The following is a 57,671-nucleotide window of genomic DNA, read 5'->3' as shown; positions in this document are numbered from 1 at the left end:
TGAAGCAGATATCAATTATTTGGATTTCTCCGGCACAACGTAGATCTTTTGGTCAACATCGAAATGTTTGATGTAATCGTCGATCATGCGATGCAACCTTTCATCGTCAAGTTTTGATGCTTTCTTGAGAGAAAACTTGTTAAAAAACGGAGCCGGCATGATCGATGTTTCGGTAGAAGGCGCTTTTAGAAACGCAAATATTTTTTCCCTGATCAATGTTTTGGAAGAGTATGTGAGCAGATAGCGGCGGTAGATCATCTCGGAAGGGATCTTCTGCTTACTATGACACTGAAGACACGCTTCGTGCAGTGCTTTGTCCGTTATGTTCTCACCGGCACCCAGTGCAACAAACACTGCCAAAAAAATCCATACTATTTTTCCCATCTGACGCTAACCTCAGTTCCTGTGTTTCTTTGTGAATCTATCGTTATATCGAAGCCATAAGTCTTTACTACCTGATAGACGATATCGAGTCCAATACCGAAGCCACCTTCGCTGCTGTCGGCACGTTTGAAGCGTTTGTGGATCGTAGTGAGTTCTCTCTTGGCGATGCCGATACCGCTGTCTTTGATGACGAGATATTCAGGGTTTAAGCGTATCTCCATACTGCCGCCGGTCCTGTTGTATTTGATGGCATTTGAAATAAGATTGTCAAGGAGCCGGATGGCGTCATCCTGGTCGATATGAAGTATAACACTCTCTTCTATGGCAGTATGCAGAGTGAGCTTCTTTGCCGTGATGGCGACAGAAAAGTAGGACAGCCTCTCTTTGAGGAGTTTGGAGATATCGATAGGCTGTATATCGCGGTGGTACTGATGGTTGAGCTTCAGGTAGGTTAGGTCATCGTAGATGCGGCTCAGGGTCTTTGATGCGATCTCGATACGCTGCATCTCCTCTTGTGCATCGCATTTGTGCAGGGTCTGGATGAGCTCAAGATTGGTCAGGATGGTGCTGACGGGGGTGTTGAGCTCATGGGTCGTATCCTGGATGAAGCGGTTCATGGTTTCAATGGATTCACGCATGGGCGCTATGAAGAGCCGTCCCAGAAAGTAGCCCAGCAGCAGAAAAAATACTCCTGCTCCCAGCATGAAAAGAAGTATCATGTTTTGCAGATGGGATATGGCTGTTCTGTCAACCGGTGTCCAAAGCAGAAGGTAGGCGGCACCGAGATAATAGGGGTCAACGGGTTTGATGTAGAGTATATGCCCGTCGACCAGGTGATACTCCTGCCTGAGATCAATATTCTTTGGAGGCGTAAAGTTGGAAAAAATAATGTTATGATCTTTGTCGAGCAGTGCGATCTTGTAGGGCTCTTTTACGCGGATGGGAAGTTTTGCTTCAAAGCTTTTGTGAAGACGGATAAGCTGATGCTGTATTTTCTCTCCTTCATGCTTCATCGCTTCTCGCTGCCTGTCTAGAAGGTGGTGTTTTTCGAGGGTGTAGAAAATGGCACTTCCGATCGTAAAGAGTATCAGCGTTGAGAGCAGATAGATCGCCAGAAAACGAAAAAGGCTTCTTCTTTCACTTCGATACAAAGCGGTATCCTATATTTTTGACTGTTTCAATACGATCTTTTCCCAGATGAGAACGCAGTGTTTTGATGTAGGTGCGCAGTGAGCCGGCACTTGGTTCTTCATCGAACTCCCAGAGTGCGGCATGGATCTTGTCATAGACGACAAGCTGATTGGGATGTTCGAGCAGGAGCGCAAGCAGTTTGGCTTCTTTATGTTTTAGTGGAATAGTATTGCCGTCCAATGCCAGTCTGAACTCTTTGGGATAATAATTGAGACCGTTACCCAGATCGACATGGTTGTCTCTGCTACCGTAGCGCTTTCTGAGTTGGGCTTCTATGCGGACAAGGAGTTCTTTCAGGGCAAAGGGCTTGCGAATGTAGTCGTCACAGCCTATGTCGAACCCTTTGCTGACATCGTCGATACTGTGAAGGGAGGTAATGAAAATGGCGGGCGTGTCGTTCCCTTCCTTTCGCAAATCAGAGAGAAGGTCAAATCCACTTTGCTGCGGCACTTTGATGTCAAGCAGCATCAGGTCGACATCGGTCTCATAAAGCAGATCTTTTGCCTGATGGCCGTCATAGGCAGGCAGAACAGTATACTGGTGGTGTTCAAGGAACTGTTTGACTGTATCGTTCAGCTGAAGATCATCTTCAAGCAGCAGTATTTTCCTTTGCATGGCTTACCTTTTTCTGTATTGCTGCATTATATCTTTTTATTATCAACCAAATATCAATTGCTTCAACCATCTATCAGCAAGTTAGGGAAATAATAGCATATCTACTTTTTGAAGGTGTGTGATGCGGATAAAACTAAAAACTGCACTGAAACAGACGCTCAAAACACTTTTAATGATCTCCCCCATGCTTCTTGCGATCATCGGGCTTATAGGGGTATTCAAGGCATTCATCACTCCTGAAATGCTCCATACCCTTTTTAACGGATCCATGCTGCACGATATGCTTGTGGGTGTAGGATTGGGCGGTGTGTCTGTGGGGCAGCCGTTCCTGAGCTACATCATCGGCGGGGAACTTCTGGACGAAGGGGCCTCCTTTTACGGGGTGACGGCGTTCATCCTCGCTTTTGTGACACTGGGAGTGGTGCAACTGCCTATGGAATTTTCCATCTTCGGCCTCAGGTTTACCCTGATAAGAAACCTTTTGAGCCTACTGTTCGCTTTTTTTCTCTCCTGGGCCATAGCATTTACACTGGGAGTACTGTCATGAAAAAAAGCAAAAGCGGACTGGTCATGCTCGGTATCGTTGTCATTCTGTATGCTGTACTCTTCTTTCTGAAGCCAGACAAAACCATGGATGCACTCGGTGAGAGCCTGGGTGTACTGGAGATGATCATCCCCATTCTGCTGATCGTCTTTTTTATCATGGCGCTGCTGGGCACCTTCATCGATGAAAAAGCCATTTCGAAACATTTGGGAGAGGAGAGCGGTGCCAAAGGCTGGCTGCTGGCACTGGTGGGAGGCATATTGAGCCACGGGCCGGGTTACGTCTGGTACCCCTTGCTTCAGAACCTCAGAGAGCAGGGGGCAAGAGACGGTCTCGTGGTCGCCTTCGTCTATGCCCGGGCCATCAAGATCCCGTGGATCCCGCTTATGATAAGCTACTTCGGCTGGGCCTTTACGCTGGTCTACACTTTCTATGTAGTGTTGGGCGCCTGGCTGCAGGGGGTCATCGCAGACAGATTCGATGATAAAAAGGGGCATCAGTGAAACTCAGTGAACTCCGTCCCAAGCAGAAGGCGATCATTAAATCTATCGGAGATATAGGAGAATTAAAAAACCGTTTGATGGAGCTGGGTGTACTGTGTGGTGAGCCTGTTCAGGTCGTACGGATCGCACCTATGGGGGACCCCATAGAGATACGTGTAGGAGATGAACATCTGGCACTGCGCGATGAGGATGCCCAAAAGATAGAAGTTGAAGCTATATCCCAGCTGAGAAAGCGTGAAAGAAAAGGACTTTCATGATACGTATTCCCTTTGTGGGCAATCCCAATACCGGCAAAACAGCCCTTATCAATGCGGTGGCGAAGAGTGACCTTGAAGTAGGCAACTGGCCCGGAGTTACCGTAGAGAAGAAAGAAGCGAAATTTACCTATGAGGGAGAGGAGGTCGTATTGGTCGATCTCCCCGGAGCCTATACGCTCAGCCCCTATTCACTGGAAGAGAAGATCAGCAGGAATATGCTGGCAGAAGGGAGGTATGAGGGCATCATCGATGTCGTCGATACGACCAACCTCCGCCGTAATCTCTACCTCACTCTCGAACTGATCGATATGCAGAGACCTATGGTCCTGGCACTCAATATGTTCGATGATTTCACCAAACGGGGGTATGAACTCGACACCGAAAAATTACAGGAGATCCTGGGCATACCGGCCATACCGACGATCGCCTCCAGAGGACTGGGTACGCAAAAACTGATCGATGCTGCCATTGCCGCAGTGAAGGAACAGACTGTTCCTCATATTCAGCCTTATCAGGAGCATATTGAAAAAGAGATCGCTTTTTTGATGCATGCAATGCCTCAGACCGGTCTGTCACCCCGGTTTTTCGCGATACAGCTGATCGCGGACGATCCTTATGCCCATGCTTTGGCTGAGACCTTAAAAGACAAGGAACTCATAGAGAAAGCGGCAAAGGCTAGAAGCAGGCTTGAAACCCACATGAAGCTTCCGGTTAAAACGATCATTACGCGTGCCAGATATGAGGTTATAGACCGTTTGCTGGAGATCGTTCTGAAAAAACCGATCCTGGACAAAGTACTGCTAAGCGAAAAGATCGATGCCGTTCTTTTACACAAGTGGCTGGGGATCCCTTTGTTCTTTCTCATTATGATGCTGATGTTCAAACTGACCTTTGACGGCAGCGGCTCTCTGGTGACATGGGTTTCGAACTTTTTTCAGGACTTTCTGAACAAATACATTTCGCTGAGCCTTCAGGATTCAGTGCCGCCCTGGGTCGTGTCACTGCTCACAGACGGTATCGTGAGCGGTGTGGGGCTGGTGCTTTCCTTTTTGCCGCTTCTGTTCCTGCTCTACTTTTTTATGGCAATGCTGGAAGAGAGCGGCTATATGGCACGGGTCAGTTTCCTGCTTGACCGTGCAGGCAGGACACTGGGTATCAAAGGCAATGCCTTTATCTCCATGATCATCGGTTTTGGGTGCAATGTACCCGCCGTTTATGCCACACGTACACTTACGACGAAACGGGAACGCATCGTGACCATCCTGATGATCCCCCTGATGAGCTGCAGTGCCAGACTGCCGATCTATGCACTTTTTACGGCGATCTTTTTTCAGGCACATCAGGTGTTGGTGATTATGTCACTCTATCTTCTCGGGATCATTGTTGCACTCTTTTTGGGCTGGATCGCCAATCTCATTCTGCCTTCGGAAGAGGGCAAACCTTTTTTTCTGGAACTGCCGACTTATCATATGCCAAATATGAAAGCTGTCTGGGTTCTGATGTGGCCGAAACTCAAAGATTTCATTGTGCGGGCAGGGACGGTGATCGTCATGGCTTCGATCATTTTGTGGGGTATCATCAAACTTCCTGTAGGGACCGATCCTCATAACTCATATCTGGCACAAACGGCTAAATTGGTTACACCGGTCTTTAAGCCGGCAGGGTTCGGAGAACATTGGGAACCTGTAGCTGCCATGATCCCCGGGACACTTGCCAAAGAGGTAGTAATAAGTTCACTGGGGACGATCTACGGTGTGGAAATAAAAAATGAAATGACCAGAAGTACGTTCAAAGAAGATACGATCATGCAGCTCAAAGCTTTGAAAGAAGCCTTTGTAAATGCTTTTTTACACATGTTCAATATTCACATTGAAAGTTTAAACAATGTACAACCCAGTACACTGCAGCAGAAACTCCGGAAGCAGTTTGCCTCTCCACTGGCTGCATTCAGCTATCTGGTCTTCATTTTGCTCTATATCCCCTGTGTCTCTACGATGGCAGCGATCAAAACAGAGCTCGGGATGCGATGGATGCTATTTGAAACTGCTCTTTTGCCACTTGTAGCCTATGCGGTGAGTGTATTGGTCTATCAGTTTGGATTGAGGTTTTTATAGATTCTGTTTTTCTTTTTCTCTCTTCAAGCGGCTGATTATGCTGTTCTTTGCTAAATGAAATATAAGGTGTTACCTTATTTTTTTCATACAGTGTGATATTTGATTCACTGAAATATCCTGCATCTGTCACAATCAAAGGTGGTATGAATCCAGGATATCTGTCAAACCATTGGAGTGTGGGAGCAATCTCTAATTAGTCATTGGTATTTTGAGTGACATGATGATGGAGTATGAGTCTTAACTCGTATTTGATTGAAGTTTGTGCATTGCAGCACTATATAAATCCTCCTCGTGAAGTTTTCATAATACGGGACTTTTTATCTGTCAAATTGATGTGATCTTTATCTTTGATATCTTTGGTAGGAGGTTTAGGTGTTTTGCCTCTTGGTCTTTTACTTGTTTTTTTCCTCTTTGGCTTTACGTTTCTCCATCTTATCCAGATACTCGCCTGTAATACGCTTTAGCTCGCTGCTCTATTTTTGTTTTGGCTTCTTTGATCACAGAGATATGATACTCTCTTCTGCAGATCTCTTCGGGAATATCCATGCCGTCATTCTCTTCAGTGTTATCTTCTTCATTGGCTTTTTGCATCAGAATTTTTACTTCAACTTCAAGTTGTTCCTGCAATTTATTGGCGTGTGCATAATTGATTGCTTTGTGGATAATTCCCTGAAAAATCCGGACAATTTTTTGTGAAAATTTCTTTCCTACAATTACTATAATCTTTGAGATTACAACAAAATTTATGTTTGAGAATGGTGAGTTCTGCAGATTCTTAGTGAGCGACCACGTGCATATACTTATTTCGATACCATCGAAATATTCTGTAACACAAGCTGTCAGATTCATTAAAGGAAAAAGTGTAATAACGATAGCACGAATATATATTAGGAAGAAGAAAAAACTTTACAGGACAAAACTTCTGGGCAAGAGGCTATCATGTTTCAAAAGTCAGAAGAGATGAAGCTAAGATTAGAGCGTACATATGACGGAAGATCAAAAGATTGATAAATTAGCACTGTTTTAGGTGTCACCCTTAGGCGGTTAGACCGCTTTGAATGTCTCCTGGTCCCAAGCCTTCGGCAGAGTCGGAGGCTTGGGACTTTGTATAATTTTAGAGTTAATATTCTACTATTGAATCAACATAAGAAGCCAATGCTTCATTGATAAAATATTTAAGAGTTCTTCCGGGTCTCGGATTGATCTCAAAAATTTTTATACTCTTATTTATAACTTTATAATTAAAACAACATATTCCTTCATAATTCATGGTAGATAAAATATCTTCAAAAATTGGTTTATATTCATTATGGTTTATTTCTTTTTTGGAATTAAAACAATACTTTTTGCCTTTAATAAAATATTTTTCTTGAAAGGTAAATTTTAATACTTTGAAAAAAATAATCTTATTATTGGTAGAAATTATATGGGCTGTATACTCATCTTGCCCATGAATATATTCCTGAGTAAAATAATTTTTTGAAGCAAACTTAGCCTTATATGCCATTTCCATATTTTGATTTTCAATAATATAAATATTTTTACCATTAACCCCAATCTCTTTTCTGAGAAGATATGGATAATCAAAATTACTATTTATTTTTGGAAAATATTCTACAAAGCCATTTTTTGCCAAATAATTATAAAATTTTCTTTTATTATTGCAAGTATTAATACAGAATTTAGAAGGTATTGAGTATGACTTCTTAGGAAACAAATTTCTATGAGTGGCAATGTATTCCTCGGCCTCGATTGTCAAAGGGACAATAAAGTCAAAGCACTTTGGATCAATGGAGCCAAAGATGTAAAAAAATGCTTCATAATCTTTGATTTTATTGTTTAGAGCCTTGTCCCACCCATATTTTGTATAGAGAAAGAGTATGGTTTTTGTTGAAGATTTTTTTGCTAGTAAGTATCTTTTTTTATCTATAAATTTAATATTATAATTAAGTTCTTTCAAGTTCTGTCTCTCATATATTTATCATTATTTTCTTGTTCAGTTTGCACATAAAAAACTTACTATACATCCTCCCTCATTCAGGATTTTTGCCATTTTACACTTCTTGCTGTAAAAGTTTACCATAGAACCACTTGCAGATTTCTACAAAAAGCTGATTTAAATTTTGGGAGTAAGTTATAATCTGAAAAATTTCCCCGTTACTTGCAGCGGGGTAGTTCATTTCGAATATCAGATAGATAGTATGTAGCGAAAAACTATACGTGATTGAAAAATAGGGTATACTTTCCCATCAAGGTAAAGGGATCATTCATGTCGGAAAATATACCCGCAGTTCAACAATTTGAAACACTTTTGCAAAGTAATCATGTTGCATCGGACAGCCTTGCCAGAATGCTTCTGGAGCTTGCCTATCAGGATTATGGTCTCTTCTTTACCAATCTCTCCAAAGTGCCAAAAGATCTCCTTGCAGAAGTGATCCTGGCACTTCCTCTCTCGCTTTTCAAAGAAGCGGTCAGTATGCTTCCGCACAAAAAGCTGGCCGATGTGATCTCCTATCTGGAAAGTGATAAAGCGACAGATTTTATACAGAGACTGGAGAGAGTCGAACCACAGGTCAAAGAGGCGATCTATCCTCTTTTACACCCAAATCAACAGGAACAGATAAGCCGTCTTTCACAATATCGTTCGGATGAAGCAGGTGCTTACATGCAGACTGAACTGCTGTGGGCTACCACAGATGAACATATTGCTGAGATCAAAGAGAAACTCAGGGTTTTCAAAAAACATAAAGCGGAAATGCCTCTCATCAAACTCTTTGTTACCGACAAAGAAGGACATTTGGTCGCCACCGTCCACTTCAGTGATCTGCTGCTTTTTGAAGATGAGAAGACCCTGGCAGAAGTCATAGATGCACTCCCCTCTCACAAGCCTCTGTCTGTTCGGGATCATACTCTCATTACGGAAGTAACAAAGCTGTTTCGGGAATTCGATCTGGCTATGGTCGCAGTGGTCGATAGCGAAAACAGATTACAGGGATGTATCGTTTTTGACGATATTTACGATCTGATATTTGCAGAAGAAGAGGCGCAGGCGTTTAAAATGAGCGGTACAAAGCAGGAAGCCGAAGAAGAGAGTCTGCAGAGTGCACAAAGACACAGACTGAAGTGGATATTCATAAACCTCGGAGCTATTCTCATTGCAGCTTCAGTCGTCAATTTTTTCAGGGAGACCATCGAGCAGATCGTGGTTTTGGCCGTAATGATGCCGGTCATTGCGGCGCTGGGAGGCAATGTGGGCAACCAGGCTGTTACGGTTACCGTACGCCGTCTGGCATTGGGAGAGACGTCATGGCAATATGCCAAAGAGATTCTTGCCAAAGAGATTTACATTGGGGTGATCAACGGTGTTATTATCGGTCTGATAGTGGGGACAGTAGCTTATTTCTGGTTTCAGATTCCCATGCTGGGAGTCGTCATAGGACTTGCAATCATTATCAACCTTTCGATCGCAGGATTGCTTGGTTCCCTTTTGCCGCTTACTTTCAAACATTTTGATATTGATCCTGCCATTGCCTCGCCCCTGCTGCTGACAACGGCGACCGATGCGATCGGTTTTTTTGTCTTTTTGGGGCTTGCCAAGATAATGTTATTTTAAAATAGATGCTTTAGAGGTACCCTACAGTAACCCCAAAAGTGCCACAAGAAGGACAGGCGGTGTAATGACCAGTCCTACTTTCATATACTCTCCCCAGCCGATCTTGACACCTTTTTGTGCCAGTACATGTAGCCAGAGCAGGGTGGCGAGTGATCCGATAGGCGTCATTTTAGGTCCGAGGTTGGAGCCGAGGATGTTAGCGTAGACCAGTGCTTCGTTACCCACATATCCCACCTTATCGATGGCGATGTCCATGATCATGATGGTCGGCATATTGTTCATGATCGAAGAGATGACTGCGGAGAGGAAACCTGTCCCGATGATCGCTGTAGTTTCTCCCTGATGTCTTAGCATTTCTATCCAGGCAGCCACTTCATCCGTCAGGCCTGCATTTTTGAGTCCATACACGACGATATAGAGCCCGATACTGAACCAGACCACCTGCCATGGTGCCGCTTTGATGGTCATAATGGGCTTGGTCGCCTTATGGTGGTTTGCAATGGTGAGAAAGACAAGTGCACCGCCCAGGGCGAAGACGGAGACAGGCAGGTGGTAATGGTCACCGATGAAATACCCAACCATCAGGAAGGCAAGGAAGAACCAACTGAGCTTGAACATGGTCCGGTTCTTGATGACCGAAGAGGCTTCAGGGAGCTGATTGACATCGACTGTTAAAGGAATATCTTTTCTGAAATAGAACCAGAGTACAGCGATAGAGGCAACAATACTCAGGAGATTCGGCAGAAACATGTTCTTGGCATACTCTACGAAACCGATGTCGAAGTAGCCGGCAGTGACGATGTTGGTAAGGTTGGAGATGACCAGCGGGTTGGACGCTGAGTCACCGATGAACCCGCCCGCCATCAAAAAGGCGAAGATGGGCAGCGGCTTCATTTTGAGATACTTCATCTTGGCCAGCAGGATGGGGGTCAGGATGAGCGCCGCACCGTCGTTGGCGAAGAAGGCTGCAACGATGGCACCGAGCAAAAGGATGTAAACGAACATCTTGTTCCCGCTTCCGCCGCTGAGCTTTGCCATCTTGATGGCTGCCCATTCAAAAAATCCGATCTCGTCGAGTACCAGGGAGAGGATGATAATACCGATGAACGCAAGCGTGGCATCCCAGACGATGTCGGTTACGATAATGACGTCATCGAAACTGACGACACCCAGCAGCAGTGCCACGACAGCACCGATCACTGCAGTTGTTCCTATTTGAAGTCCTCTGGGTTGCCAGATGACAAAGAGAAGTGTCACCAGAAAGAGGCTCATTGCGAGTATCATGAATATCCTTTTATTTTGAATAAGTATTATTTTTGGTGAAGTATAACAGAATTATTGCATTAAATCAAGATATCTTGATATATTAGAAATATTATGCTACACTTCTGCATAAAAAGTAAAAAAGGCAGTATGGATATGGAAGATTTTTTAAAGACGGTTTCAGCTCTAAATGATGAAACACGTGTGCTTCTGTTGCGTTTTTTTGATACCTATGGAGAATTATGTGTCTGTGACCTTCAAGCCTCGCTTGACATGATACAGTCACGCCTCTCCCGACATCTGAAAATCTTAAAAGAGGCAGGCTTTTTACGTGTGGATCGCAAGGGGACGTGGGCGTATTATTCCATCCGTTCACCGCTTGACAGGTTCAGGTTGGAAGCCCTTGAAGAGATTCGTCATCTCGACATAGAGCTGCCGCCACTAAAAAAACTATCACAAACAGGAGAATGTAAAATATGAACAATAAAAAAAAGGTACTGATCTTATGTACAGGGAACAGCTGCCGTTCCATTATGGCTGAAGCGATGATCAACGCAAAACTCGGTGATTGTGTTGAGGCACAGAGTTCGGGTGTCAAAGCAAGCGGGAAGGTGAATCCCCATGCCAAAGCGCTTCTGGAGTCCAAAGGAGAGTGGAGAGACGAGTACCACTCCAAGGTCATAGAGACAGTACTCGATACACCGTTCGATCTTGTGGTGACCGTATGCGACGCAGCCAAAGAGACCTGCCCGATGTTCCCCAAAGCGGTCAAAACGATCCATGTCGGTTTTGAAGACCCAAGCGGAAAAGCTGATGAGGAGTACGCTAAGACCTACGAGCTCATAGAAAAAAAGCTTCTTCCCATTATTAAAAAAGAACTGTGTGAATAAAAATAAAAAAGAATAAATATTAGCCACTTGCAGATTCCCACAAAAAGCTGATTATTAAAGTTTTAACGCAGTAAAAAAGCTGATTCTGATTTCAAGAAGTTATAATTTTTTACGACAAAAATCTAACAGAAAAAAGAGTCAGCTATGAAAGAGATTATACCTTTACCACATCAAAAATGTGGCTTAAAGTCCTTAATCTGGAACAGAACCTTTTTCCTCAACTTCAAGAGACTTTTGGTCTATTGAGTTCCAAAGAAGAAAAATTAATGAAGATCCTGGATTTTGCAGAAATAGAAACATTTGTATCTACGGTACAGATTACCAATTCTCCTAAAGACAGAGAAGAGCACCCCAAGGGCATTTCTTTCAGGGCATGGCAAGAGCCTTTGTCGCTAAATCTGTCTATAACTTTCAAACAACCAGAGCTCTAATAGAGAGACTCGAAGTGGATAAGACACTACGCATGCTGTGTGGATGGCGATATCATACCAAGCTACCCAGTGAGTCAAAATTCAGCCGTGTATTTGATGAATTCTCAAAGCAATGCATTGCCAGCAAAGCTCAGGATATGTTTATAGAGAAATATCTCAGTGATGTACTCTTTTTTATGGCAGTACCGATTCAACAGCTATAGAACTAAGAGAAAAACCTGCTAAAAAAGAGAAGAGCAAAGATACGAAGCCAAAACGTAAACGTGGACGACCAAAAAAAGGCGAAGTTGCACCACCCAAAGAACCGACTATTTTAGAAAAACAGGAAAAAATGCAAACCACACAGGAGATGCTGTCGCTTGTCTCAACACAGTGCGATGTGGGTATCAAGCAGAATGCACAAGGTATATAGATACAAATGGACAGGAGGGAAGCTTCATATGACAATCATAGATGGTGATATGCCCCTTACAGCAATGTACTCATCTGCATCGGTACATGATAGCTCTTTGGTTCTGCCGATGATCAACGAGACCAGTTCAAAAGTAAACTATCTCTATGATTTACAGGATGCAGCTTATGATAGCAATGTCATCAAAATATTCTCTGTCAATAATGGTCACAGACCCATTATTGATATCAATCCTAAAAACTCCAAAGCACTTAAAGCGCAGATAACTTTAGCTAAAAGTGAAAAAGAGATATTAAAATCTTTCAATCTCTATAACAATTCAAATGGGTACGATAAGATTTACTATAGAGGAGCTATTATAAAGGTAGCTTCAGTTTTATCCTTTGGTGTTTTATCTATTTGTATTCATCAATCATTGAAGCTTGTGATCTGATGATTTGAAAGTCATAAAAACAGGAACAAAAAAATTGACTTCTATCCATGGTATATGCCTTAGAAATAGGATTTTTAGGATAAAAATCAAAAAAGTGTAGTAAAATTGATGAAATAGCAGCCTGCAATATTTTTTAAACTTAGAAATTTGCTACAGGCTACTTGTAATTGGTTGAATTTGCAAGTGGCTCTATATAAAAATAATTGAACAATAAACGTATAGAAAAAGAGCGATATGACAACTACAAAAAAAACTGAGATGGATGAAAAAATCAAAGAGCGTTTTGAACTTGCGCTCTGTGGCAGTAAAACATCCATTTTGGATTGGGATATGGTGAACCATACACTCTATATTTCTCCAAGCTGGAAAGAGATGTTGGGCTACAGGGAGGATGAACTGCCCAATGCCGAAAGCACATGGAAAAAACTGGCATATCCCCGAGACATCGTAAATGTCATGAGGTCACTCAAAAAGCATATCAGGGAACATCGTAAAGTATTTGAGAACAACCATCGTCTGCGACATAAGGACGGACACTGGATATGGGTGCTTGGAAGAGCACGTATCATTTATGATGAAGCGGGTAATCCGATACGGATGGTGGGTACGCATACCGATATTACCGAAGAGAAAGAACTTCAGCTTAAGTACTCTCAACAGGCACAGGTATTGGAACAGATACATGATGCGGTAATATTGCTTGATATGGACGGGTTTATCAGAAGCTGGAACAAGGGCTCAGAGATACTTTTTGAGTATCGGGCCGATGAGGTAATCGGTAAAAATTTCTCTATTCTATTTTCGGACAATATCACAAGCGCATATGAAAAATGGATATCCGAGCTAAAGGAGAATGGAGAGTACAAAGGAGAGATGTTCTTGCAGAAGAAATCGGGAGAACCTCTCTATGCCGTATTTTCATTCTCGCTTTTAAAGAATCAGAATGGGGAGACAACGGAAGTCGTCAGCCTTATCCATGATATTACGGAACAGAAAAAGGCTGAAGCAGTATTGCAGGAACAAAAGAACATTTTGCGTTACCAGGCACACCACGATGCATTGACACGCCTTCCAAATCGCGTACTTTTTTTTGACAGGTTGGAGCAGAGCATTCGAAAGACAGCGCGATCCGAAAAGGACTTTGCACTTTTCTTCATTGACCTGGATAAATTCAAGCATATCAATGATTCTTTGGGACACAGTATCGGCGACAGGGTTCTCAGAGTTACGGCAAAACGCATAAAAGAGACCATTCGGCAGGAGGACACACTCGCGCGTTTGAGTGGTGACGAATTTACAGTGATCATGGAAGATCTGGGGCATCCTGAAGATGCTTCTGTTTTGGCCGAGAAGATCCTCTTAGTCCTGCAAAAGCCTATGTACATTGACGAATATACATTGTATATTTCAGGGAGTATCGGTATCAGTCTCTATCCGCAGGATGCCATGGATACAGAGAGTCTGCTGAAATATGCTGATACAGCCATGTATAAAGCCAAGGAGAATGGCCGTAATACCTTCGAGTTTTATGCACCCGAGATGACAGAATACGCGCTTGAACGTATAGCGATGAAGACAAGTCTAAAGGAAGCAATAGAGAAAGAGGAACTGTGTGTCCATTACCAGCCTCAGATTGATGCGAGGGCAGAGTGCATTATCGGTGTTGAAGCCTTGGTTAGATGGCAGCACCCCACAAGAGGTCTGCTCCATCCTGAAGCATTCATTTCTTTGGCTGAAGATACAGGTTTGATCGTCGACATTGACAAATGGGTTATGAGAACAGCTATGAAGCAGGTATCGACCTGGCATCAGGAGGGATTGGTCTCTGATGTACTCGCATTGAACATTTCCATCAAACAGCTTGAAGGACATAATTTTATGGAAGAGATTGCAGCATGTCTTGATGATTTTGATTTCAAGCCCAAATGGCTGGAGTTGGAGATCCCTGAAGGGCAAGTGATGAAAAACCATACGGAGACTATCGAGAGACTTAAGGAACTCAGTGTCATGGGTATAGGTATATCGATAGATGATTTCGGTACAGGATACTCATCGCTCTCCCTTCTTAAGCGTCTGCCTATCAACCGTTTGAAGATCGACAAGTCTTTCATAGAATTTATTCCGAATGAAGAAGATGTAGCTATTGTCAAGGCGATCATTGCACTGGCTAACAGCCTAAAACTTGATGTCATTGCCGAAGGGGTTGAAACAGATGATCAGAAAGATTTTCTGGTCGAGAACGGCTGTACCAAGATACAGGGGTATTACTACAGCAGACCTATTGCATCAGAACAGATGAAGCATTTTCTGCAAAAAAGACAGTGTGCATCCCGAACTCCTTTATAAAAAAATGGCAATATGCCATATTTTTCTTTCTCTGCTTCTTTCTTTGGCTATAGTAATAAAAAAGAAGATCTATGTTCCTGCATATCGATATCGATAGTTTTTTTGCTTCAGCTGAACGGACGGTAGACTCCTCTCTCAAAGGCATACCCATGGCTGTGGGCAGCCGAAGCAATCTGGAGATATTCAACCGTAAACGTACCAATATCAGACTGATGAACGATAACAGCGGTGCCTTTGTGACACCGGTATTTTACAGTGACAGGGAAAAGACATTCGACTCCTATTTCGTAGACAGGGTAGAGGGGAAAGAGAAGATACGCGGTATCATCACTACGGCCAGTTACGAGGCACGGGCGTATGGGGTCAAGACGGCGATGCCCATTGCACAGGCGTTGCAGCTGTGTCCCCAAATGGTGGTGGTCCCTTCCAACTATCCGCGCTATCACAGGTTTTCTCATCAAATACATGCCTTTATGATGAAAGAGATGCCCAAGGTGGAGCAGTTCAGTATCGATGAGTTCTTTGCCGATGTCAGCGGCTGGATAGAAGATGAAAACGTATACGCCTTTGCCCAGGAGCTGAAAGCCAAAATGATCGAACGGTTCGATATCCCGGTATCCATCGGGATATCCAAAGCCAAATGGATCGCGAAGCTCGCTACAGAATCGGCCAAGCCTTTCGGAGTCTATGAAGTAAAAGATATCGATGCCTACATCGAAGATATGCCCATTAAAGCATTTCCAGGTATAGGAAGAGGGTTCCAGAAACGCCTGGAAGACCGATATATCAAAACACTGGGAGATGTGAAACGGAACAAATCGCTCTTTTACTCCTGGAAAAAGCCAGGCATACAACTCTACCACAGGGTCACAGGTACCTGCAATGAAGGTATTGAAAGCAGGGGGGAGAGAAAGTCCATCGGGATCAGCAGAACCTTCGACCCGCTCTATGACCCTCATGAGGTCAAAAGGCGGATCATGATCATGGCCAGGCATATTACCTACATGGTCATGGCGATCGAAGTGAACCCGACCACGTTCTACCTCAAGGTAAACTATGAGTATGGCATCAGGGCCAAGAAGAGTGAAACGGTCAACAGGCTTTTCAGTGAACAGCTCTTCAAGAGTGAACTTTCCACCATGTTTGAAGAGGTGATGTTACCGGGCAAGGGTGCAGTGAAACTGACGCTAAATGTATCAAACTTCACCATGCATCATGCCAGAACACTTTCTTTGCTTGACCTGAACGATGATATCTCCGCCCATGCACTCACTTGTCACATCCATTCCCTTAGAGAGCAATTTGGACTCGATATAGTCAAAACAGCAGATGAGTTATAGTATAATATGACATGAATTTTATAAAGAAACTATTGTATTTTAAAACGTACAGGGAAATCAAGCCTGAGGTACTTCAGAATCTTTTTTCCTCCATGCAAGGGACACTAATCGCTCTTGTCATACTTGAAACAATCCTCTTTTTTATGCTGCTCCCGTTCATGGGAAAGATAATGTATCTGTGGTATGCCGTGATCCTTTCTCTCTCAGTATCTCGCTTGTATGATGGATATCAGTACAGAAAAAACCCAAAAAAACATTCTGTGGTGCATTGGCATAAACTGGTTGCTGTCAAGGCTTGGTCAACAGCTCTTTTGCTGATGCTTTTGGCTCTGATCACCATACCCCAGCTCAGTGAGTACCATCAGCTTTTTGTATTTATGATCCTTATTGGTATCAGCGGAGGGGCGGTCCTGTCTCTCTCTTCGGACTACCGTATGGCCATTATCCATGTTACGATACTGCTCGTGCCTGTTGCCGTAGAAATGCTGCTGCTGCAGACATGGAATTCAATCATTATCGGGTTGCTGCTGATACTCTATTTCATTACATTGGTCAGTGTCGTGTTCAGTGACCATGACATCAATCTTCTGATGGAGAGAAAGAATGAAGAGATCGCAAGGGTGCAGTCTGAGCTCCAGAGTAAGCAGGAAATGCTATCACTCATTTTCGAACAGGCTCCCATAGGTATATTCACGTACAATAATGATCTTGTCATTACAGACTGCAATCAGACATCTCTTGATCTTTTCAGACTGAAAAAAGAGGAGATCGTAGGTATCAGCCTAAGCCAACTTCCAGACAGCAGTCCCGTGGAACCTTCGAAGAAAGCACTTACAGAGGGGACACAGACCTATGTTGGTCCCTACCGCTCCATAAAAAAGATTGACTACTGGGTTGAAGCCAAATGTGCACCTCTTTACAATAGGGAATACAATGTAGTGGGAGGTATTACCCTGATAGAGGATAAGACAAAAGAGCATAATGCGCTGAAAGAGCTGCAATATTATGCAACGCATGATTCTCTGACATCACTGAACAACCGAAGAGGATTTATATCATTCATGGAAAAGATGATCTCAAGACAAGAGCATCAGACATACTATTCCATCCTTTTCTATATGGATCTCAACCAGTTCAAATACATCAATGACTCCCTGGGCCATTCTTTCGGAGACAAACTTCTCATAGCGGTTTCCGAACGCCTGAAACTGCTTGTGGATGAACATAACAACCTCACCAGAATGGGAGGTGATGAATTCATTATCGTTGCACCTTTCATAGATAAGGAGTTGCAAAAAACAAAAGAAAAGGCTGAAGAGTGTATAGCAAAAATACAGAAAAGTTTCGATGAACCTTTCGTGATAGACGATGTCCTCCTGCATGTAAAAACCAGTATAGGTGTGGTTATCATCGAACCGAATTTCAATAATATAGAAGAGATCGTGAGGCATGCGGATGTTTCCATGTACCAGGCAAAAAAACATGGACATGAGTATATTTCTTATTATAACAAGGCATTGGATGCTGAACGTAAAAAAATCTTTAATCTGCAGCATGAACTTATCTCTGCACTGCGTGACAATGAACTGGAACTCTACTATCAGCCAATTGTCAATATAAAAGATGATTCGTTACGTGCGGCTGAAGCACTGATCCGCTGGCAGCACCCTGAACAGGGCCTTGTCCTGCCTGAAGACTTCATTCCTGTGGCCATTGAGTCTGGTATCATAGTAGAGGTGGGCTGGTGGGTTCTCGATACGGTATGCAGACAGATAAAAGAGTGGAAAGAAACAGGAAAGTGGAAAGTAAAATATGTTTCCATTAACCTCAATGCAAAGCAGTTGCTGAAAAATAATTTTGCACGGACTTTTCTGGGAAAACTTGATGAATACGGGGTCAACAGTTCCGATATCAAAATAGAGATCACAGAAACTTCCCTGATCGATAATTTTGAAATAACACAGGATGTGATACAGGAGTTGCAGAAAAACGGTATCAAATGTGCCATTGATGATTTTGGCACAGGGTATTCGTCACTCTCCTATTTGAAAAAGCTCTCTTTCTCCGTCTTGAAGATCGACAGGGAGTTTATGTTTGACCTTGTCAGTGATGAGGAGAGTATCACATTGATGCGTACCATGATCAGTATCGGGAAACAGTTCAACTATAATGTGGTCATAGAAGGGATCGAGGATATCTATCAAAAGAACCTCATCAGAGAGATCGATGACACAGTAAGTTATCAGGGATACGTCATCAGCCCACCTCTTCCTGAGGCGGAATTTAGAGAAAGGTTTCTGAGTTAATAAAGGGAACCTTTAAAAATATCCGATCAAAAAACGATTTGCCCATCATTCTGCATTCGCATCATGATTTCTTTGGCCTTTTGATGGCCCTGGAAAGAAGCTTTTCGGCACCACTCAATGGCTTTTTCCTTATTCTCTTCACAGCCAAGCCCCATGTCGTAGAGAGCGCCGAGGTTGAACTGTGCAGAGGCATTGCCTGCCATAGCGGCTTTTTTGAAAAGGACATAGGCTTTTTTATAGTCCTGTTCGACACCGCGTCCCTCTTTGAACATGGCTGCAAGGTTGTTGAAGGCATCGATGTTGCCTCTTTTTGCCGCCTCTTCGTACCAGAAGGCCGCTTCGGAAAAATTCTGTTCGCAGCCTTCACCGTTCTCGAGCATCAGCGCCACTTCGAACTGTGCGAGTGGCACTTCTCTTGTGGCGGCTTCAAGGTAGTTCTCAAAGGCTTTCTTTGAATCCTGATCCACACCGAAGCCTCTGAAGTAGAGGAATCCGAGGTAATAGAAAGAGGTCGGCTCTTTCTGCTCGGCCAGGGCAGAGTAGAGTGCAAAGGCTTTGTCGTATTCTTTTGCGCTCAGTGTATTGAACGCTTCTTGTAACTGTGCAGTCATCTCAGCCGCCGAACCCTTGAAGCTCAGCTTTGACTTTTTCTATTTTGTTCTGCGCCTCTTCAAGCGCCTTTCGGTTCACTGCAATGACCTGTTCAGGTGCATTGGCGACGAATTTTTTGTTGTTGAGCATTCCTGAAAGCTTCTGTATCTCTTTTTCAAGCTTCTCTTTCTGTTTGGTGAGTTTGCCGATGATCGCGGACATATCGATATCTTCCGTGGAGATCATCGTCTCAAGGCTGTCGGAAACGTCAGTGACACAGTTTGGCAGTTTTTCATTTACAAAGCTCACCTCTTCAACTTTCCCAAGCTTCTCAATGAACGGTTTGAGCAGGGCTGTATCTGCTTCTTTGTTGAACTTGATGGCCGCCTTTTCAATCTTCTGGTTGCCTTTTTCGATGAGGGTCTTACAGCGCCTTACCGACACGATCGCTTCTATGGCAAGGTTGAACTGTTCGGCGATCTCTTCATCGATCTCGGTCACTTTTGGATAAGGCATGACCATAATGGACGTGCTCTCTTCAAGTTCTGTACCTGAAAGCCTCTGGTAAAGGTTCTCGGTAATGAAGGGCATGAAAGGGTGCAGGAGTTTCAGTGACTCCTTAAAGATGCTGCCCAGCTCGGCTACACTCTCCTTGCTTGCCTTACTCAGCTCGATGCCCCAGTCGCAAAACTCGCCCCACATGAAGCGGTAGAGTGTTGTTGCCGCATCGTTGAAGCGGTACTGGTCAATGTAGTCCCTGGTCTCTTTGACTGCAAGGTTGAAACGTGAGAGCATGTAGCGTCCAAGCGGCGTTTGAATGTTCTCCTGCTTCAGGTCTTCGAAGGTGTCCTGGTTGAGTTGCAGGTAATTCGTTGCATTGAAAAGCTTGTTGGTGAAGTTACGGCTCTGCTCGAGCTTCTCTTCACTCAGCTTGATGTCGCGTCCCTGTACAGCGAGCACGGCAAGCGTAAATCTGAGCGCATCGGTAGAGTACTTCTCTATCATGACAAGCGGATCGATGACATTCCCTTTGGATTTGGACATCTTTTCGCCTTTTTCATCTTTGACCAGCGCATGCAGATAAATGTCTTTGAAAGGGAGTTCTCCGGTAATGTTCTCACCCATCATCAACATTCTGGCAACCCAGAAAAAGAGAATGTCGAAACCGGTAATAAGAAGCTGGTTGGGGTAGAACTCTTTCATATCCTCCTCGAACCATTTTTCATTTTTGAAGGCTTCACCGTTACCCCAGCCCAGCGTTGAGAAAGGCCAGAGTCCTGAAGAGAACCAGGTGTCAAGCACATCTTCGTCCTGGTGAATGTTCTCAGAGCCACACTTCACACATTTTGTCGGTGTCTCACCGTCAAAGGCAAACTCTGCACCGCAGTCGTTACAGTACATGACCGGTATCTGGTGTCCCCACCAGAGCTGTCTGGAGATACACCAGTCACGCAGTTCACTCATCCAGGCATTGTAGGAGTTGATCCAGTGTGCTGGGAAGAATTCCGCTTCACCGTTGTTGACCTTCTCTATGGATGCTTTGGCGAATTCTTTTTTGACGAACCACTGTTTTGAAATGTAAGGTTCCACAATGTTCTTACAGCGGTAGCAGTGGCCGACTTGATGGGCATGCTCTTCCACTTTCTCTACGAAACCTTCTTCTTCGAGTTTTGCCATAATGGGTTCTCTTGCCTTAAGACGTTCCATTCCGGTAAATTCCCCGCACTCTTCGTTGAGAATACCTTTCTCATCGAAGATAGTGATGAAGTCGAGGTTATGTCTTTTGCCTACTTCGTAATCGTTCGGGTCATGTGCCGGCGTAACCTTTACGACCCCCGTACCGAACTCCATATCGACATGTTCGTCGGTGATGATCTTTACTTCACGTCCGATGAGAGGAAGCGTTACGCTCTTTCCAACAAGGTCTTTGTAGCGTTCATCGTTGGGGTTGACCATCACGGCGGTATCTCCAAAATAGGTCTCCGGACGCGTGGTCGCAACGATAACAAAGCCTGAACCGTCCGTAAGCGGATATCTGAGGTGGTAAAGATGCCCGAGATGGTCTTCATGTTCCACTTCAATGTCGGAGAGGGCACCGTCATGGGTACACCAGTTGATCATGTAGTTCCCGCGGACAATATCGCCGTTGTCGTACATTTGCTTGAAAGATTTTTTGACGGCATTGGCCAAGCCTTCGTCCATCGTGAAACGTTCACGGCTCCAGGCAGGTGATACACCGAGTTTTCTCAACTGTTTGGTAATGGCGTTGCCTGAACTGTCCTTCTGCTGCCATGCTCTTTTAAGAAAGGCTTCACGTCCTATCTCCTCTTTGGTGGTCCCTTCTGCCAGGAGCTGTTTCTCAACGACGTTCTGTGTCGCGATCCCTGCATGGTCCGTACCGGGCTGCCAGAGTGTTTTGAACCCGTCCATTCTCTTGTAACGCACGATGATGTCCTGAAGGGTGAAGGTCAGTCCGTGTCCGATATGAAGGTGCCCGGTGACATTAGGGGGAGGCATCATGATACAGAAGTTCTTTCCCTCTTCCTGTATCTCTCTGTTGCCCTCTATCTCAAAATATCCGCGGTCTTCCCAGATATTGTAGTAACTCTCTTCGATCTCTTTGGGGTTGTATACCGCTTTTTTTTCTGTTTCGCTCATCACGATCCTTCTTTGTAGCGCATCCACGCTTAATATTGCCGCGATTATAACGTAATGGTGCTTTTTCTTTTATGGTTTTAAAATGGAAGTAAAGCTTTAAGATAAATATAGAGCTGTTTGAAACGATAGATTCTATTAACCTGAAAAATAAATTTTATGCTACAATATTTTATTTAATGCAGACTTGTCGCAGATTTAAAGGGAAAGTAATGTATAGATTTTTCAAGAGTGGAAGGACTGTCCTATTGTTCTGCCTCAGTGCAACTTTATTGTTTGGACTTGAGGCAGAACAAACACAAACATTCAAACTACAATCTGGATTGGTGGTCTACAGTATTAACGGTGGTGGTATATTGACTCCCGATCTTAATCTGACGATCCGAGGTGAAGGAGAACTGCGTTTCAAAGAGTGGGGAAAAACTGCTTTATTGGAAGAGAAGATAGAAGAGCGTACTTTTGGCACTTTGCAAGATATAGAAAAATTCAACAAATGTATCAAGCATGATAAAACACAGCAATATGATGTCAATTATGAAAATATGGTCATTTTGGAAAGACCTATCCCCAAGGGTAAAGAACTTAGAAATATCACTGATGGTATGTTCCAGCATGGTGAAAAAGTGGTTGCCGGAAAGACATGTGAAGTCTGGGCTAAAGAAGGGGTACGTATATGTCTCTATAAAGGTATACCGTTACTAGTTGAAAAAGAACTTTTTGGTATTTATTATACAAAAAAAGCTCTTTTTGTAAATGAAAATATTGATGTAGATACACAGAAATGTTCCATTCCTGATTTTCCGGTACAGAAGATTGCACTTTTCAAGACTAGCATCCAACAAAAACAAGGACCTGCCGAGGTTTCACAACTGCTAGGGGAGATGCTGAATGAGATTACGCTGCAAAAAAATGCCAAAGTCAAAAAAATGAAAAAGACATATCTGAACCGTCTAGGAAAACATATTTTTGAAAAACAAAAAATCTTACTTCCTGAGTTGTTAGAGAGTATGAAACTGGCACGTGAATGTCTGTATGGAGCGGATGATAAACTGGAGGCTAATGACTGTATCAAGGAGATAAATATTTTCAAGGCCAAAATGGTCAAAGAGAATGAAGATGAGAAAAGTATCGAGATATGGGATGCCAAAGAAAAGAATAAAATATTAGATGAGTTCGACGAAAATATTTCTATCCTTGAATCTAGAATGAAATGTATACGTGCGGCTAAGAATATTACGGATCTTTCAAGGTGTATGCGTAAGTGAAGTTTTACCGTGTCTATGTTGAGGTTACCAATGTTTGTGGCCTGAGTTGTTCTTTCTGTCCTACAAAAGAACTTCCTTCTATACAGATGGATCTGGATTTCTTCGAGTCTATAATTTTACAACTCAAACCCTATACAAAAGAGATCGCCTGTCATGTAGTAGGGGATCCTTTAACCCTTTCAAATCTTTCTGCTTATCTTGATATTATCCATCAGCATGGTATGAAAGCGATGTTGACCACAAGTGGATATTTTTTGAAAAAACATACGTATAATACGCTGTTTCATCCTTGTGTCAAACAGATCAATATCTCTCTCAATAGTTATAACAAAAATGATACAACACTGACATTTGAACAGTATATGGCGCCTATACTTGATATGTGTCACAGTAAACTTGAAAGAAATGAAGAACTTTTTATTAATTTAAGAGTATGGAATCTCGATGAGATGATGAGTGAGCGTAATTTCAATGAAACTCTTTTCAGAAAGCTTTCTGAAGCATTTAATGTAATGCTTGATATAGGTGATATTTACAGAAAGAAGCCAAGATCGATCCGGCTGGAGAACAAGATATTAGTACATTTTGACAACTATTTTGAATGGCCTTCCCTAAATAACAAAGTCTATGGAGATGGTACCTGTCAGGGGTTACAGTCGCATATTGCTATTTTAGCAAGCGGTAAAGTTGTACCTTGCTGTCTGGATTGTGACGGTATCATTGAATTAGGAGATATGAAAGAAAAAAGTCTTAAAGAGATACTTTCAGGCAGCAGAACACAAAATATGATAACTGGATTCAAAGAGGGTAGTGCGATAGAAGAACTTTGCCAAAAGTGTAGTTACAAAGAGAGATTTAAGTTGTAATACAACTTAACAATAGTCCTATTGCTACTTAATTTTTATACTTAAGGTAAACTTAAGTCTTATACGGTTGAGGTAGTGAAAAAAGTATGTGGTGGGTCCTCGGGGACTCGAACCCCGGACCACTCGGTTATGAGCCGAGTGCTCTAACCAGCTGAGCTAAAGACCCGTTATTTTTGTTTTGCAGCTTTGGGCTGCATGCTGATTTTTGCGTCGGAAGTATAACGATTATAGTCTTTAAAGGCAATTAAATTCTGTAAAATTCCGAACATTACGGCAAAAATGATGAAAGAGGTCCCTCCGTGGCTGAACATGGGCAGGGGAAGGCCTACCACCGGGGCCAGTCCTATGATCATGAAGACATTGACCCCCATGTAGACGAAAAAGAGCCAGGCCAGTCCAGAAGAGAAAGTCTTGATGAGATAGTCCCTGCTGTATTTGGCAGAGAGATAGAGCAGATGGAGGATTAGCAGGATATAGAGGGAAATAACCGTGACCATGCCCTTAAGGCCAAATCGCTCTCCAAGGTAGGCAAAGATAAAGTCTGTAGATGAGACAGGCAGAAACTTGAGCTGTGTCTGTGTCGCCTCTTCTTTGCTCTTGCCCTCTATGCCTCCTGAACCGATGGCGATAAGTGCCTGGCGTACCTGATAGCTTGGCTTGTTGATCATATCGTGGATACGTTTCTTCTGGTAGGGCTTCAGGCCGTGTTCATAGACCAGGGGTGCTGCGGCACCGCCAAGCAGAAAGATGGTCACCCAGATCTTCCAGTCTATACCGATGATGAAGAGGATGCCGTATCCGGTAAGGAGCAGTACAAGGGCAGTTCCCAGGTCCGGTTCTTTGGCGATGACAACAAAAGGAATGATGATGACCAGTGACAGAACGAAGAAGCCTATGAGGCCATAGCCGCTTTTTGGAGGCGGCTTTTTGGAAATGAGATAGGCGAGCATCATGATGACATTGACTTTCATGAATTCTGAGGGCTGTATGGTGATACCGATACCGGGGATCTCGATCCATCTTTGTGCACCCAGAATGGTCTTCCCTACAAATTCAACAGCTACGAGCAGTGCAAGGTTCACGATGTAGAAAAGGGGAGCGAACCACCAGAGTATACGTCTCCATGGGATCAGTGCTGCGACAACAAAGGCAACGGCAGCAATACCGTAATAGATCATCTGTTTTTGGAAGAGGTGCTGATTGATCTCATATATAAGGTAGGAGGAGATGTAAAAGAGAGGTAACAGCTGAATGATCAGAAGGTAGGAAAAGTTCTTGAAAATCCGTTTGTCATAGTCAAACATGTGCAACCCTGCAATTTTTAGGGTATTATATCGAAAAGCTTCTAAGGAAGGAATAGTAGGAATGATCGATTTTTACCGTTTTAAAAATCTCTCAAATGAGCCCGGATGTATGCATGCCGTTACCAAAAAAGACCCGAACGAACCCTATGCGTTGAGCCTGGCGCTGCATACGGGAGAGGCACTGGATGAGATAGTCGCCAATCGTCAGAAGATCATCTTGGAGCTCGACTTGAGCAAAAAGGCCTATTTCGTTGTTGCCGATCAGACACACAGCGACCACATTACGGTGATCACGGAACCCAAAACAAAAGGATGGGAAGCCCTTGAGAACGCTGTCGCCGACAGTGACGCGCTGATCACCGATCTTCCCGGTGTAATGCTGGTGATACTGACAGCGGACTGTGTGCCGATACTCCTGTACGATAGAAAGAAGAAAATTGTGGCGGCCGTACACGCCGGATGGAAAGGGACACGCTCGCAGATCGTTTTTAAAACTGTAGAGAAAATGGTCGAAGAGTACGGGTCGGAGCCCGCCGACATACTTGCCGGTATCGCCCCTTCCATAGGGAAATGCTGTTATGAAGTGGGTGAAAATGTGGCTAAACACTTTTTTGAGATCCCCGAAGCCTTGAAGCCAAAAGGGAAGAAGTATAGGCTTGACTTGCCGGCTGTCAATCATTACCAGCTATTGAAAGCCGGTCTTTTGGAGAATAATATAGAGCTCAGCGGTGTCTGTACCGCCTGTGAAGTGGACTTTTTCTTCTCCTACAGGAAAGAGCAGGGGTGCAGCGGACGGTTTATGAGCCTTATTGGGATTATGAGTGAGCAGTAAGCAACTAGTAACTAGCAGTGAGGAATGAAAAATATATGGATGTCGCGTAGGGTGCGTAATGCCCGAAGGAAATGCCCTTCATGCACGCACCTTTGATTGTGTATGGCCTTCCGGCAATAATTTTATATTGTGCGGATTTTGTTATGTGGTGCGTGGTTACGCACCCTACGGGTTAGCGGAACACGTCCGCCGTTGTGTCGCAGTGCAGAGTGAGTTCGTAGAGCCACTGCTGAAGGTCGAACATATCCTCATAAATTTTGAAATTTCGGTCAATGATCGCTTCCGAATGGAAGGTCTTGTCTGGTGGGAATGTGGTGTAGGCATAGATGGCTCCCATGAGGTAGAGATAGCTGTGGAGATCGTCGGCATTGCATTCCCTTGGCATTCTTTTGTATTTGGTTTCAGGGAGTATGTAGCCTTTGGCTTTTAGGCCTTCGAGAATAGAGTGAAGCTCGCTGCGCCGTTCATCATTCCGGATATATTCCCTGTAGGTGGTAAGCAGGGTGGGTTTGAAATTGCGTATGCCTGTGGCTACGAAGATCTCATACGGATCGTAGTGCATGTAAAAGCTGCTGCTCTGCATGCGGTGACCGCCTCCCTGCCAGAAGATGATACCGATACGTGTTTTGATGGGATCGTCAAGGTGGAAACGGGCATCCCGGTAGATGCGGAAGAGGGATTTGTTCGTCTTTGGTATGGCGTTGATAGTGGGGACGAGTATCTGCAGGTGTTCTCCCATCTCCTCGACATAGGCCTTGTTGGGAGCAACGATGAAGCGTTCATACTCCTCTTTGTGCGCATCAAGCCACTCTTTGGAGTTGTTGACGATGATCTGGTTGAGGAATTCCAAGCCCTCTTTTGGAAAGCCGTTAAAATGCACCTATACTCCTTTTACTTTTTGCCACAGGGAGCCAAAAAGTTCATGAAAGGCAATGGTTGATTTTCTTAGCGCATCTGCGGAGAAAATACCAAAGTAGTCCTGGTTCTGTAGGCTGGCTTGATGGTAGGTTGGTGCGGGTACGGGGTGCAGACCCTCTTTTTCAAACCAACCCATGGCCCTTGGCATATGATAAGCGGATGTTACCAGGATAAGAGGCTGGTCTTTGGCGATCTGTCTGGCTGCCTGTGCTTCCTCCTCAGTGTCTTTCGCAGTCGTCCGTAAGATAAGGTCTTTTGGGTCAATGCCCAGTGCCGTCGCCAGTTTCTCTTGCATAAAGGCATGTGGAGTAGGATCATGCAGGCCTTCATAGCCGGAGAGGATGATGGTGGCATTCCCTTCCAATTGTCTGTAGAGCCGGATACCCTCATTCAGTCTGACAATGGCTTCGCTTGCCAGCTGAGACGTAATAGGCAGTGTTCTGTCCGTGGTATGTCCATTACCCAGTACATAGATGTAGCGGGTGTTCTTAGGTGCATGCTGAAGTGCAGAGTAGGCTGATTCTATCGGGTGTAAGAGTATATTGGCAAAAGGTGCATAGGAGAAGAGAAAAAGCCAGATGATACCGACATACAAAAAAGACTTCGCTCTTCTAACCTTTTGTCTGGAAAGGAAGAATATGGCCATCAAAAAAAAGAAGACCCCTAAGGGTAGAGGCATTAGAAAAGTGGATATGACTTTTTTCAGTATGAATCCCATAGCGTATTGTCTGCCTTTGAATCGTTTGTGAAATCATAACATAATTTCTTGTGTATTCTGAGAACGATACTTTATACCTACTCTTCTTCTTTCGCCTCTTCTATCAATGCTTTCACCACCTCTTTTTTATCCTCAATTTTTTGGAAATTATAGTATGAGTGTATTACTTAAGCATTACTACTATTTCACTCTTCTGTCTTCATTGGCTCCCCTCTCCATAATCTGCCATGGGAGTCCCTGTCTGTTCAGCTCTTCCATGAAGGGGTCAGGGTTGAACTGTTCCATGTTGAAGACACCTTTCCCCTCCCAGATGCCTTCAAGCATCAGTTTGGCGCCGATCATTGCAGGAACGCCCGTGGTGTAGCTCACTGCTTGAGAGAGGACCTCTTCGTAGCATTTTTCGTGGTCGCTGACCTGGTAGATGTAGACGCTCTTCTCCTGACCGTCCTTGATGCCTCTGGCAAAGATACCGATGTTGGTCTTGCCTTTGGTACGCGGTCCGAGGCTTGCCGGGTCTGGAAGCAGGGTTTTGAGGAATTCGATGGGTACGATCTTCTGTCCCTTGTGCTCTACCGGTTCAATGCCCAGCATTCCGACATTCTCAAGCGCTTTCATATGCATAAGGTAACTCTCTCCAAAGGTCATGAAGAAGCGGATACGTTTGAGACCCTTTATATGCTTGACCAGGCTCTCCATCTCTTCATGATAGAGCAGGTAGGAGTCTTTGGGGCCTATTTCCGGATAGTCCCAGACCTGCTTGATCTCCATGGGTTCCGTTTCGATCCACTTACCCTCTCCATTGTCATCTTTTTCCCAGTAGCGTCCTTTTGCACTCACTTCACGCAGGTTGATCTCTGGGTTGAAGTTGGTGGCGAATGGGTAGCCGTGGTCTCCGGCGTTACAGTCGAGGATGTCGATGGTATGTATCTCGTCGAAATAGTGTTTCTGCGCATAGGCACAGAAGACATTGGTCACGCCCGGGTCAAAACCGCTTCCCAGCAGCGCCATGATATTGCTCTTTCTGTATTCCGCATCTCTGGCCCACTGCTCTTTGTATTCGAAACTGGCAGTGTCGGGGTGTTCGTAGTTGGCGGTATCGAGGTAATCGACTTGGCACTCCAGGCAGGCATCCATGATGGTCAGGTCCTGGTAGGGGAGCGCGACGTTGATGACGATGTTTGCTCCGGTTCGGTTGATGAGCTCTATGAGTTCGGGGACCGAGTCCGCATCGACCTGTGCAGTTGTGATCTCTACACCTGTCTTCTCTTTGACGTTCGCAGCAATGTCATCACATTTAGTAAGTGTCCGGCTTGCCAGAGTGATCTCCCCGAAAGTATCGGCATTCATGGCACATTTGAACGCCACGACGTTACCAACGCCGCCGGCACCGATGATAAGGGTTTTTTTAGTAGATACCATAGTTGACTCCTATTTAAGTTCTGAATTGATAAAACGGGTTATTAGCTGTTCCTGCATATCCTGCCTGCTGTCAATGATAAGAAGCAGATAGACATTTTGCGCTTCCATGGTGTATATTATACGCCATCGTTGATAGATAAGCTCCCTGTAATCGAGAATGCCCAGTGTTTTCATTTCGGGGACCACTCTCCCTCTCAGGGGGAAATACTCCAGGGTGGAACAGTGCTCTTTGATAGCAAGGTACACCTCTTTTGCAATCGTATGACTCTCTTCGTAAATGTAGCCAATAATATTCTCCAAGTCAAGAGAAGCCTCTTTGGTCCATAGGACTTCATAATTCTTCATGCGGCTTACTTAAAGTATTTTTCTTCTATCTGATCAAATACCTCTGCCTGTCTGATGAGTTTGCCTTCCCGTATCTCTCGTTCACTTTTGATGATCATTTTCAGCAGAGCAAGGCTGTTCTGCAAATTTTCATAACTTTTTATATCCTGTACAACCGCCTTTGCTTCGCCATTCTGTGTGATGATCATACTTCTTTGGGTCTCTGTGACTGTGTTGATGACATCGGCTGTTTTGGCTTTGAGAAAACTGATCGGTTTAATATCCTGACTTAAATTCATACGGTACCCTTTCTATTATTTATTTTATTGTACTGAATTTAGTTTTAATTTGGTATTAAATTATTAGAGGTGCCCTAAAGGTAATAATGATTTATGATATAAGTGAGTACAAAAAGTATGGGGATGAAGAGCAGGGTAGTGATGAGTATGAGAGAGGTGACATCTTTGGGTTTGCAGTCGTAGAGGGAAGCGAGATTGATGTTGGCCACGGCAAGCGGGGTCATCATCTCCATGAAGATGACCCCCTGTACGAAAAGCGGCAGGTCGGTCAGGTTGAGGATGAGTGCCGTGGCTGCCGGGATAAGAATGAACTTCTGGCTGACCGTTCCCAGAAAGAGTTTGGGATGCAACTCTCTGATGCGTATGCCCTGCAGGAAAGTGCCCAGCAGGAAAAGTTGAAGCACAATGCCTGCATAGGCGCCCATCTTGAGGAACTCTTCGATCTGGGAGGAAAGCTGTATATTGTTAATATTTATAAATATAGCAATGATTGATGCGGGGATGATGGGGATCTTGATAATATTGAACAGGGAGTCCCTGATACTGAATGATCCACGTGAATAGATGTAAACCCCGATGATGTAGACCACAAAGACATTGGCAATGTTGATGAGGGTGGTATAGATGACGCTCTGCTCTCCAAAGAGTGCAATGCCCAGAGGTATGCCTATATTACCTGTATTGCCCACAAAACCGGCAATGGAGAAGATGGCTCGATTTTTGATATCTATAAATATTAATCTGCCGAGAATGATTGTGGGGAGCAGCAGGATGAAGATGATCGCCAGATAAAGCAGCGGCACATAGATATGTTCCATATGCAGTTTGGCTGTACTGAATCCCCAGACGGTGACAAAGGGCTGCAGGAAGTATACGGACATGAGTGTAAGTGTTTTGGTGCTCATGTCTTCTTTGAAAATGCGTTTGGCCATGTAGCCCAGGACAATGAAGACATAGACAAATATGATGGAGAGAAGTGTGCTTATCATGAATGTGATTATAGCATATACTTTCGTATGATTGTAGGGTGCTGTCCCCTGACGGCACCAGGGAAACATTTCATTTAAAGGGGTCCTTATGCTTACCCATTAATGATATTTGGATATGATTCATCAATAAAAATGTAGGAACAATAATGGATTTTTCTTCACTGGAGACCTGGGGATATCTGGCTGTAGCCTTTTTTTCTTTCGGTGGTTCTCTTTTCATTGTGGCTGCGGCAGGTGTATTTTCATACATGGGACATATGGACCTGACCACGGCACTAGTCGTGGCGATGGTGGCGAACTTTATGGGTGACAACTTTCTCTTTTACCTTGGAAAATACCATAAGAAAGACATTCGACCGTATTTTGCCAAACATAAACGCAAGATAGCCCTTGCTACGCTCATCATGCGTAAATACGGTATTGCAGCGATCTTTATACAAAAGTTTCTGTACGGGGTAAAGACGCTTGTACCCATCTCCATGGCACTGTCCAAGTTTGATTTTAAAAAGTTTATATTCTTTAATATATTTGCAACCATAATTTTTATTCTGACAATAGGGTTAAGTGCCTACTATGCGAGTGAAACGATCATTTCGATGTTCAGCTATGTACAGGAAAAACCCTGGATAGCACCTCTGGTAGCCGTAGCATTCCTGGGCTCCCTCTGGTATGTGATGACACACTTCACAAAGAAAAGATAGATTTGGGTTATCGGGTCAGCCAGTAGATAAGACTTGGTATGTTCTCGATGCCCAGTAAGAAATAACGTTTGTCCTGTATATCTCCATAGCGTCTGACATAAGTGAGCCTGAAGATATCCATGACGTCCACATAGGCATTCATGCCGAAAGCCGTGTCTCTGTCATAGAACTTGCCTTGTACGTTCCCAAAACCGCTTGCACCGATTCCGAATTTGACAAAATCATTGTATTCGCTAAAGGCATTAATGTCCATTCGGACAAAATCACCGTCATTTTCATTGAAGGTATAGGATGGTTTGAACTCAAAACCGCTGAGCAGCCCCATTTCTTTATACCAGTAGACACTGTAGCCGAGACTGACGCCGCCATTGACCGTGTCGGTAGCGATCTCAGAGGGGAGGAGGCGCAGAGCGGTTCTGTAGGCTGCATGTTCTTTGTCGTAGGGCGCGTTCATAGGGAAGACATCCCAGCCTTCTTTCTTTTTAATCAGAGAGGAGCTTCCCCAGGCAGCGATACTGATGCTTTTTGCAATTGACTTGTACCCGGGATACTTTTCGGCACGTTCGTTCTCCAGCGTGGTGATGCGGTTTGTCAGTACTCTCAGCGGTCTCTTTGCCCAGTGATTGACATCTTTGCGTGCCTCCGCCAGGAAAGAATCCTTTTTGACCGGCAGATAACGCATATCGAGGCTGCTGAGAAAACGGGTGAATGTCTTGAGTGTATAGCGTTCACTTTCGGGGACATTGAGATCAAAAGCATAATAGATGGCGGCGTAGCGGTTGTCTTTCTCTATTTTTCCCTGTTTGAACTCTGTAGCGAGGAAAAAGCGGTAGGCAGTGATCGCTTCACGGTTCTTCTCAAGTGACAGATGCCGCATGATGCGGTCCATGACCTCCACCTGTGTAAGATGGGGGAAGTCGCCGCGCTGTCTGAGACGCTGCGCAAGATTGTAGATGGCATCATAGACACCTACATGGTAGTCATAAAGCCTGAAGTTTTCATCCAGGAATGCGCCGAAATGCTCCAGAAATCCGGCGGTAAGGGGGTGGTAACGTGAAGAGAGCAGCAGTTTCCTGTCCGGGTAGGGTTTGAAGTAGAGATTGATAGCCTGATAAAGGGTCATCTGTTGATAGATGTCGACAGTGGTGGTCAGAGGAGAAAGATTGGCACTCAGGAAACCGACAGGAGTTTCTTCCTTTTTGTGTTTTGTATTGAATTGGGGCTGATGTCGCAAATTGCTGGGGTCCATGTATAGAAAGAGCTTTGCTTCAGGGGCGAGTTCCGTAGCCTGCTGCAGAGGTACATTGTTGTAGGTACCGCCGTCTATGAAGTACTCCGAAGCGATCTTTCCTTTGTATTCATAGCGCAGTTTGACCTGCTGGAATGCACCCGGAAACGCAGATGAAGCGAAGAGTACATCCGTGATCTTTGCCGTATCCTTTTCTATACCGGGAATAGAGATGTAAAAGGCGGTACTTGGAGGCATTTTCCTGTTTATTATGCTGACTCTTCCCTGTGTGACCTTGAAGGTAAGAGGTACGGAAAAGGCCTGATTCTTGATCTTGATCCCCTGATACTCCTCAACGATAGGGGTGACTTTTGTCACGGCGAATGCCATAGGGATCTCGCACCCTTCTCTGAAAACAGGCTTTTTCATATGCTGCATGATCTTTTGGGCTTTTTTGACCAGGGGTTTTCTTGTAAAAAGTGTGCTGTGGTTGTCCGGATCCGCTCCTTCAATGATAAGGTCCTCAAGTCCAAGATGGACCCAGGTCTCATAAAAAAGGTTGTCGTCGACACGGTTCTGGTAGGGTACACTCTCTTTCTGACACCAGTACATGGCGCTCAGAAGGGTATTGATGGAACCAGCGGAAGCGCCTGCGACAGAGAGAAGATCCGGTCGGATGTCCACATTCATACTTTTGATCTTCGAGATCATTTTGATCAGAGCCCAGTTGTACCCTGCTTCATAGGCACCGAGACTGACACCGCCGCTGATGACCAGGGAGAGATCGATCGCTTTAGGAAGATCTGCAACCGTGGTTTGTGATGCATTGATGTCGGCATGGAGCGTATGGGTAAAAAGAAGCAGTGGTAACAGTGAGCGTTTTAGAAAAAATTTCATGGACAGCAGCCTTCGTGTGTAAAAGGAAAAAGACGGCAATGTGCCGCCATAAGAGGTGTGTTTATGCCTGCTGTTTGCTCTTGACGAATTTTTCGATACGTCTGATCCCTTCACGGATGGTTGAAATATCTGTTGCAAAGGAAAACCTGAAATAACCTTCCGATCCGAATCCGATACCCGGAACAACTGCCACGCCGACATCCTGAAGTAGTTCTTTGCAGAAAGTGATGGAATCGTTGCTGATGTCTTTGATATTCACGAAGAGGTAGAAGGCACCTTCGGGTTTGACTACGCTCAGGCCATGGATCTCATTCATCAGTTCAGTCGCTTCTTTTGCTCTTGCCTCGAATGCGGTACGCATCATTTCAATTTCATCATCGACTTCACCGTTGAGTGCCGGGATCGCCGCTTTCTGGGTAATGGAGTTGATGTTGGAGGTACTTTGGCTCTGCAGTTTGTTCATGACAGAGATCAGCTCCTTGTTCGGGGAAGCGAGGTAGCCGAAACGCCAGCCTGTCATTGCGACAGATTTGCTCAGGCCGTTGATGGTGACCGTTCTTTGGAACATGTCTTCGGAGATGCTTGCTGCAGCGGTAAATTCAACACCGTAAACAAGTTTCTCATACATTTCATCACTGGCTACGATGATCTCGGTGCCTTTGAGTGCCTCTCCAATCGCTTCGAGCTCTGCCCTGGAATAGACCGATCCCGTAGGGTTGGACGGTGTGGTCAGGATAAGCATTTTTGTTTTGGGTGTGATCGCCTCTTTCAGCTGCTTTGCGGTGATCTTGAAGCTATTCCTCTCATCAGTCTCGATAATGACTGGAACCCCCTGTGAGTATTTGACCTGTTCGGGGTAGGTGACCCAGTAAGGAGCAGGGATGATCACTTCGTCACCTTCATTGATGAGTGCCTGACAGAGGTTGAAAAGTGAATGTTTCGCACCGTTGCTGGCAATAATATCAGACGGCGCATATTCAAGCCCGTTGTCTCTTTTGAGTTTGCCGGCAATCGCCTCAAGCAGTTCGGGGATACCCGGTACGGCCGTATATTGCGTAAATCCTTCGTTGATCGCTTTGATCGCCTCGTCCTTGATGCGTCTTGGGGTACCGAAATCCGGTTCACCTGCAGAAAAGCTCAGAACATCTTTGCCTGAGTTCTTTAGATCTCTCGCCAGTGAAGAGATGGCGATGGTCAATGATGATGAGAGTGTCTGTATACGGTTTGATAACATGTTATAACCCTTAAAAATAAATTCAATTATTATAGCCAAAAGTGGTTTAGAAAGTTCTCAAAAGAGTTGAATGCAGTAACTCTTTATTCCATACTGTGAATGAAGTTGTCATACAGCTCTTCGAGTTTGTGGTCTTTCTTTTTGATATCTTTCTGCTTGGTCTTTGGCAGTGCATCCTCAAGTACTTCGATACGCTTGAGGAGGTATTCGAAGATCTCTTTGTTGACGTCGGGGATTTTGTTGTGGCTCAGTGGTGTCTTGTCATAGCCTCTTTTGAGTACACGTGCAGGGATACCGATGGCGGTCGAGTCCGCAGGGACATCTTTCACGACCACGGAATTGGCTCCGACCTTGGAATTTTCACCGATAGTAATGTTGCCCAGAATTTTGGAGCCTGCCCCGATGACGACATTGTTCCCCAGTGTTGGGTGGCGTTTTCCTTTGCTGGTGCTCACACCGCCGAGTGTGACTTGCTGGTAGATGATCACATCGTTTCCGATGACGGTTGTTTCACCGATGACTACGCCGACACCATGGTCAATGAAGACCCTTCTTCCCAATGTGGCCGCGGGGTGTATGTCGATCGTGGTGAGGAAGAGTCCAATGGCTGAAATGAATCGTGGTAGAAATCTCAAGCCTTTGCCGTACAGCGAATGTGCGATACGGTAAAAAAAGAGTGCCCAGAGGCCCGGATAGTTGAAAAAGAGTTCAAAAGTTGAGTGCAGGGCAGGGTCGTTTCTTTTGACATTGAGAAAATCCTCTTTGATGAGACTGAATATGTTCACTTTGCTTGTCCTTGTTCTTTATCGTTTAGTGCCTGAATGGTCTTAAGATAACTGTTTTCACTTAAATAAAGATAAAGTTTACCCAAAAGTTCTCTCTTTTCTTCCTGTGAGATGAGCGTGGATTCTTCTATCTGGGTTTTGAGCGCTTTGTCGATGATGCTGGTATCGTAATCGAGGTCATCGAGTACATCCATGAGGTTCTGTGCTTCGATCAGCTCATCGATGTGGTAGCCGCCGTCCTCATTGAAGTTGATCACGCATTCGGTCGGGTGGGTGAAGAGGTTATGTTGCATGCCCAGTACCTCCTGGTAGGCGCCGGTCAGGAAGAAGGCGAGGAAATACTCCTCTTTGCCCACATCGATATCGTGCAGATAGAGCGGCAGTTCCCGATTGAATCCCATTTCGCCGTCAGAGTCACAGGTAATATCCCAGATACTTGCCGGGTTGGTGGGGGTAGTGTTGAGTCTGTCCAGCGGCATCACGGGGAAGTGCTGGGCGAGTCCCCAGAAATCCGGCAGGGACTGAAAGAGAGAAAAGTTGACCAGGTATCTCTCCTGTATGCGATCCTGGAGTTTTTTGAGCTCATCCGAACCTTCGTTCCTAAGCAGCGAGATCGCTTTTTTGATAATGAGGTTCACCAGTATCTCTGTATTGGAACGGTCCTCAAGGTCGATGTACCCCAGGTCGAAAAGGGTCAACAGCGACTCCATGTGGTCCAGGGCATCATGCAGGTATTCTCTGGCATTTTTCCTGTTGATGGTGTTGAAGAGGTCGTGAAGTTCCTCAACAAGTGGTGGGTTGTTCTCTTTGAGACGCAGTGCTTTTTTGTGATACTCCTGGGAAAAGAGTTCAAGCACAGGTGCGATAAGTACGGAGTGCGATGCGGCGATGTAGCGTCCCGATTCGGTGAAGATGTCGGGTTCTGCTACTCCTTTGCGTTTGGCGATCTCCTGCATCAGATAGACCACGTCATTGGCGAATTCACGCAGAGAGTAGTTCCTCTCTATACTGCTGCCGTGCTGGGAGTATTCGACTGCCAGACCGCCGCCGATATTGATGGCGGTGAGGCTGTCTGCACCGCGTCTCTTGAGTTCGGCATAAATGTTCCCCGCTTCCCTGAGCGCTTTTTTCAGAGGTGCGATATCTCCCATCTGTGAACCGATATGGAAATGGATCATCCAGAGGCGGTCAAGAAGTTTGTGTTGTTTGAGCATCCCGTAGGCTTCGAGAAGTTCGGTCGAAGTGAGGCCGAATTTAGAGGTGTACCCGCCGCTTTTTGCCCAGATACCGATGCCCGAACTGTGAAGACGTATGCGTACACCTATCTTGGGAGAGACCGGGGTGTCGGAGCCTTTGTTGAACTCTTCATTGACCTCTATGATCGTTTCGAGTTCTCCCAGTCCCTCTATGGTCACGGTGATGTTGTGGCCCATTTTCGCAGCGATGAAACACAGAGAGATCATCTCTTTGTCTTTGAACCCGTTCACGGTAATGGGAGCGCCCAGAGGGGTTTTGGTAATGGCGATGATCAGTTCCGCCTTGCTGCCTGCTTCCAGACCGTAATCGTACTGCTGCGAGACGTCGATGAGTGCATGGATGAAATTGGGGAACTGGTTGACCTTCAGGGGGAAGACTGCGTGGAAATTTCCCTGATAGCCGAACTCCTTTTTTGCCTCTTCAAAGGTGGAAAAAAGTGTGGAGATCTGTTTTTTGATCAGGTGGGGAAAGCGCAGGAGCAGAGGGCCTTTGTAGCCTTTTTCTCTGATCTCCTGAGTGATCTGAAGCAATGAGGGCTGGTCGGCATGGTTGATGTTGACGGTATCCTCTTTGATAATGAAGTTCTCATCACCCCAGATATTCAGACCAAAATTTTTCATCATGCTGCTCCCTGAGTTAACTTGGCGTAATTATAGCAAAACTTAATCTAATCTTACCTATAATAAGCATATGAACAGGGAGTATGTAACCTGCAGGGAAGACCCGCAGCAGATCAGGATCGTATCGAAGGGGGAGTGGACACTCGCTACCGTACCCGAGATTGAAAAAGAGTTGAAGGGAATCCCTATGGGAAAGAGTGTGCTCTGGGATCTTTCCGGAGTGGAAGCCTTTGACAGCGCGGGTGTGCTGCTCTTCATGGAATATTATGACAAACTGAAGCAAAAAAATGCTGTTGAGCTTGTTGGATACTCTGAGAGCCAGAAAGAGATGTATGATCTGCTCAGGAAGCATATGATCGAAAAGGTCCCGGAACGTAAAACGAGTTTCTTTGAAGAGCTTGGTAAAAGTACTCTGGTAGTCCTGGGAGATATCAAAGATCTCATTACGTTTCTGGGGCATCTCTTTTTCACACTGTTTAATGTACTGTTCCATCCCAGGAATATTCGTATCAAGGAGATGGTTTATCATATCCACCACTCTGGTTTCAATGCCCTGATGATCATCGGGTTGACCTCTTTTCTTGTGGGAATGGTTATCGCCTATCAGGGAGCGGTGCAGTTGGCGAAGTTCGGTGCAGATATCTTCATCGTCGATACGGTAGGTATCTCCATGGTACGTGAACTTGGTCCCTTGATGACAGCGATAGTCATAGCGGGACGTAGTGGCTCTGCCTATACGGCTGAGATCGGAGCCATGAAGATCACAGAAGAGATCGCTGCGATGCGTACCATGGGATTTGATCCGTACAATTTTCTTGTAATGCCGCGCATCTTCGCCCTGATCGTTGCTCTGCCTCTGTTGATATTCTTTTCGGATATCATGGGGATATTCGGAGGTATGGTCGCTTCGCAGATGGAACTGAACATCTCTATGGCACAGTTCGTGGACAGACTCAATGAAGTGCTGGAGGTCAAACACTATATTCTGGGGATGATCAAGGGGCCTGTCTTTGCCTTTGTCATCGCTGCAATAGGCTGTTTCAGAGGCTTCCAGGTTTCGGACAATACCGAGAGTCTCGGTTTGCAGACCACTGCCTCCGTGGTCAATTCCATCTTTCTTGTCATTGCCTTTGACGCACTCTTCTCTGTTATCTATACGGAGCTTAACCTATGAATCAGGGAAATGTGGTCATTGAAGTCAAAGACATTGTCACGCGTTTTGGGTCACGTACCGTACATGACGGAGTGTCGCTGCAGATCAGAGAGAATGAGATCTTTGCCATTCTTGGGGAGAGTGGTGCGGGAAAATCGGTTTTGATGAAAGAGATGATCATGCTGCTTGAACCTAATGCCGGTGAAGTGACCGTACTGGGAAAACGTCTCAACGGCATCACATACTCAGATGCGCAGCAGCTTCGGAGGGAATGGGGAGTGCTGTTCCAGTTCGGTGCGCTTTACTCTTCTATGACCATTGCCGAGAATATTGAGGTACAGCTCAAAGAGTATACGAAGATCAGTAAAGCGATGCGTGACAAACTGGTACGTTCCAAGATCGCGTTGGTGGGGCTGGATGAACATGTCGGCGCTCTCTATCCTTCCGAACTCAGCGGCGGTATGATTAAAAGGGCTGCGCTGGCAAGGGCTTTGGCGATGGAGCCCAAACTGCTTTTCCTCGATGAGCCCACTTCGGGACTTGACCCGGTTGGTGCACGTAACTTCGATGCCCTCATTGTCGAACTGCGTGATATGCTGGGGATCACAGTCGTGATGATCACACATGATCTTGACAGTATTTTCAGCATTGTGGACAGGATGGCTATTTTGGCTGACCAACATGTCGTAGCAGAAGGAACTTTGGAAAATGTGTTACAATCTCAACATCCTTTTGTTGAAGATTTTTTTAAAAATGAGTATACTAAACAAAAGTATGTGGACAAGTTAGAGAAGAACAAGGTGGAAGATGTATAGCAGAGTCAACTACACGATTGTCGGTATATTTGTACTGCTCTTTGGCGCAGGGCTTGTGGCCTTTACCTTCTGGCTTGCCAAATACGGTATCAAAAATGAATATAATCTTTACAAGCTTCAGATGACAGAGTCTGTCTCCGGACTCTCGAAGGACTCGACAGTAAGACTCAGGGGTGTGGATGTGGGACGTGTCAGTGAAATACGTATCAACCCTGACAATATAGAGCAGATAGAAGTTTTTTTAAAGATACGCTCGGATGTACCTATCAAAGAGGATATGACCGCGCATACGGAGATGCTCGGTATTACCGGGCTTTTGGCCATTGAGATCGATGGTGGGACGAATAAGTCGAAACTCTTGAAGTCGGAGAACGGTGAGATACCGGTTATCAAGACAACGCCTTCCTGGTTTGATAAAACCAGTAAAGGGATTGGAAGTATGGCAGAGAACCTGACCGATCTTTTAGAAAAAGCGGAAAAACTGCTGAGTGATGAGAATATTGAAACTTTTGATAGTATTCTTGAAAATACAGATAAAATGACTGCCAGAGTCGTCGATACACTCGATGAATTCAATACGACCATGCAGGTCTACAGAGATGCTGTAGTCAAGCTCAATGATGACATTCATTCTGCAAGCAGTAATTTTGCACGTATTACCGATAATACACTGCCTGCGCTGAAAGCACTACAGAATGCGACGAAAAATTTCAACCGTTTCACAATGGAAGCAGAAAAAAGTCTCAACAGGGGAGATTACAATATCAAAGAGACCTTTCAACCGATGCTTGTGGATATCGGTATACTCACAGAACAGCTGACAGACCTGACACGTGAACTGCAGCAGAGTCCGAGTAATGTACTGTTCAAATCAAGAAAACACAGAAGGGGGCCGGGAGAATGAAAATCGTATTGCTATTGGGGGCTTTGCTCTTGAGCGGATGCAGCTTCAAAGAGGCACCTGTGATGAAGGTATATGCATTGGCAACTCCTTCAATCACACCGGTTGCTTCAGCTCAATATCGTAACAAGATACTCAAAGTCTCCTATCCTGTGGCCGTAAATGAAAAGCTGGGTGATGAGATGCATTACTCCTATTCTCTAACCGACAGAGGGACATACCTGAATTCACGCTGGGCTAACGATGTGGGCAGACTGCTTCAGGGCAATATCATTCAGACCCTTTCCCAGGCCAGACTCTTTAAAGTGGTCGTCCCCTATACTTCAGATTTAGATGAGAATCTGCGTCTTGAAGCCATCGTTTTTGACTTTTCCCATCATGTAAGAGGCGAGGCTTCGTATGCTGTTGCTTCCATACAGTTCACTTTGATAAATGCCGAAACAGGAAAGCTGGTAAAGGCAAGAAGATTCAGTTACCGGGAAGCCACACCTACGACCGATGCCAAGGGGTACATGGAAGCAACCAACCGCATCATGGCAAAACTGAGCCATGATCTTGTCAACTGGCTGCGATAAATATTGGGCACCTCCAAAAACCCATTATGAGCATCTGGGGTTATTAGAGGTACCCTACAATGCCATTAAGCTAAGCATATATTTATTTGGAAGTGGAGACTTTAGTCCCACCAAACATAGAGGTGAGAGTAAACTCTTCACTTCCGACAACCCTTAGCTTAATGGTACTGAAGGTGCCCTATTGTTTTCACCAAGGAAGCGGAAGGCTCTGGCTCTGCTGATCGGGTTTACACTTCTGAGAGTAAGATACTTTTTTCCTCTTTTGTTTCAAGGTCTTTGAGCCAGACCGTACCGTTCTTTAGCTCATCTTCACCGATCAGCAGTGCGTAACGTGCATTGGCCTTGTCCACCCCTTTCATATGGCTTTTGAACCCTTTTGAACTGTACTCGACCGTCACTTTGTCTGTTGCACGTTTTCGGTTGCCGAGCATGATGATCTTTTCAATGGCTTCAGGTATCATCGCACCCATGTAATAGCCTTCTTTCTTCGTTTCCGGCATCTGTACCAACTCCATGATCCGTTCGATACCTATAGCGAATCCTACAGCCGGTGTAGGTTTTCCGTCAAGGTACTCTACCAGTTTGTCGTAACGTCCGCCGCCGGCTATAGCTGACTGGGAACCGATCTCATTGCTGACGAATTCAAAAGCGGTCTTGTTGTAGTAGTCCAGACCTCTGACGAGGTTGGTATCGACCTCATAAGCAATTCCTGCATCATCGAGCAGGACAGTCAGTTTTTTGAAATCGGTATCACAATGCTCACAGAGATTTTCGATGAGTTTGGGTGACTGTTTCAAAAGAGACTGACATGCTTCATTCTTACAGTCAAGCACACGGATGGGGTTCATTCCGATCCTCCGGTTACAATCCGTACAGAGATCTTCGCTGATCTCTGTCAGGAAGCCGACAAGGTTCTGTCTATAGGGAGGCATACATTCCGGGCAGCCCAGAGAGTTGATCTTTAGTTCGAAGCCGATCCCCAGTGCTTGGAAGATCTGGCTGATCATGATGATAATGGTAAAGTCTTCATAGACAGATGCCTCTCCGAAACTTTCGCAGCCGAACTGGTGGAACTCCCTTAAACGTCCTTTCTGCGGCCTTTCGTAACGAAACATCGGTCCGTAGTAGTAGAACTTCTGTTTGACAGGCTGACGGTCGAGTTTTGCAGAGATAAAGGCACGTACAACACCGGCAGTCCCTTCGGGGCGCATACAGACATCATTGCCTCCCTTATCCTCGAACTGGTACATCTCTTTGCTGACGATGTCGGAACTGTCACCCACGGAACGTTTGAAAAGTGCCGTCTCTTCGAGAATAGGTGTTTCAATGTAGCTGTAGCCGTAACGTTTTGCTATGGTAATGGCTGTCTTGACAATGTGTACAAAACGCTGAGCCTCATCAAAGGTCAAGTCTTTCATACCGCGTAAAGGGTTGATCATAAGGTGTCCTTTAAAACACAAAATTTATATCGCGTAGGGTGGAATTATCCACCCCCTGTAAAATAATTGACGAATTATACCTTCAAGTAGGTAAGAATGGATTGATGGATATTCTCGATACTATCCGTCGCATCAATGAAGAGGTGGGGGATCCCAAGTTTAAGAATACTTTCTTTCATATGCTCCTGCACTCTCAGCAGATACTCAAGCCCGCGCAGCTCTATGCCGTCCAGCTCTTTCTCTGAGATCCGCTGCTTCAGCGTTTCCATATCTGTCATAAAAAGAATGATACGGTCGGGGAAATGATCTTTGAGGGCAAACCTGTTAAGGGCTACCAGCTCATCGAAGTCGAAATCTCCGTTAGCAAGCGCATAGCCTATACCTGAAACGAAACCCCGGTCCGAGACCACTATCTTGTCATGGTTCGGTTCTACCACCTCTTCATAATGTTCTGCCCTGTCAGCCAGAAAAAGAAGAAGCTCAGCCCTTTTGGAGCGGAGCGAATCACTGAGGAGAATCTCTCTTGCTTGTTGTCCAAATGCCGTACCTCCGGGTTCATGTGTAGTGATAATACCGGGATGTTTTTGTGTGAGCAGTTCCATCTGGGTGCTTTTCCCGCATGTATCGATACCTTCAAAGAGTATATACATTATTTTCGGTACTCCTGTATCATCCTGTACGTGGCTTCAGACAGAAGATGGTCCACTTTCCCGTCATAGGTTAGAATGGCACGTACAACAGAGGAGCTTACAAAGGCATGCTGCAGGCTCGGCATGAGGTAGATAGTCTCAAGTTCTTTCTTGAGGGAGGCATTGGCATATCCCATCTGTAGTTCATACTCGAAGTCACTGACGGCTCTCAGGCCTCTGACCACGATATTTGCATCGAGATCATCGGAGAGATCGACCAGGAGTTTGTCAAAACCGATGACCGTGATCTTCGGGAAGTCCCTGGTCGAAGCCTGTGCCATCTGAATGCGCTGCTCCAAAGAGAACATGGGTTTCTTCGCTTCCGAAGCCGCTACAGCCACGACTATCTCATCGAACATATTGCAGGCTCTCTTGATGATGTCCAGGTGGCCGTTGGTGATGGGGTCGAAGGTTCCGGGGTATATTGCTCTTCTCACAGGGATTTCCCTGTGAGAAGAGCAGTGATGAGTGATGAGTGATGAGTGATGAGTGCCGGTTTGCATTGCTTTGCAATGCTTTGATTATATAGGTAAAAGTTCATTTTGCTCTCTAGTAAGTATAAAAGCTTTTCGGATAGAAAAGCATACCACAACTCTTCACTCTTCATTCTTAATTCTTCACTTCCAACGGGTATACAGCTCGTTGGGAATGCCGAGTACGTCATACCATTTGCCTATGATGAACTTCTCCATCTCTTCGAGTGAAGAGGCATCGGAGTAGTATCCCATGACCGGCGGGGCGATGATAACGCCGAGACTTGCCAGTTTTTGCATATTTTCCAGGGCGATAGCAGAGAAGGGCAATTCTCTGGGGGCGAGCAGGAGTTTCTTCTGTTCTTTGAGGGCGACGGCTGCAACGCGGGTGGTCAGGTTGTCGCTGATCCCGCAGGCGATCTTGGCAAGGGTGTTCATACTGCAGGGAATGATGGCTGTTGCATCAACTTTGAAAGAACCGCTTGAGATGGAGGCGGCAATGTCACCGGAAGCGTGTAGTGTCACTTTCTTGTTCTCGAAAGATTCAACGGTAAAGGCATTGTCCGAGACTACCACATGCGCATCGATGTCCTCAGGCAGATAGTCGACAAATTTTTTTCCCAATGCAACACCGCTCGCACCGGTAATGGCTACAACAAGTTTCAAATGAAAGTACCTTAAAATTTTTATGATGTTTAATAATAATGATTATATCAAAAGATTGTAAGAATTAAGATAGCGGGAAACCAAAGAGCCTAAAACAAGGAAGTTTACAATGAAGTAAGGGGAGGGCGGCTCTTTGGTCTTAAAAGATGACTCTCCAAGAGATAAACAAGGAAGTTTACAATTTTGGACAAGGAGTAAAACAAAATCTCCTGAAAGAGTTTGTCACCTTTCATACGAGAAGTATAACTGATGGGAGTTAATAGAGGGTAATAAAGGATTAACAGATATTCTTAATTGGTAAATGAAAAAATTAAAAAGTAAGAGAAATCATGGAGCGGGCGAACGGGATCGAACCGTCGACCCTAACCTTGGCAAGGTTATGCTCTACCGCTGAGCTACGCCCGCATATATCCATGTGTCGTTAAAGTGGAGCGGGAGACGGGACTCGAACCCGCGACCCTCAGCTTGGAAGGCTGACGCTCTAGCCAACTGAGCTACTCCCGCAAAAGAGTTTGTCTGAAACCAGACAGGCTAAATAACATTAGGTGGTACCGCAGGGCGGATTCGAACCGCCACGCCCGAAGGCAGAAGATTTTGAGTCTACCAAGTCTACCAGTTCCATCACTGCGGCATGTACATCCTGAAATGTAGAAAGAATTCTACCCCCGCATCGCTTAAATACTGTTTAGGGTATCTTAAAAAACAAGCTTTTATGACAATTTGCCATTTTTTCATAGATGCCTAAAGTTTATACGTTATAATATCTTCATTAATTAATATGAAACTATAACAAATTAGGACAACGAGTGAAAATTGCTATTATCATTACGGCTATACTGTTCATGTATGGCGCTTTTTCTACACTTTTTCATGAGACGGCATTGGTTGGGAATATAGGAAAGCTCGTAGGTGATACGAACCTGCATCTTTTCGGTTATTTTGCCTATGTCAATATCATCATACTTTTTTATCCGCTCTATAAACTCTATACTCAGCCCAAGGTGAGAAAAGAGATCGACTTCTATCTGGGATGGATCCTCCTTTTTATAGGTGTTGTTCTATTCGAATCCCTGGTACTTGAAAGCAAGAATATCGGTTTCATCGGTACACAGATCGTTGCTTTTCTCTCTCCGCTGATCGGTAAGGCGGGGCTCTGGCTGCTCTGGCTGATGGTCATGACGCTTTCTCTAGTCTTCATACTGGAAGATGACTTCTCCTGGAGATCGCTTTTGCCGGAAAGAAAAGAAAAACGTGGTAGGAAAAAAGAGAAAAGCCGTTCGCTTGGAGATGTGCTTAAACCTATTGGCAGCGGATTGAAAAAGTTCTTTAGAGTGATCTTCACCAACCCCTTCTCCTCTCCGAAACTCGAGGATGAGATGATGCCGATCATCGATGTAATCGAAGAGAAGCCCAAAAGAACCCGTAAGCCGAGAAAGACAGCGACGAAGAGCAAAACACTGCCCAAACCCAAAGAGAGGGTGGTCAAAGATGTTGACGAGATAGACGATCCTGTTCTCAATGAGGTACTCGAGCTTGAACATGAGGCCAAAGAGGCGTTGGAACTGACAAATAAAAATGAAAAGCGTCCGGCAGCCAGCAGCAAGACAGGTGTGGAGATCGTAGAGGAACTGGAGGAGAATTCAAAGCTGCTTGATCAGATAGAGAAGGGGAAGGTGGCAAAGCCGAAGAACTTTAAACTTCCCAAGCTGGACTTTTTGCAGAAGGCTCCGAAGAAGACCAAGAAGATCAATGAAGCGGAGATCGACAGAAAAATAGAAGATCTTCTTTCCAAACTGCAGCAGTTCAAAGTCGATGGCGATGTGGTACGTACCTACAGCGGACCGCTGGTCACCACGTTTGAATTCAAGCCGGCACCCAATGTAAAGGTCTCCAAGATCCTGGGGTTGCAGGATGACCTTGCCATGGCTCTGAGTGCGGAGACCATTCGTATTTTGGCACCCATTCCGGGACGTGATGTGGTAGGGATAGAAATCCCCAATGAAAAGATCGATACGATCTACCTCAGGGAGATCCTCGAGAGTGACCTTTTCAAAGAGTCGAAATCGCCTCTGACCGTTGCTCTAGGGAAGGATATCGTGGGCAAACCCTTTATTACAGATATCAAAAAACTGCCGCACCTACTCATTGCCGGTACGACCGGTTCGGGTAAATCGGTGGGGATAAACGCGATGATCCTTTCTCTGCTTTACCGGAACGATCCGGAGCATCTCAAACTGATGCTGATCGATCCGAAGATGCTGGAGTTTGCGAGCTATGAAGATATTCCGCATCTGATCACTCCGGTGATCACGGAGCCGGTCAAAGCGATCGCGGCACTTGCCAATATGGTAGGGGAGATGGAGCGGCGCTATAAACTGATGGCTGAAGCACGCACGAAAAATATTGAAAACTATAATGAAAAGGTTAAAAAGACAGGGGGTGAAGCCTTCCCCTATATCGTTGTGGTCATTGATGAACTGGCGGACCTGATGATGAACGGAGGGAAAGAGGTGGAGCTTTCTATTGCGCGTCTGGCACAGAAATCACGGGCCTGCGGTATTCACCTGATCGTGGCGACCCAGCGTCCATCGGTGGATGTCGTGACCGGACTCATCAAAGCCAATCTTCCTTCCCGTCTGAGTTACAGGGTCGGGTCGCGTATTGACTCCAAAGTCATTCTGGACGCTTTGGGAGCCGACAGTCTGCTGGGACGCGGGGACGGTCTTTTCACGCCTCCGGGTACAACGGGTCTGGTACGTATACATGCCCCATGGAATACGGAAGAAGAGATAGAAGAGGTCGTCGAGTTCATCAAGGCACAGAGAGCACCTGAGTATGATGAAAGCTATCTGGTCACCGGAGGTGCCGCAGGCAAAGGGGGGAACGGCGAGAATGGAGAGGTTGACCTTGATCCCCTTTTTGAAGAGGCCAAACAGATCGTACTGAGCGACAAAAAGACCTCTATCTCCTACCTGCAGAGAAAACTGCAGATTGGGTACAACCGTTCGGCCAATATCATCGAGCAGCTTGAAGCGATGGGAGTACTCTCTGCACCGAACGCAAAAGGTAACAGAGAGATCCTCTAAACATGAAAAAACCTCTACAAAAGAGTACCGGACGGTACTTTTTCTGTAACATTTCGCTACATCAACTATAACTACTTTATATAGACTTATCATTCAAATAAGATTTAACCCTATTTCGATACTATTAAGCTATCAAAATCATATATAAACAGGAGACCAATATGGCCTTAGTAGAAGAATATAAAGCACACACAGCAGAGCGTGCGAAACTTGGCGTACCGCCGTTGGCATTGACGGCTGAGGCGACAGCGGAACTTGTGGAACTGCTTAAAGCAGAACCTATTGTAGAGAAAGAATATCTACTGGATCTATTGAAGAACAAAGTACCTGCAGGTGTGGATGATGCAGCTTACGTAAAAGCAGCTTTTCTGAACGCGATCGTTCAGGGCGACGCGAAAAGCAGTGCTATCACCAAATTCGAAGCGGTTGAGATCCTTGGTGCTATGCTTGGCGGTTACAACATAGGGCCACTGATCGATGCGTTGAGAAACCAGGATGTTGCCATCGCTCAGGAAGCGGCAGACCAGCTGAAAAATACTATTTTGGTTTATGGTGACTTCGAGACAGTTAAAACACTGATGGATGAAGGTAACGAGTTCGCAAAACAGGTGATCGAATCATGGGCAAATGCAGAGTGGTTCACGAACAAACCTGAATTGGAAAAAGAGATCACGCTTACCGTTTACAAGATTCCCGGCGAGACCAACACAGATGATCTTTCTCCTGCATCTGAAGCTTTTACAAGAGCGGACATTCCTCTTCATGCGAATTCTTTCCTTCAGTCAAGAATGGAAAACCCTTTGGAAACAATGGCAGAATTGAAGAAAAAAGGTCATCCTCTCGCTTATGTCGGTGATGTTGTCGGTACCGGTTCTTCAAGAAAATCAGGGATCAACTCGGTCCAGTGGCACATGGGACACGACATTCCGGGTATCCCCAACAAAAGAACAGGTGGTGTGGTCATTGGTGATATCATCGCACCTATTTTCTTCAACACAGCGGAGGATTCAGGATGTCTTCCTATCCAGGCTCCGGTAGCGGAACTTGAGACCGGTGATGTGATCACGGTGAAGCCTTTTGAAGGTGTAATCGAGAAAGACGGAAAAGTGGTTTCCGAGTTCACGCTTGAGCCAAATACACTTCCTGACGAGATGAGAGCAGGCGGGCGTATCCCTTTGATCATCGGTAAAGGTTTGACTGCCAAAGCAAGAGAAGCGCTTGGCATGAGTCCAAGCGACATGTTCATGACACCGGATATGCCTGAAGATAACGGCAAAGGATTTACGCTTGCACAGAAGATGGTGGGTAAAGCATGTGGTATGGAAGGTGTGAAACCAGGTACTTACTGCGAGCCGGTATGTACTACGGTCGGATCACAGGATACGACGGGCCCTATGACAAGAGACGAGATCAAAGAGCTTGCAGCGCTCAGCTTTGGTGCAGACTTTGTACTTCAGTCATTCTGCCACACAGCAGCGTACCCGAAGCCTGCCGATATCAACCTTCAGCATACACTGCCAAAGTTCTGGACAGAGAGAAAAGGTTTCATTCTCAGACCGGGTGACGGTGTTATCCACAGCTGGTTGAACAGAATGTGTCTTCCGGACACGGTCGGTACAGGAGGGGACAGCCATACAAGATTCCCTATCGGTATCTCCTTCCCCGCAGGTTCAGGTCTTGTTGCTTTCGCAGCGGTAACCGGTATGATGCCTCTTACTATGCCTGAGTCTGTACTTGTAAGATTCAAAGGTGAAATGCAGCCGGGTATCACTCTGCGTGATCTGGTCAATGCCATCCCTTACCAGGCGATCCAAGACGGTCTGTTGACTGTTGAGAAGAAAGGCAAGAAAAATATCTTTGCAGGCCGTGTTCTCGAGATCGAAGGTCTTGAAGATCTTAAATGTGAGCAGGCATTCGAGCTTTCAGATGCATCGGCAGAGCGTTCGGCAGCAGCATGTACGGTCAAATTGGACAAAGAACCTATCATCGAATACCTCAAGTCCAACATCGTACTTATCGAAGAGTTGATCGACCAGGGCTATGAAGACAAACAAACACTTCAGAGACGTGCGGACAAGATGAAAGAGTGGATCGCAAATCCCGAACTGCTTGAGGCAGACAGTGATGCGGATTATGCTGCGGTCATCGAGATAGACATGAACGAGATCAAAGAGCCGATTCTTGCCTGTCCAAACGATCCGGATGATGTCAAGACACTGACAGAGATACATGAGCAGGGACTCAGAACGGAGATCGATGAAGTATTCGTCGGTTCCTGTATGACCAATATCGGTCTTTTCAGAGCACTGGGTGAAGTCCTTAAAGGTGAGGGGCAGGTACCCACGAAACTGTGGATATGTCCTCCGACAAAAATGGATGAGCATACACTGATCGAAGAGGGGTATTACTCTATCTTCGGTACTGCGGGTGCACGAACGGAGATCCCGGGATGTTCACTCTGTATGGGTAACCAGGCACAGGTGGCTAAAGGTGCCTATGTATTCTCTACCTCTACAAGAAACTTCGACAACAGACTGGGTAAAGACTCCCAGGTCTATCTTGGTTCTGCAGAGCTTGCAGCAGTTGTAGCGCTCAAAGGCAAGTTGCCGACAGCCGAAGAGTATATGGAGCTGGTCACCAAGAAGATCAAACCTGAAATGACGGATGATGTCTACAGATACCTGAACTTCAACAAGGTTGCCAAAGAAGACCTTGAAGCGATGGTTGAATAGTAAACCCTTCTCTTTTCTACCTCCCCGTGGGGGGGGTAGAATGTTTTTCTCCATTTATGTTATAATCATATTCAATTTCAAAATATTAGGTTTTTTACATGAAGCGTATCATACTTGCCTTGCTGTTCTTTTCCATTGTTCTTCATGCGCGAGACAGAGAACTTCTTCCTGTTTCCAAAACGGAATTCGTCTATATAGACAAAAACGGTAATGAACACGATATCGATCTGACAGGCAAGGATTTCATCCTGGTATCGGTCAGGGAAGAGGACAGTGACGGTAGGGTCTATGCAGTGGACCGTGACGGCACGGTATGGCTGAGCGGCGGTATCTCTTCGGGCGAAGAGATGGGATTTACGCCTTCCGGAAAATGGAGCGTGCTCCATAAGAAGCGCTACTACACTTCAAAAAAATACCCTGAGCCTGACGGAAGCAACAATATGGATTACAGTCTCTTCTTTACACCGTGGGGCCATGCGCTGCATAAAGGCAATATAGACTACTCTTCGCACGGCTGTATCCATGTGGACAAAAAAGACATACCATTGCTTTACAACTGGGCATGGGTAGGAATGCCTGTCCTTGTTACCCGACATCGTTATATGCAGTTCGCAAGGTCCGACCTCCGCCGCATCTACAAAACCAACAAGAAATATACCCGAAGAAGACGATAGTTCTATTTTCCTATTTTCCTCCTGGTATTCAAAATATTTCCCCCCCCCTCTATAGTTACAGTATTTTTGTGTAGAATTATACAGACAGGGGATGGTTCTGCCACCGACAAAGGAAATATGGATGTACGTAATGATCAAAAGACTTTTTTTTATTTTCCTCATAGGGATTTCGGTACTACAGGCTTCACAAGAAGATCCGCTTAATCTTGAAGTGGAACGTGCGGAAAACGCGAAGATCAAAGATATGATCGTGGTACATGGCATGGTACTTTACGGAAAGATCATAGACGTAGGGCAGGAGAAACTCTCTTTCAGACTGCTTTACAGTACAGGTGTCAGCCGATTTGCGTACAAAGATATCGATGCCATATCGACACAGTACAGCTACCATATCTCTTTCAAGCGTATGGATGTCGTGGGCAGAATAGAAGGTATTGAGGATAATAAGGAATACCTCAAGGTCCGGGAAGGGAAAGACCTTCGTACAGTCAAAATATCTGATATTGACAATCTCGTTGTCTCTGTAAATGATGATCCGTCCATCGAGAACGTCATTCGTAACAAAATACCGTATATTTCCGGAAATATCAATTTCGGCCTGGAGCGTGAAACCGGCTCGAACCAGAAGAATACGACCAATGCTCTTCTCAACCTTGCCTACAAAAAAGCGGAGCATGAAGTAAAACTCTATGTGGACTATGAATTTGAAACGACCGAAACATCCACTACACCCAAGGTGGAGAACAAGGATGAACTTGTAGGTATTGTGACTTATCAGAACCATTTCAGGAATGATCTATTCTGGTATGGTTCTCTGTGGGCGAACTATGACAGGCCTCGACAGATACAGAACCGTATGGCCCCCTCGGCAGGCTTTGGGTACAGGTACAAGTTCAAGAAAGAGCGCTGGATAGAACCGGTGCTGGGACTGGCGTATGTTAGAACCAAATATGTCGACGAGATGCTCTATCCGGATAAAAAATTCGCAGCCGTAGCTACAGGAATGAACTGGAAGTTCCAGGCCGATGACTTCCTCTACATGAATAGTGTCATACTGGACGGGTTTATCATGTATTATCCCAGTATCGAAAATCCGGGTGAAGACTGGATATTCAGGGCCAATGCCGGTATCACGATCCCGCTTTTCGAGTTCTTTTCCGTGAAGTTCCTCTACACACTCAGCAATGACAGCAATCCAGACCCTGCAGTAGGAAACAATAAATCAACTACCAAGCTTCTGTTCGGATTTGATTTTTAATCTGTAAAGCCTAAGTATTGCAATGGTACTGTTGCAAGTGTGGGGGTGATATTCAACAGTGGTACAAACGTATTTATTACTGTGATTAGAGATATCCTTCAATAGGCAGCAATGAAAAGAGATATACACCTATACGTCTGAAAAGACCGGCTTTCGGTACCATTTTATAACGTTTTATCTTTCCGTCTTCCTGGCTTTCCCAGACAATACACATTCTTTTGGAATGTTCTGAAAGTTTCATGAGTGAAAGACGATAGAGATGTTTCCTGTCCATTATCTTCTTGATCTTTGATTTAATATGCCCGATGAGCTGACTTTGCTTGATGAGCATCAATATTTCAGTATTGAGTTTATCCGAGCGGGGGTCAAGATTGGCTGAACCTACAAGCAGTATATCGCTGTCAATGATGATCATTTTGGTATGTAGTGAAAGTCTGTTGAATTTAAAATATTTTTTTTCGATTGCTTCATTCTGTTGGGCTTTGAATTCATAAAGTGCCACACCCATCTTCAAAAGTGGATTAATATAGGTTTTATAACCACTATAAACTGCAGTAACATCAGTAGAGGCCATAGAATTGGTAATAACAGTTACTTTGATATCTTTTGCTCTGAGTTTTTTGAAAGTCTCCATCATCATCGGGCTTGGTATGAAATAGGGTGAGATGACAATAACCTCTTTTTTTGTACTGTCCAGAGCGTTTTTCAGACTTTTTGATAGATGTGTTTCAATGTCGTTGGGATCAGAAACGACCTTTTGGGGAAGATCGAAATAGAGAGAGGTCATTTTGGCGGGGTAAAGAGTTACATGGGCAACTTCAACCTTATGAGTGAAGCGTGAAAAAGGCAGCTTTTTTGCTAAACGGGTATTTGCAAAAGCATGATGATATTCGGTAATCTTTTTCACAGATCTTTTGTAAGCCTTGTCAGAAACATCCGATTTGATTATCTCTTCGTAAAAGTGCGAGAGTGGACTGTTCCAGTAGATATCGAATATCCGGTATATTTTGGCTAAAACTTTTCCCATAACCAGGATCTCATAGTCAAGGAAATCTATATCTTTGCTCATAGCAAAATATTCATCACCTATGTTGCGCCCACCGAGAATGGCTGCATATCTATCAACAATAAAGACTTTATTATGCATACGTTTTCCCAGTTTGCTAACATCAAGTAGGAGTGCCATATTACGGAAAGTACCTCTGATACGGTTGGGGTTGAAAAGTTTAACATCAATATTTGGATGTGCGGCAAGCAGCGCAACATCCTTGTCCCGTATGGATGTGGTCAGATCATCAACGAGCATGCGTACTTTTACACCGCGTTCTGCAGCTTTGATGAGATGGTAGGATAATTCAGCAGCAGTCTTGTCATTTTTGTAAATATAATACTGTACATCAATACTTGCTGTGGCGTGATCGATAAGATAGAGCCTTGCAGCAAAAGCATCTACAGGGTTTTCCAGAGAATAGAAGGATGAGCCTTTATTGAGGGGAAGAGGGCTTTTAAAAATATCGGCCCATACAGGTGTTTGTTTTATAGGCATGGTTTTGTCCCTGATGTGCTGTGTATGGCACTGTGAAGCCATCTTGTATTTCTTCAGATTTTAACATAAGTTTGAATATAATTGATCATTATGTGATAAAATAACACTATTTTAAAAGGATCGGATATGAAACAGTATATCAAAGCAGTGCTTTTTGCGAATATAGTTATACTTTTTGCAGGCTGTGCTTCGCATGAGAAATTCGTGCAGAAGTATAACAGTTGGGTAGGGCAGGATATCAAAACTTTCATTCATGCGGTAGGATACCCCGATACGACCTATAAACTTCCCAACCATAATACGGTCTATGTCTACGCGCGTACGCGTCTGGTGAGCTACCCGAGTATGGGTATCGGTTTCGGCGGCTATGGGTACCCGTTCGGCTACGGCATAGGGTATTCCACAGCCGATGTTGATCTCAAACAGTGCAAGCTTTATCTTGAAGTGAACAAAAAAGGAAAGATCGTGAACTGGTCGTCACGTGGGAACAGCTGCGTTTCAGAGTAAAAGGATTGTGACTTCAGTCTCGTCATTTATCGAGGAAATTTGACTATTTTTGCGAGGCTGAAGCACTCGCTTCCATTGATTCCTGGTTACGAACCTTCTTCTTTTTTCTCCCCTTTACGCTTCAGTACCATCACGGAAGCCGTCAGTCCGAAGCGCAGTTTTACATTTTCAGGCAGTGTATCCAGTTTGATCCTTACTGGGATCCTCTGGGCCAGACGTATCCACTGGAAAACCGGTTTGATGCTTGGGAGCAGGTTGCTCCCAGGGTTGCCGTCTGAAAGGGAGATACCCCAGCCGATAGATTCTACTTTACCCTTGAGCGGCGTGTCGGGGTAGGCCATGAGTGTAACTACGGCATCGTCGCCTGTCTGTACGTTTTTGATCTTGTCTTCCCGGAAGAAGCCGAAGACCCAGAAGGTACTGGTATCGACCAGGGCGAGCAGGGGCTTGTTGGCAGTTGCCTGCGTACCTATCTGGAAAGTGATGTTCGAGACATAGCCGTCCACTTCGGCGTAGACCTTGCAGTAGGAGAGGTTGAGTTTTGCCGTATTGAGCGCTTCGGTGGAAGAATCGATGTCGGCCAGTGATTTGTAGTAGTTCGTTTCGTTGCGTACCAGGTCTTTCTGGGAAACGGCACCTTTGTCCTTTTTGTAGATACTCATGACCCTCTCATATTCTATCTTGGTGCCTTTAGCCGCTTCAAGGGTACGCTGAAGTCTTGCCTTTGCCTGTTTGACCTTGAGTTCGTACTGTGACGGGTCCAGTTCGAAGAGGAGGTCTCCTTTTTTGACTTTCTGATTGTCCACGACGTGGATCTTGGTGACCATACCCGTGACACGTGGTGCGACCTGGATGACCTGCGTACGTACCTGTCCGTCGCGTGTCCACGGGTTGTCGATATATTCGCGGTACTTGTTGTAGGCAAAGTAGAGGGCCGTACCCAGAACAGCGAGTGTCAATAATAGTTTGATAAGTTTCTTCATATAAAATCCCTTTTAAAATTTGATCCAGAATGCATCGATCAGAACCATGTAGAGTGCCATGACCGCGATGAAAACATACGGCGGCGCGTAAAAGAAACGCGACAGTTTCAGCTTGTTCAAAATCAGGACAGTGACCACAGCTCCCAGAAAAGCGAAGAAAATGACGGGCAGTATGGGAGAAAAGTAGACATCGCCCAGCGAGAGTTCATGCGGATAGCTATTTGTCATCGTAGAACCCTTTTGGCAGACGTGTCATCTCGGGATCAAGATATTTGCCCCAGTCCGTCCGTTTTTTCATTTTCTCCGCCGTCTCTCTGGAGATGTAGGATTTGCCTCTGCTGATCTGCCAACCGCCACCCAGTGATTTGTAGAGTGCAATGGCATTGAGGGCAACGTTCCCTTTGATGCTGGCAAAGCGGTCCTGGGTACTGGTAAGCTTTTCAACCGTAGTAAGAAGACGCTGGTAGTTGACCAGGCCGTCATTGTACTGTACCACCGAAATATTGAAGGCGCGGATAGTCGCTTCGACGGCTTTCTGGTTCTCTACCTGCTGTTTGCGGGTCAGGACATAACCGTTGAGTGCATTGGAAACTTCCGATACGGCAGAGAGGACGGATTTGTTGTACTTGACCAGACTCTCTTCAAATTTTGCATCCTGAAGGCGTATCTGGTTCTTGATGCGTCCGTAGTTGAAAATATTCCATGAGAAGGACGGTCCGACGGTCACGCCGAGCGGAGTGGTGCCGTTGAGCCAGGAGCCGCTCTGGTTGTTTGTGTTGTACCCTATATTCCCAAAAAGTGTGATACTCGGATAGAGATCGGCCATCTTGGCACCTATGAGTGCGGAGTTTGCATGGACCTGGTATTCTGCGGCTTTGATATCGGGCCTACGGGTCAGGAGGTTGGCGTCGATCCTGTAGCGAGGGTTGAGTTTTGGTTTTGGAACGAGATTGACGCCGGTAAGTCCATTATGGCCCTCTTCTTTGACCTGTACGATCCCTTTATGCTGTCCTATGAATTTGTTGGAATTGTTGTACAGACTTGCATCTTTTTGTTTTAAAAGCTTTTCTACATGTGCCGCGTCCGTTCCAAGCAGCAGTGCCAGCGCATTGCGTGCTTTGACCTTATTCAGCTCGATGGCGGGTATAGAGGTACGGGTGTTGTAAAGCTGTGTTCTTGCCTGCTGCATATCGAGTTCCGAAACGTTCCCTGAGTTGAATTGTATTTCGGTCATTTTGGTGACGCGTTCCTGTATGACCACGTTCCGATGGGCGTAGATCAAACGCTCCTGCGCCGTGCGGTAGTTGATGTAGTTGCGCGCTACTTCGGCGATGACAGAGACCATAATGTTGTCGTAGGAGGCGACTGAAGCATAGAGCTGGGCTTCGGATGATTCAATGCCTCTGGCATATTTGCCCCAGATATCCATCTCCCATCCCATGTCGAAGTTCACGCCTGCTGTGGCGACATCGGCGAGTCCGGTTCGGGTCGAAGTTGCCTGTCCGGAGACCGTCTGAAGCTGAGGGAAGGCAAGTCCCTGGCTGATCCCCAGTGCGGCACGCGCCTGGGCGATGCGCAGGCCGGCACTTTTGATGTCAAGGTTCTGTGCATAGGCTTTGTTGACCAAAGTGTTAAGCGTCGGGTCATGGAAGGTTCGCCACCAATGCGTAACGGAAGGATCTTTGTGATTTGTGTTTTGCTTCCATTTTTTGGGTACAGGCGGATTGGCAATACCGCCAAAATCAGGCCCGAGTTTGGCACAGCCGCTCAGTACGAGTAGAGCGAGAAGTGAAAGCCCCGTTCTGTAGAGTGGTTTTCTCATAGAGTCTCTTTTCATTTTAAAATCTGTCATCACGTTAGAACCTGCTCCTTGTCAATGCGTTGAAGTCGAGTTTTGCCATAAGCTTCTGACAGTTGAAGAACGATATCCATACATTCCTCCGCATGGCGATCAACTCATAAAACTCTATGATCTCATCTTCACCGTACTCTTTGGGCTGCATCTGGGAAAAGAACGTTTTTAGATGCTGCTCGATGTTGTCGATGGCTTTTTTGGGGTCACTCCAGGTCTTTTCATGGTTGATTGCTTCCGTTCCCCGGGCGTATTGGGAGAGTGTGTCTGTCAGTGTGAAATCCCTTTTACCCTCTTTGAAACGCTGAATGAGCCTGTTGTTTCTGTGGCCGGTCTCTTCCCTGTACATCATCAGGAGAAAGTAGGAGAAGGTTTCGCACTCTTTAGTAAACGCCAAAAGCGTTTTCTGATCGAGGGTATCGAAGTATTTTGTATCGATCTTGGATGCCCAGAGCTGCATCTTCCTGGCCGTAGCTATCAGGTGCTTCTGCGCATACCAGGCCTTTATCTTTCCCAGAAAGGAGCCTTTACCGGCCAGGAGCTTGTTGCTTCTTTCAAGCAGGTCGGCGGAGAGCTTGAAAAATCTTTCTTTTATGCTTCTAAATAGTACTTCGGGTTTGGTAGAGAATGGCACATAGTAAAAGAGCAGAAGCATAAAAAGAAAGAGATAAAAGACGAGCAGTGTTATCATAAAGATCTGAAAACTGAAGAACATGGGATTCCCAAGGTTCAAAATGGCTAGACCAAGCAGGAAGAAGATGGCGATCTGCGGATTGAT

The 57,671-nt window shown here is 45.2% G+C and carries 53 protein-coding genes, 4 tRNA genes and 1 pseudogene (1 of these 58 running past the window's edge); 26 read left to right on the top strand and 32 right to left on the bottom strand.

The genetic code is table 11. From position 1 onward, the window contains the following. Window positions 1-15: 15 nt before the first annotated feature. From SUN_RS07210 to SUN_RS07200, 3 genes are read right to left on the bottom strand one after another with little or no spacing between them, the layout of a single operon-like run. Window positions 16-384: a hypothetical protein gene (locus SUN_RS07210; RefSeq protein ID WP_011981077.1), complete on the bottom strand. Its 369-nt coding sequence runs from the start codon at window positions 382-384 to the stop codon at window positions 16-18. Next, window positions 372-1,535 carry a sensor histidine kinase gene (locus SUN_RS07205; protein WP_011981076.1) on the bottom strand — a complete coding sequence of 388 codons (1,164 nt, stop codon included), beginning with the start codon at window positions 1,533-1,535 and terminating at the stop codon, window positions 372-374. Before SUN_RS07205 ends, SUN_RS07210 begins: the two co-directional genes overlap by 13 nt. Further along, entirely contained in the window at window positions 1,522-2,190 is a 669-nt protein-coding gene (locus tag SUN_RS07200; protein WP_011981075.1) for a response regulator transcription factor, read from the bottom strand. Before SUN_RS07200 ends, SUN_RS07205 begins: the two co-directional genes overlap by 14 nt. A 121-nt stretch (window positions 2,191-2,311) precedes the next feature. On the opposite strand from SUN_RS07200, the gene SUN_RS07195 reads away from it, so the two are divergent. The 4 genes from SUN_RS07195 to feoB are packed head-to-tail and all read left to right on the top strand — an operon-like array spanning window position 2,312 to window position 5,608. After that, window positions 2,312-2,737, top strand: a complete 426-nt coding sequence (locus tag SUN_RS07195) for a hypothetical protein (RefSeq protein WP_011981074.1) — start codon at window positions 2,312-2,314, stop codon at window positions 2,735-2,737. Further along, window positions 2,734-3,237 carry a permease gene (locus tag SUN_RS07190; protein WP_011981073.1) on the top strand — a complete coding sequence of 168 codons (504 nt, stop codon included), beginning with the start codon at window positions 2,734-2,736 and terminating at the stop codon, window positions 3,235-3,237. Before SUN_RS07195 ends, SUN_RS07190 begins: the two co-directional genes overlap by 4 nt. Next, on the top strand, window positions 3,234-3,494 hold the full coding sequence (locus SUN_RS07185) for a FeoA family protein (RefSeq protein ID WP_011981072.1): 261 nt from the start codon (window positions 3,234-3,236) through the stop codon (window positions 3,492-3,494). The genes SUN_RS07190 and SUN_RS07185 overlap by 4 nt, the downstream gene beginning before the upstream one ends. Beyond that, window positions 3,491-5,608, top strand: coding sequence for a ferrous iron transport protein B (feoB, locus tag SUN_RS07180; protein WP_011981071.1), 2,118 nt, complete (start codon window positions 3,491-3,493; stop codon window positions 5,606-5,608). The genes SUN_RS07185 and feoB overlap by 4 nt, the downstream gene beginning before the upstream one ends. 432 nt (window positions 5,609-6,040) lie before the next feature. On the opposite strand, the gene SUN_RS13370 is transcribed toward feoB, so the two are convergent. Further along, window positions 6,041-6,235 carry a hypothetical protein gene (locus SUN_RS13370; RefSeq protein ID WP_083760437.1) on the bottom strand — a complete coding sequence of 65 codons (195 nt, stop codon included), beginning with the start codon at window positions 6,233-6,235 and terminating at the stop codon, window positions 6,041-6,043. Window positions 6,236-6,383: 148 nt separating this feature from the next. Between SUN_RS13370 and SUN_RS13365 the strand changes: the two are divergent. After that, window positions 6,384-6,635 (top strand): annotated as a pseudogene (locus tag SUN_RS13365) (transposase); the annotation flags it as partial. 93 nt (window positions 6,636-6,728) lie between these two features. Here the strand turns inward: SUN_RS13365 and SUN_RS07170 are convergent. Further along, window positions 6,729-7,568, bottom strand: a complete 840-nt coding sequence (locus SUN_RS07170; RefSeq protein ID WP_011981070.1) for an ATP-grasp domain-containing protein — start codon at window positions 7,566-7,568, stop codon at window positions 6,729-6,731. 309 nt (window positions 7,569-7,877) lie between these two features. Between SUN_RS07170 and SUN_RS07165 the strand changes: the two genes are divergently transcribed. Continuing rightward, complete coding sequence (locus SUN_RS07165; protein ID WP_011981069.1) at window positions 7,878-9,221, top strand: magnesium transporter; 1,344 nt, start codon at window positions 7,878-7,880, stop codon at window positions 9,219-9,221. Between the two features lie 21 nt (window positions 9,222-9,242). Here SUN_RS07165 and SUN_RS07160 read toward each other — a convergent pair whose 3' ends face one another. Continuing rightward, entirely contained in the window at window positions 9,243-10,505 is a 1,263-nt protein-coding gene (locus SUN_RS07160; RefSeq protein ID WP_011981068.1) for an arsenic transporter, read from the bottom strand. A 135-nt stretch (window positions 10,506-10,640) separates the two neighbouring features. On the opposite strand from SUN_RS07160, the gene SUN_RS07155 reads away from it, so the two are divergent. From SUN_RS07155 to SUN_RS07125, 7 genes are all read left to right on the top strand, one after another. Further along, window positions 10,641-10,964 carry an ArsR/SmtB family transcription factor gene (locus SUN_RS07155; RefSeq protein WP_041672719.1) on the top strand — a complete coding sequence of 108 codons (324 nt, stop codon included), beginning with the start codon at window positions 10,641-10,643 and terminating at the stop codon, window positions 10,962-10,964. Next, window positions 10,961-11,374: an arsenate reductase ArsC gene (locus SUN_RS07150; RefSeq protein ID WP_011981066.1), complete on the top strand. Its 414-nt coding sequence runs from the start codon at window positions 10,961-10,963 to the stop codon at window positions 11,372-11,374. Before SUN_RS07155 ends, SUN_RS07150 begins: the two co-directional genes overlap by 4 nt. A 176-nt stretch (window positions 11,375-11,550) precedes the next feature. Then, window positions 11,551-11,805, top strand: coding sequence for a hypothetical protein (locus SUN_RS13640; RefSeq protein WP_041672718.1), 255 nt, complete (start codon window positions 11,551-11,553; stop codon window positions 11,803-11,805). A gap of 440 nt (window positions 11,806-12,245) precedes the next feature. Then, window positions 12,246-12,650, top strand: a complete 405-nt coding sequence (locus SUN_RS07140; protein ID WP_041672717.1) for a hypothetical protein — start codon at window positions 12,246-12,248, stop codon at window positions 12,648-12,650. A 234-nt stretch (window positions 12,651-12,884) separates the two neighbouring features. Further along, window positions 12,885-14,996 carry a bifunctional diguanylate cyclase/phosphodiesterase gene (locus SUN_RS07135; protein WP_011981065.1) on the top strand — a complete coding sequence of 704 codons (2,112 nt, stop codon included), beginning with the start codon at window positions 12,885-12,887 and terminating at the stop codon, window positions 14,994-14,996. Between the two features lie 71 nt (window positions 14,997-15,067). Then, on the top strand, window positions 15,068-16,336 hold the full coding sequence (locus tag SUN_RS07130) for a Y-family DNA polymerase (RefSeq protein WP_011981064.1): 1,269 nt from the start codon (window positions 15,068-15,070) through the stop codon (window positions 16,334-16,336). A gap of 11 nt (window positions 16,337-16,347) precedes the next feature. After that, entirely contained in the window at window positions 16,348-18,642 is a 2,295-nt protein-coding gene (locus tag SUN_RS07125; RefSeq protein WP_083760429.1) for a putative bifunctional diguanylate cyclase/phosphodiesterase, read from the top strand. Between the two features lie 26 nt (window positions 18,643-18,668). Here the strand turns inward: SUN_RS07125 and SUN_RS07120 are convergent, their stop codons facing one another. Beyond that, complete coding sequence (locus tag SUN_RS07120; RefSeq protein WP_011981062.1) at window positions 18,669-19,253, bottom strand: tetratricopeptide repeat protein; 585 nt, start codon at window positions 19,251-19,253, stop codon at window positions 18,669-18,671. Window position 19,254: 1 nt separating this feature from the next. Continuing rightward, window positions 19,255-21,891 (bottom strand): valine--tRNA ligase, encoded by a 2,637-nt coding sequence (locus SUN_RS07115; RefSeq protein WP_011981061.1) that lies wholly within the window; start codon window positions 21,889-21,891, stop codon window positions 19,255-19,257. A gap of 209 nt (window positions 21,892-22,100) precedes the next feature. On the opposite strand from SUN_RS07115, the gene SUN_RS07110 reads away from it, so the two are divergent. Then, entirely contained in the window at window positions 22,101-23,153 is a 1,053-nt protein-coding gene (locus tag SUN_RS07110) for a hypothetical protein (protein WP_148154681.1), read from the top strand. Then, window positions 23,150-24,019, top strand: a complete 870-nt coding sequence (locus tag SUN_RS07105) for a radical SAM/SPASM domain-containing protein (RefSeq protein WP_011981059.1) — start codon at window positions 23,150-23,152, stop codon at window positions 24,017-24,019. The genes SUN_RS07110 and SUN_RS07105 overlap by 4 nt, the downstream gene beginning before the upstream one ends. Before the next feature lie 89 nt (window positions 24,020-24,108). Here SUN_RS07105 and SUN_RS07100 read toward each other — a convergent pair. Then, window positions 24,109-24,185 (bottom strand) — tRNA-Ile (locus SUN_RS07100). 1 nt (window position 24,186) lies between these two features. After that, window positions 24,187-25,323 (bottom strand): FtsW/RodA/SpoVE family cell cycle protein, encoded by a 1,137-nt coding sequence (locus SUN_RS07095; protein WP_011981058.1) that lies wholly within the window; start codon window positions 25,321-25,323, stop codon window positions 24,187-24,189. 61 nt (window positions 25,324-25,384) lie between these two features. Here SUN_RS07095 and pgeF point away from each other — a divergent pair, with 61 nt between their 5' ends. Then, window positions 25,385-26,155, top strand: a complete 771-nt coding sequence (gene pgeF / locus SUN_RS07090) for a peptidoglycan editing factor PgeF (protein WP_011981057.1) — start codon at window positions 25,385-25,387, stop codon at window positions 26,153-26,155. 172 nt (window positions 26,156-26,327) lie between these two features. Here the strand turns inward: pgeF and SUN_RS07085 are convergent, their stop codons facing one another. From SUN_RS07085 to SUN_RS07060, 6 genes are all read right to left on the bottom strand, one after another. Further along, window positions 26,328-27,035, bottom strand: coding sequence for a TIGR02453 family protein (locus tag SUN_RS07085; protein ID WP_011981056.1), 708 nt, complete (start codon window positions 27,033-27,035; stop codon window positions 26,328-26,330). Further along, window positions 27,036-27,719, bottom strand: a complete 684-nt coding sequence (locus tag SUN_RS07080) for an ElyC/SanA/YdcF family protein (protein ID WP_232501317.1) — start codon at window positions 27,717-27,719, stop codon at window positions 27,036-27,038. Window positions 27,720-27,971: 252 nt separating this feature from the next. Further along, window positions 27,972-29,210: a saccharopine dehydrogenase family protein gene (locus tag SUN_RS07075; protein WP_011981054.1), complete on the bottom strand. Its 1,239-nt coding sequence runs from the start codon at window positions 29,208-29,210 to the stop codon at window positions 27,972-27,974. Window positions 29,211-29,219: 9 nt separating this feature from the next. Beyond that, entirely contained in the window at window positions 29,220-29,555 is a 336-nt protein-coding gene (locus SUN_RS07070; RefSeq protein WP_011981053.1) for a type II toxin-antitoxin system RelE/ParE family toxin, read from the bottom strand. Between the two features lie 5 nt (window positions 29,556-29,560). Further along, window positions 29,561-29,833: a type II toxin-antitoxin system Phd/YefM family antitoxin gene (locus SUN_RS07065; RefSeq protein ID WP_011981052.1), complete on the bottom strand. Its 273-nt coding sequence runs from the start codon at window positions 29,831-29,833 to the stop codon at window positions 29,561-29,563. Between the two features lie 74 nt (window positions 29,834-29,907). After that, complete coding sequence (locus tag SUN_RS07060; protein ID WP_148154679.1) at window positions 29,908-30,822, bottom strand: AEC family transporter; 915 nt, start codon at window positions 30,820-30,822, stop codon at window positions 29,908-29,910. A gap of 146 nt (window positions 30,823-30,968) precedes the next feature. On the opposite strand from SUN_RS07060, the gene SUN_RS07055 reads away from it, so the two are divergent. Next, window positions 30,969-31,523, top strand: a complete 555-nt coding sequence (locus SUN_RS07055; RefSeq protein ID WP_011981050.1) for a DedA family protein — start codon at window positions 30,969-30,971, stop codon at window positions 31,521-31,523. Window positions 31,524-31,530: 7 nt separating this feature from the next. On the opposite strand, the gene SUN_RS07050 is transcribed toward SUN_RS07055, so the two are convergent. The 4 genes from SUN_RS07050 to speA form a co-directional block, all read right to left on the bottom strand. Further along, window positions 31,531-33,648 (bottom strand): patatin-like phospholipase family protein, encoded by a 2,118-nt coding sequence (locus SUN_RS07050; RefSeq protein ID WP_011981049.1) that lies wholly within the window; start codon window positions 33,646-33,648, stop codon window positions 31,531-31,533. A 61-nt stretch (window positions 33,649-33,709) separates the two neighbouring features. After that, window positions 33,710-34,882 carry a pyridoxal phosphate-dependent aminotransferase gene (locus SUN_RS07045; protein WP_011981048.1) on the bottom strand — a complete coding sequence of 391 codons (1,173 nt, stop codon included), beginning with the start codon at window positions 34,880-34,882 and terminating at the stop codon, window positions 33,710-33,712. 83 nt (window positions 34,883-34,965) lie between these two features. Beyond that, a complete protein-coding gene (cysE, locus tag SUN_RS07040; RefSeq protein ID WP_011981047.1) occupies window positions 34,966-35,667 on the bottom strand; it encodes a serine O-acetyltransferase in 702 nt (233 codons plus the stop codon). Continuing rightward, window positions 35,664-37,544 carry a biosynthetic arginine decarboxylase gene (gene speA, locus SUN_RS07035; protein WP_011981046.1) on the bottom strand — a complete coding sequence of 627 codons (1,881 nt, stop codon included), beginning with the start codon at window positions 37,542-37,544 and terminating at the stop codon, window positions 35,664-35,666. The genes cysE and speA overlap by 4 nt, the downstream gene beginning before the upstream one ends. 70 nt (window positions 37,545-37,614) lie before the next feature. Between speA and SUN_RS07030 the strand changes: the two genes are divergently transcribed. Genes SUN_RS07030 through SUN_RS07015 form a run of 4 tightly spaced genes read left to right on the top strand, consistent with a single transcriptional unit; the run spans window position 37,615 to window position 40,988 of the window. Continuing rightward, window positions 37,615-38,718, top strand: a complete 1,104-nt coding sequence (locus SUN_RS07030; RefSeq protein WP_011981045.1) for an ABC transporter permease — start codon at window positions 37,615-37,617, stop codon at window positions 38,716-38,718. Continuing rightward, window positions 38,715-39,512, top strand: a complete 798-nt coding sequence (locus SUN_RS07025) for an ABC transporter ATP-binding protein (RefSeq protein WP_011981044.1) — start codon at window positions 38,715-38,717, stop codon at window positions 39,510-39,512. The genes SUN_RS07030 and SUN_RS07025 overlap by 4 nt, the downstream gene beginning before the upstream one ends. Then, window positions 39,505-40,416 (top strand): MlaD family protein, encoded by a 912-nt coding sequence (locus SUN_RS07020; RefSeq protein WP_011981043.1) that lies wholly within the window; start codon window positions 39,505-39,507, stop codon window positions 40,414-40,416. The genes SUN_RS07025 and SUN_RS07020 overlap by 8 nt, the downstream gene beginning before the upstream one ends. Further along, window positions 40,413-40,988, top strand: coding sequence for an ABC-type transport auxiliary lipoprotein family protein (locus SUN_RS07015; protein WP_011981042.1), 576 nt, complete (start codon window positions 40,413-40,415; stop codon window positions 40,986-40,988). The genes SUN_RS07020 and SUN_RS07015 overlap by 4 nt, the downstream gene beginning before the upstream one ends. 227 nt (window positions 40,989-41,215) lie before the next feature. Here the strand turns inward: SUN_RS07015 and hisS are convergent, their stop codons facing one another. From hisS to SUN_RS06980, 7 genes are all read right to left on the bottom strand, one after another. Further along, entirely contained in the window at window positions 41,216-42,427 is a 1,212-nt protein-coding gene (hisS, locus tag SUN_RS07010) for a histidine--tRNA ligase (RefSeq protein ID WP_011981041.1), read from the bottom strand. 74 nt (window positions 42,428-42,501) lie between these two features. Further along, the gene (tmk, locus tag SUN_RS07005) at window positions 42,502-43,077 is read right to left on the bottom strand and encodes a dTMP kinase (protein WP_011981040.1); all 576 of its coding nucleotides are present in this window, start codon (window positions 43,075-43,077) and stop codon (window positions 42,502-42,504) included. Then, entirely contained in the window at window positions 43,077-43,553 is a 477-nt protein-coding gene (gene coaD / locus SUN_RS07000; protein ID WP_011981039.1) for a pantetheine-phosphate adenylyltransferase, read from the bottom strand. The genes tmk and coaD overlap by 1 nt, the downstream gene beginning before the upstream one ends. A 180-nt stretch (window positions 43,554-43,733) precedes the next feature. Further along, window positions 43,734-44,255, bottom strand: coding sequence for a UbiX family flavin prenyltransferase (locus SUN_RS06995; RefSeq protein ID WP_011981038.1), 522 nt, complete (start codon window positions 44,253-44,255; stop codon window positions 43,734-43,736). A 330-nt stretch (window positions 44,256-44,585) separates the two neighbouring features. Then, window positions 44,586-44,660 (bottom strand) — tRNA-Gly (locus SUN_RS06990). Window positions 44,661-44,682: 22 nt separating this feature from the next. Then, a tRNA-Gly gene (locus SUN_RS06985) sits at window positions 44,683-44,759 on the bottom strand. Window positions 44,760-44,801: 42 nt separating this feature from the next. After that, window positions 44,802-44,886, bottom strand: a tRNA-Leu gene (locus tag SUN_RS06980). Window positions 44,887-45,061: 175 nt separating this feature from the next. Between SUN_RS06980 and SUN_RS06975 the strand changes: the two genes are divergently transcribed. From SUN_RS06975 to SUN_RS06960, 4 genes are all read left to right on the top strand, one after another. After that, window positions 45,062-47,341, top strand: a complete 2,280-nt coding sequence (locus SUN_RS06975; protein WP_011981037.1) for an FtsK/SpoIIIE family DNA translocase — start codon at window positions 45,062-45,064, stop codon at window positions 47,339-47,341. A gap of 161 nt (window positions 47,342-47,502) precedes the next feature. Next, window positions 47,503-50,073: a bifunctional aconitate hydratase 2/2-methylisocitrate dehydratase gene (acnB, locus tag SUN_RS06970; protein ID WP_011981036.1), complete on the top strand. Its 2,571-nt coding sequence runs from the start codon at window positions 47,503-47,505 to the stop codon at window positions 50,071-50,073. A 98-nt stretch (window positions 50,074-50,171) separates the two neighbouring features. Further along, entirely contained in the window at window positions 50,172-50,747 is a 576-nt protein-coding gene (locus SUN_RS06965) for a L,D-transpeptidase (RefSeq protein ID WP_011981035.1), read from the top strand. A 121-nt stretch (window positions 50,748-50,868) separates the two neighbouring features. Then, window positions 50,869-52,005 (top strand): DUF481 domain-containing protein, encoded by a 1,137-nt coding sequence (locus tag SUN_RS06960; protein WP_011981034.1) that lies wholly within the window; start codon window positions 50,869-50,871, stop codon window positions 52,003-52,005. 85 nt (window positions 52,006-52,090) lie between these two features. Here SUN_RS06960 and SUN_RS06955 read toward each other — a convergent pair whose 3' ends face one another. Further along, complete coding sequence (locus SUN_RS06955; RefSeq protein WP_158298185.1) at window positions 52,091-53,551, bottom strand: phospholipase D-like domain-containing protein; 1,461 nt, start codon at window positions 53,549-53,551, stop codon at window positions 52,091-52,093. 126 nt (window positions 53,552-53,677) lie between these two features. Here SUN_RS06955 and SUN_RS06950 point away from each other — a divergent pair, with 126 nt between their 5' ends. Beyond that, on the top strand, window positions 53,678-54,058 hold the full coding sequence (locus tag SUN_RS06950; protein ID WP_011981032.1) for a hypothetical protein: 381 nt from the start codon (window positions 53,678-53,680) through the stop codon (window positions 54,056-54,058). Window positions 54,059-54,144: 86 nt separating this feature from the next. Here SUN_RS06950 and SUN_RS06945 read toward each other — a convergent pair whose 3' ends face one another. The 4 genes in view from SUN_RS06945 to SUN_RS06930 are tightly spaced (at most 12 nt apart) and all read right to left on the bottom strand, a layout consistent with a single transcriptional unit that may run on beyond the window. Further along, window positions 54,145-55,041, bottom strand: a complete 897-nt coding sequence (locus SUN_RS06945; protein ID WP_011981031.1) for an HlyD family secretion protein — start codon at window positions 55,039-55,041, stop codon at window positions 54,145-54,147. A gap of 12 nt (window positions 55,042-55,053) precedes the next feature. Continuing rightward, a complete protein-coding gene (locus tag SUN_RS06940) occupies window positions 55,054-55,269 on the bottom strand; it encodes a DUF1656 domain-containing protein (RefSeq protein ID WP_011981030.1) in 216 nt (71 codons plus the stop codon). Next, window positions 55,259-56,893 (bottom strand): TolC family protein, encoded by a 1,635-nt coding sequence (locus SUN_RS06935; protein WP_011981029.1) that lies wholly within the window; start codon window positions 56,891-56,893, stop codon window positions 55,259-55,261. Before SUN_RS06935 ends, SUN_RS06940 begins: the two co-directional genes overlap by 11 nt. Window positions 56,894-56,897: 4 nt before the next feature. Continuing rightward, window positions 56,898-57,671, bottom strand: the end of a protein-coding gene (locus tag SUN_RS06930) for an FUSC family protein (protein WP_041672715.1). The gene runs 1,422 nt beyond the window's last position; 774 of the gene's 2,196 nt are visible here — the last part of the coding sequence; its start codon lies beyond the right edge, outside the window; its stop codon occupies window positions 56,898-56,900.

The organism is Sulfurovum sp. NBC37-1 (genome assembly GCF_000010345.1).
Classification (GTDB): Bacteria; Campylobacterota; Campylobacteria; order Campylobacterales; family Sulfurovaceae; genus Sulfurovum.
The sequence above is the reverse complement of the archived record's forward strand: the minus strand, read 5'-3'. Positions and strand labels throughout refer to the sequence as shown.

What these genes read in the sequence shown, in the direction of transcription:
- feoB (WP_011981071.1), top strand. Translation starts at nt 3,491, where the DNA reads ATGATACGTATTCCCTTTGTGGGCAATCCCAATACCGGCAAAACAGCC.
- SUN_RS07165 (WP_011981069.1), top strand. Translation starts at nt 7,878, where the DNA reads ATGTCGGAAAATATACCCGCAGTTCAACAATTTGAAACACTTTTGCAA.
- SUN_RS06955 (WP_158298185.1), bottom strand. Translation starts at nt 53,551, where the DNA reads ATGCCTATAAAACAAACACCTGTATGGGCCGATATTTTTAAAAGCCCT.
- SUN_RS07130 (WP_011981064.1), top strand. Translation starts at nt 15,068, where the DNA reads ATGTTCCTGCATATCGATATCGATAGTTTTTTTGCTTCAGCTGAACGG.
- pgeF (WP_011981057.1), top strand. Translation starts at nt 25,385, where the DNA reads ATGATCGATTTTTACCGTTTTAAAAATCTCTCAAATGAGCCCGGATGT.
- SUN_RS07045 (WP_011981048.1), bottom strand. Translation starts at nt 34,882, where the DNA reads ATGTTATCAAACCGTATACAGACACTCTCATCATCATTGACCATCGCC.
- SUN_RS07110 (WP_148154681.1), top strand. Translation starts at nt 22,101, where the DNA reads ATGTATAGATTTTTCAAGAGTGGAAGGACTGTCCTATTGTTCTGCCTC.
- SUN_RS07075 (WP_011981054.1), bottom strand. Translation starts at nt 29,210, where the DNA reads ATGGTATCTACTAAAAAAACCCTTATCATCGGTGCCGGCGGCGTTGGT.
- SUN_RS07060 (WP_148154679.1), bottom strand. Translation starts at nt 30,822, where the DNA reads ATGATAAGCACACTTCTCTCCATCATATTTGTCTATGTCTTCATTGTC.
- SUN_RS07080 (WP_232501317.1), bottom strand. Translation starts at nt 27,719, where the DNA reads ATGGCCATATTCTTCCTTTCCAGACAAAAGGTTAGAAGAGCGAAGTCT.
- SUN_RS07190 (WP_011981073.1), top strand. Translation starts at nt 2,734, where the DNA reads ATGAAAAAAAGCAAAAGCGGACTGGTCATGCTCGGTATCGTTGTCATT.
- SUN_RS07210 (WP_011981077.1), bottom strand. Translation starts at nt 384, where the DNA reads ATGGGAAAAATAGTATGGATTTTTTTGGCAGTGTTTGTTGCACTGGGT.
- SUN_RS07070 (WP_011981053.1), bottom strand. Translation starts at nt 29,555, where the DNA reads ATGAAGAATTATGAAGTCCTATGGACCAAAGAGGCTTCTCTTGACTTG.
- SUN_RS07200 (WP_011981075.1), bottom strand. Translation starts at nt 2,190, where the DNA reads ATGCAAAGGAAAATACTGCTGCTTGAAGATGATCTTCAGCTGAACGAT.
- SUN_RS07120 (WP_011981062.1), bottom strand. Translation starts at nt 19,253, where the DNA reads ATGACTGCACAGTTACAAGAAGCGTTCAATACACTGAGCGCAAAAGAA.
- speA (WP_011981046.1), bottom strand. Translation starts at nt 37,544, where the DNA reads ATGAAAAATTTTGGTCTGAATATCTGGGGTGATGAGAACTTCATTATC.
- SUN_RS07140 (WP_041672717.1), top strand. Translation starts at nt 12,246, where the DNA reads ATGACAATCATAGATGGTGATATGCCCCTTACAGCAATGTACTCATCT.
- SUN_RS13640 (WP_041672718.1), top strand. Translation starts at nt 11,551, where the DNA reads ATGTGGCTTAAAGTCCTTAATCTGGAACAGAACCTTTTTCCTCAACTT.
- SUN_RS06965 (WP_011981035.1), top strand. Translation starts at nt 50,172, where the DNA reads ATGAAGCGTATCATACTTGCCTTGCTGTTCTTTTCCATTGTTCTTCAT.
- SUN_RS07055 (WP_011981050.1), top strand. Translation starts at nt 30,969, where the DNA reads ATGGATTTTTCTTCACTGGAGACCTGGGGATATCTGGCTGTAGCCTTT.
- SUN_RS06950 (WP_011981032.1), top strand. Translation starts at nt 53,678, where the DNA reads ATGAAACAGTATATCAAAGCAGTGCTTTTTGCGAATATAGTTATACTT.
- SUN_RS07160 (WP_011981068.1), bottom strand. Translation starts at nt 10,505, where the DNA reads ATGATACTCGCAATGAGCCTCTTTCTGGTGACACTTCTCTTTGTCATC.
- SUN_RS06935 (WP_011981029.1), bottom strand. Translation starts at nt 56,893, where the DNA reads ATGACAGATTTTAAAATGAAAAGAGACTCTATGAGAAAACCACTCTAC.
- SUN_RS07020 (WP_011981043.1), top strand. Translation starts at nt 39,505, where the DNA reads ATGTATAGCAGAGTCAACTACACGATTGTCGGTATATTTGTACTGCTC.
- SUN_RS07050 (WP_011981049.1), bottom strand. Translation starts at nt 33,648, where the DNA reads ATGAAATTTTTTCTAAAACGCTCACTGTTACCACTGCTTCTTTTTACC.
- SUN_RS07015 (WP_011981042.1), top strand. Translation starts at nt 40,413, where the DNA reads ATGAAAATCGTATTGCTATTGGGGGCTTTGCTCTTGAGCGGATGCAGC.
- tmk (WP_011981040.1), bottom strand. Translation starts at nt 43,077, where the DNA reads ATGTATATACTCTTTGAAGGTATCGATACATGCGGGAAAAGCACCCAG.
- SUN_RS07065 (WP_011981052.1), bottom strand. Translation starts at nt 29,833, where the DNA reads ATGAATTTAAGTCAGGATATTAAACCGATCAGTTTTCTCAAAGCCAAA.
- SUN_RS07125 (WP_083760429.1), top strand. Translation starts at nt 16,348, where the DNA reads ATGAATTTTATAAAGAAACTATTGTATTTTAAAACGTACAGGGAAATC.
- acnB (WP_011981036.1), top strand. Translation starts at nt 47,503, where the DNA reads ATGGCCTTAGTAGAAGAATATAAAGCACACACAGCAGAGCGTGCGAAA.
- SUN_RS07155 (WP_041672719.1), top strand. Translation starts at nt 10,641, where the DNA reads ATGGAAGATTTTTTAAAGACGGTTTCAGCTCTAAATGATGAAACACGT.
- SUN_RS06945 (WP_011981031.1), bottom strand. Translation starts at nt 55,041, where the DNA reads ATGAAGAAACTTATCAAACTATTATTGACACTCGCTGTTCTGGGTACG.
- SUN_RS07195 (WP_011981074.1), top strand. Translation starts at nt 2,312, where the DNA reads ATGCGGATAAAACTAAAAACTGCACTGAAACAGACGCTCAAAACACTT.
- SUN_RS07150 (WP_011981066.1), top strand. Translation starts at nt 10,961, where the DNA reads ATGAACAATAAAAAAAAGGTACTGATCTTATGTACAGGGAACAGCTGC.
- hisS (WP_011981041.1), bottom strand. Translation starts at nt 42,427, where the DNA reads ATGATCAACCCTTTACGCGGTATGAAAGACTTGACCTTTGATGAGGCT.
- SUN_RS07135 (WP_011981065.1), top strand. Translation starts at nt 12,885, where the DNA reads ATGACAACTACAAAAAAAACTGAGATGGATGAAAAAATCAAAGAGCGT.
- SUN_RS07030 (WP_011981045.1), top strand. Translation starts at nt 37,615, where the DNA reads ATGAACAGGGAGTATGTAACCTGCAGGGAAGACCCGCAGCAGATCAGG.
- SUN_RS07115 (WP_011981061.1), bottom strand. Translation starts at nt 21,891, where the DNA reads ATGAGCGAAACAGAAAAAAAAGCGGTATACAACCCCAAAGAGATCGAA.
- SUN_RS07025 (WP_011981044.1), top strand. Translation starts at nt 38,715, where the DNA reads ATGAATCAGGGAAATGTGGTCATTGAAGTCAAAGACATTGTCACGCGT.
- SUN_RS06960 (WP_011981034.1), top strand. Translation starts at nt 50,869, where the DNA reads ATGTACGTAATGATCAAAAGACTTTTTTTTATTTTCCTCATAGGGATT.
- SUN_RS07095 (WP_011981058.1), bottom strand. Translation starts at nt 25,323, where the DNA reads ATGTTTGACTATGACAAACGGATTTTCAAGAACTTTTCCTACCTTCTG.
- SUN_RS06940 (WP_011981030.1), bottom strand. Translation starts at nt 55,269, where the DNA reads ATGACAAATAGCTATCCGCATGAACTCTCGCTGGGCGATGTCTACTTT.